Annotated in this window: 78 protein-coding genes, 1 pseudogene and 2 riboswitches (1 of these 81 only partly in view); of the genes and pseudogenes, 4 read left to right on the plus strand and 75 right to left on the minus strand. The window is 39.5% G+C overall.

The features are described from left to right. The first annotated feature begins 184 nt into the window (after positions 1-184). Both ACTWQB_RS09360 and ACTWQB_RS09365 read left to right on the plus strand, forming a co-directional pair. Entirely contained in the window at positions 185-793 is a 609-nt protein-coding gene (locus ACTWQB_RS09360; protein WP_443138930.1) for a lytic transglycosylase domain-containing protein, read from the plus strand. 131 nt (positions 794-924) lie between these two features. Further along, complete coding sequence (locus ACTWQB_RS09365; RefSeq protein WP_443138931.1) at positions 925-1,713, plus strand: mechanosensitive ion channel family protein; 789 nt, start codon at positions 925-927, stop codon at positions 1,711-1,713. A 114-nt stretch (positions 1,714-1,827) separates the two neighbouring features. On the opposite strand, the gene ACTWQB_RS09370 is transcribed toward ACTWQB_RS09365, so the two are convergent. The 25 genes and pseudogenes from ACTWQB_RS09370 to ACTWQB_RS09490 form a co-directional block, all read right to left on the minus strand. Then, entirely contained in the window at positions 1,828-2,229 is a 402-nt protein-coding gene (locus ACTWQB_RS09370) for a stage III sporulation protein AH (RefSeq protein WP_443138932.1), read from the minus strand. Between the two features lie 422 nt (positions 2,230-2,651). Next, positions 2,652-2,711: pseudogene (gene rpsI, locus ACTWQB_RS09375) on the minus strand (30S ribosomal protein S9); the annotation flags it as partial. A 144-nt stretch (positions 2,712-2,855) separates the two neighbouring features. Continuing rightward, positions 2,856-3,146, minus strand: a complete 291-nt coding sequence (locus ACTWQB_RS09380) for a hypothetical protein (RefSeq protein WP_443138933.1) — start codon at positions 3,144-3,146, stop codon at positions 2,856-2,858. A gap of 12 nt (positions 3,147-3,158) precedes the next feature. Then, positions 3,159-4,184, minus strand: a complete 1,026-nt coding sequence (locus ACTWQB_RS09385; RefSeq protein ID WP_443138934.1) for an integrase — start codon at positions 4,182-4,184, stop codon at positions 3,159-3,161. 706 nt (positions 4,185-4,890) lie between these two features. Further along, positions 4,891-5,646, minus strand: a complete 756-nt coding sequence (locus ACTWQB_RS09390) for a Panacea domain-containing protein (RefSeq protein WP_307070109.1) — start codon at positions 5,644-5,646, stop codon at positions 4,891-4,893. A 29-nt stretch (positions 5,647-5,675) separates the two neighbouring features. Then, positions 5,676-6,344: a hypothetical protein gene (locus ACTWQB_RS09395; protein WP_443138935.1), complete on the minus strand. Its 669-nt coding sequence runs from the start codon at positions 6,342-6,344 to the stop codon at positions 5,676-5,678. Between the two features lie 319 nt (positions 6,345-6,663). Then, on the minus strand, positions 6,664-7,014 hold the full coding sequence (locus ACTWQB_RS09400; protein ID WP_443138936.1) for a head decoration protein: 351 nt from the start codon (positions 7,012-7,014) through the stop codon (positions 6,664-6,666). Between the two features lie 20 nt (positions 7,015-7,034). Beyond that, positions 7,035-7,469 carry a hypothetical protein gene (locus ACTWQB_RS09405; RefSeq protein ID WP_443138937.1) on the minus strand — a complete coding sequence of 145 codons (435 nt, stop codon included), beginning with the start codon at positions 7,467-7,469 and terminating at the stop codon, positions 7,035-7,037. 15 nt (positions 7,470-7,484) lie between these two features. Continuing rightward, positions 7,485-9,413, minus strand: coding sequence for a hypothetical protein (locus ACTWQB_RS09410; RefSeq protein ID WP_443138938.1), 1,929 nt, complete (start codon positions 9,411-9,413; stop codon positions 7,485-7,487). A 27-nt stretch (positions 9,414-9,440) separates the two neighbouring features. Next, complete coding sequence (locus ACTWQB_RS09415; RefSeq protein WP_443138939.1) at positions 9,441-9,920, minus strand: hypothetical protein; 480 nt, start codon at positions 9,918-9,920, stop codon at positions 9,441-9,443. 161 nt (positions 9,921-10,081) lie between these two features. After that, positions 10,082-10,276 (minus strand): helix-turn-helix domain-containing protein, encoded by a 195-nt coding sequence (locus tag ACTWQB_RS09420; protein WP_443138940.1) that lies wholly within the window; start codon positions 10,274-10,276, stop codon positions 10,082-10,084. A gap of 173 nt (positions 10,277-10,449) precedes the next feature. After that, positions 10,450-10,641 (minus strand): hypothetical protein, encoded by a 192-nt coding sequence (locus ACTWQB_RS09425; protein ID WP_443138941.1) that lies wholly within the window; start codon positions 10,639-10,641, stop codon positions 10,450-10,452. Then, positions 10,641-11,471: a hypothetical protein gene (locus ACTWQB_RS09430; protein ID WP_443138942.1), complete on the minus strand. Its 831-nt coding sequence runs from the start codon at positions 11,469-11,471 to the stop codon at positions 10,641-10,643. Before ACTWQB_RS09430 ends, ACTWQB_RS09425 begins: the two co-directional genes overlap by 1 nt. Positions 11,472-11,533: 62 nt before the next feature. Beyond that, a complete protein-coding gene (locus ACTWQB_RS09435; RefSeq protein ID WP_443138943.1) occupies positions 11,534-11,752 on the minus strand; it encodes a hypothetical protein in 219 nt (72 codons plus the stop codon). Beyond that, complete coding sequence (locus tag ACTWQB_RS09440) at positions 11,745-12,149, minus strand: hypothetical protein (RefSeq protein WP_443138944.1); 405 nt, start codon at positions 12,147-12,149, stop codon at positions 11,745-11,747. Before ACTWQB_RS09440 ends, ACTWQB_RS09435 begins: the two co-directional genes overlap by 8 nt. Before the next feature lie 3 nt (positions 12,150-12,152). Beyond that, a complete protein-coding gene (locus ACTWQB_RS09445) occupies positions 12,153-12,575 on the minus strand; it encodes a hypothetical protein (protein ID WP_443138945.1) in 423 nt (140 codons plus the stop codon). Positions 12,576-12,947: 372 nt separating this feature from the next. Beyond that, positions 12,948-15,359: a phage/plasmid primase, P4 family gene (locus ACTWQB_RS09450; protein ID WP_443138946.1), complete on the minus strand. Its 2,412-nt coding sequence runs from the start codon at positions 15,357-15,359 to the stop codon at positions 12,948-12,950. A 225-nt stretch (positions 15,360-15,584) separates the two neighbouring features. Continuing rightward, a complete protein-coding gene (locus ACTWQB_RS09455; protein ID WP_443138947.1) occupies positions 15,585-16,148 on the minus strand; it encodes a hypothetical protein in 564 nt (187 codons plus the stop codon). A gap of 26 nt (positions 16,149-16,174) precedes the next feature. Continuing rightward, on the minus strand, positions 16,175-16,402 hold the full coding sequence (locus ACTWQB_RS09460) for a hypothetical protein (RefSeq protein ID WP_443138948.1): 228 nt from the start codon (positions 16,400-16,402) through the stop codon (positions 16,175-16,177). A 36-nt stretch (positions 16,403-16,438) separates the two neighbouring features. Then, positions 16,439-16,699 carry a hypothetical protein gene (locus ACTWQB_RS09465; protein ID WP_443138949.1) on the minus strand — a complete coding sequence of 87 codons (261 nt, stop codon included), beginning with the start codon at positions 16,697-16,699 and terminating at the stop codon, positions 16,439-16,441. Between the two features lie 112 nt (positions 16,700-16,811). Further along, complete coding sequence (locus ACTWQB_RS09470) at positions 16,812-17,084, minus strand: hypothetical protein (RefSeq protein WP_443138950.1); 273 nt, start codon at positions 17,082-17,084, stop codon at positions 16,812-16,814. Positions 17,085-17,271: 187 nt separating this feature from the next. Then, entirely contained in the window at positions 17,272-17,412 is a 141-nt protein-coding gene (locus tag ACTWQB_RS09475; protein ID WP_443138951.1) for a hypothetical protein, read from the minus strand. 61 nt (positions 17,413-17,473) lie between these two features. Beyond that, complete coding sequence (locus tag ACTWQB_RS09480; RefSeq protein WP_443138952.1) at positions 17,474-17,770, minus strand: hypothetical protein; 297 nt, start codon at positions 17,768-17,770, stop codon at positions 17,474-17,476. A gap of 15 nt (positions 17,771-17,785) precedes the next feature. Then, positions 17,786-17,908: a hypothetical protein gene (locus tag ACTWQB_RS09485; RefSeq protein WP_443138953.1), complete on the minus strand. Its 123-nt coding sequence runs from the start codon at positions 17,906-17,908 to the stop codon at positions 17,786-17,788. A gap of 14 nt (positions 17,909-17,922) precedes the next feature. Beyond that, positions 17,923-18,153, minus strand: a complete 231-nt coding sequence (locus tag ACTWQB_RS09490) for a helix-turn-helix domain-containing protein (protein ID WP_443138954.1) — start codon at positions 18,151-18,153, stop codon at positions 17,923-17,925. Positions 18,154-18,311: 158 nt separating this feature from the next. On the opposite strand from ACTWQB_RS09490, the gene ACTWQB_RS09495 reads away from it, so the two are divergent. Together ACTWQB_RS09495 and ACTWQB_RS09500 are read left to right on the plus strand one after the other, a co-directional pair. Next, positions 18,312-19,253, plus strand: coding sequence for a helix-turn-helix domain-containing protein (locus ACTWQB_RS09495; RefSeq protein WP_443138955.1), 942 nt, complete (start codon positions 18,312-18,314; stop codon positions 19,251-19,253). A 58-nt stretch (positions 19,254-19,311) separates the two neighbouring features. After that, a complete protein-coding gene (locus tag ACTWQB_RS09500) occupies positions 19,312-20,481 on the plus strand; it encodes a tyrosine-type recombinase/integrase (protein ID WP_443138956.1) in 1,170 nt (389 codons plus the stop codon). Positions 20,482-20,582: 101 nt separating this feature from the next. Here the strand turns inward: ACTWQB_RS09500 and rpsI (ACTWQB_RS09505) are convergent, their stop codons facing one another. The 50 genes from rpsI (ACTWQB_RS09505) to rplC form a co-directional block, all read right to left on the minus strand. Next, complete coding sequence (gene rpsI, locus ACTWQB_RS09505) at positions 20,583-20,975, minus strand: 30S ribosomal protein S9 (protein ID WP_443138957.1); 393 nt, start codon at positions 20,973-20,975, stop codon at positions 20,583-20,585. 20 nt (positions 20,976-20,995) lie between these two features. Further along, positions 20,996-21,433 carry a 50S ribosomal protein L13 gene (gene rplM / locus ACTWQB_RS09510; RefSeq protein WP_443138958.1) on the minus strand — a complete coding sequence of 146 codons (438 nt, stop codon included), beginning with the start codon at positions 21,431-21,433 and terminating at the stop codon, positions 20,996-20,998. Positions 21,434-21,754: 321 nt separating this feature from the next. Next, complete coding sequence (locus ACTWQB_RS09515) at positions 21,755-22,621, minus strand: bifunctional 5,10-methylenetetrahydrofolate dehydrogenase/5,10-methenyltetrahydrofolate cyclohydrolase (protein WP_443138959.1); 867 nt, start codon at positions 22,619-22,621, stop codon at positions 21,755-21,757. Between the two features lie 30 nt (positions 22,622-22,651). Then, positions 22,652-22,734: riboswitch (ZMP/ZTP riboswitch) on the minus strand. A gap of 1 nt (position 22,735) precedes the next feature. Then, positions 22,736-24,004 carry a phosphoribosylamine--glycine ligase gene (gene purD, locus ACTWQB_RS09520; protein ID WP_443138960.1) on the minus strand — a complete coding sequence of 423 codons (1,269 nt, stop codon included), beginning with the start codon at positions 24,002-24,004 and terminating at the stop codon, positions 22,736-22,738. Positions 24,005-24,033: 29 nt separating this feature from the next. Next, positions 24,034-25,563 (minus strand): bifunctional phosphoribosylaminoimidazolecarboxamide formyltransferase/IMP cyclohydrolase, encoded by a 1,530-nt coding sequence (gene purH / locus ACTWQB_RS09525; protein ID WP_443138961.1) that lies wholly within the window; start codon positions 25,561-25,563, stop codon positions 24,034-24,036. Further along, a complete protein-coding gene (gene purN / locus ACTWQB_RS09530) occupies positions 25,541-26,134 on the minus strand; it encodes a phosphoribosylglycinamide formyltransferase (RefSeq protein ID WP_443138962.1) in 594 nt (197 codons plus the stop codon). The genes purH and purN overlap by 23 nt, the downstream gene beginning before the upstream one ends. Before the next feature lie 2 nt (positions 26,135-26,136). Further along, positions 26,137-27,156 carry a phosphoribosylformylglycinamidine cyclo-ligase gene (purM, locus tag ACTWQB_RS09535; RefSeq protein WP_443138963.1) on the minus strand — a complete coding sequence of 340 codons (1,020 nt, stop codon included), beginning with the start codon at positions 27,154-27,156 and terminating at the stop codon, positions 26,137-26,139. After that, complete coding sequence (purF, locus tag ACTWQB_RS09540; protein ID WP_443138964.1) at positions 27,157-28,590, minus strand: amidophosphoribosyltransferase; 1,434 nt, start codon at positions 28,588-28,590, stop codon at positions 27,157-27,159. Beyond that, a complete protein-coding gene (gene purL / locus ACTWQB_RS09545; RefSeq protein ID WP_443138965.1) occupies positions 28,566-30,776 on the minus strand; it encodes a phosphoribosylformylglycinamidine synthase subunit PurL in 2,211 nt (736 codons plus the stop codon). Before purL ends, purF begins: the two co-directional genes overlap by 25 nt. After that, entirely contained in the window at positions 30,760-31,443 is a 684-nt protein-coding gene (gene purQ, locus ACTWQB_RS09550) for a phosphoribosylformylglycinamidine synthase subunit PurQ (RefSeq protein WP_443138966.1), read from the minus strand. Before purQ ends, purL begins: the two co-directional genes overlap by 17 nt. Beyond that, positions 31,440-31,691 (minus strand): phosphoribosylformylglycinamidine synthase subunit PurS, encoded by a 252-nt coding sequence (gene purS, locus ACTWQB_RS09555; protein WP_443138967.1) that lies wholly within the window; start codon positions 31,689-31,691, stop codon positions 31,440-31,442. The genes purQ and purS overlap by 4 nt, the downstream gene beginning before the upstream one ends. Next, positions 31,684-32,406: a phosphoribosylaminoimidazolesuccinocarboxamide synthase gene (gene purC / locus ACTWQB_RS09560; RefSeq protein ID WP_443138968.1), complete on the minus strand. Its 723-nt coding sequence runs from the start codon at positions 32,404-32,406 to the stop codon at positions 31,684-31,686. Before purC ends, purS begins: the two co-directional genes overlap by 8 nt. Positions 32,407-32,435: 29 nt before the next feature. Then, complete coding sequence (gene purB / locus ACTWQB_RS09565; RefSeq protein WP_443138969.1) at positions 32,436-33,731, minus strand: adenylosuccinate lyase; 1,296 nt, start codon at positions 33,729-33,731, stop codon at positions 32,436-32,438. 3 nt (positions 33,732-33,734) lie between these two features. Next, a complete protein-coding gene (gene purK, locus ACTWQB_RS09570; protein ID WP_443138970.1) occupies positions 33,735-34,859 on the minus strand; it encodes a 5-(carboxyamino)imidazole ribonucleotide synthase in 1,125 nt (374 codons plus the stop codon). Beyond that, complete coding sequence (purE, locus tag ACTWQB_RS09575; RefSeq protein WP_443138971.1) at positions 34,853-35,347, minus strand: 5-(carboxyamino)imidazole ribonucleotide mutase; 495 nt, start codon at positions 35,345-35,347, stop codon at positions 34,853-34,855. The genes purK and purE overlap by 7 nt, the downstream gene beginning before the upstream one ends. 460 nt (positions 35,348-35,807) lie before the next feature. Then, a riboswitch (purine riboswitch) is annotated at positions 35,808-35,909 on the minus strand. Positions 35,910-36,008: 99 nt separating this feature from the next. After that, the gene (gene truA / locus ACTWQB_RS09580; RefSeq protein ID WP_443138972.1) at positions 36,009-36,749 is read right to left on the minus strand and encodes a tRNA pseudouridine(38-40) synthase TruA; all 741 of its coding nucleotides are present in this window, start codon (positions 36,747-36,749) and stop codon (positions 36,009-36,011) included. A gap of 11 nt (positions 36,750-36,760) precedes the next feature. After that, the gene (locus ACTWQB_RS09585) at positions 36,761-37,546 is read right to left on the minus strand and encodes an energy-coupling factor transporter transmembrane component T family protein (protein WP_443138973.1); all 786 of its coding nucleotides are present in this window, start codon (positions 37,544-37,546) and stop codon (positions 36,761-36,763) included. Positions 37,547-37,551: 5 nt separating this feature from the next. Beyond that, entirely contained in the window at positions 37,552-38,409 is an 858-nt protein-coding gene (locus tag ACTWQB_RS09590) for an energy-coupling factor transporter ATPase (RefSeq protein WP_443138974.1), read from the minus strand. After that, positions 38,406-39,218, minus strand: coding sequence for an energy-coupling factor transporter ATPase (locus ACTWQB_RS09595; protein WP_443138975.1), 813 nt, complete (start codon positions 39,216-39,218; stop codon positions 38,406-38,408). The genes ACTWQB_RS09590 and ACTWQB_RS09595 overlap by 4 nt, the downstream gene beginning before the upstream one ends. A 43-nt stretch (positions 39,219-39,261) precedes the next feature. Beyond that, positions 39,262-39,399, minus strand: coding sequence for a hypothetical protein (locus ACTWQB_RS09600; protein ID WP_443138976.1), 138 nt, complete (start codon positions 39,397-39,399; stop codon positions 39,262-39,264). Positions 39,400-39,636: 237 nt separating this feature from the next. Continuing rightward, positions 39,637-39,996, minus strand: a complete 360-nt coding sequence (gene rplQ, locus ACTWQB_RS09605) for a 50S ribosomal protein L17 (protein ID WP_443138977.1) — start codon at positions 39,994-39,996, stop codon at positions 39,637-39,639. Positions 39,997-40,040: 44 nt separating this feature from the next. Next, complete coding sequence (locus ACTWQB_RS09610) at positions 40,041-40,985, minus strand: DNA-directed RNA polymerase subunit alpha (RefSeq protein ID WP_443138978.1); 945 nt, start codon at positions 40,983-40,985, stop codon at positions 40,041-40,043. Between the two features lie 173 nt (positions 40,986-41,158). Further along, positions 41,159-41,560, minus strand: coding sequence for a 30S ribosomal protein S11 (gene rpsK / locus ACTWQB_RS09615; RefSeq protein ID WP_443138979.1), 402 nt, complete (start codon positions 41,558-41,560; stop codon positions 41,159-41,161). Positions 41,561-41,584: 24 nt separating this feature from the next. Continuing rightward, entirely contained in the window at positions 41,585-41,950 is a 366-nt protein-coding gene (gene rpsM, locus ACTWQB_RS09620) for a 30S ribosomal protein S13 (protein WP_443138980.1), read from the minus strand. A gap of 23 nt (positions 41,951-41,973) precedes the next feature. Beyond that, positions 41,974-42,087, minus strand: coding sequence for a 50S ribosomal protein L36 (gene rpmJ / locus ACTWQB_RS09625; protein WP_039312872.1), 114 nt, complete (start codon positions 42,085-42,087; stop codon positions 41,974-41,976). Positions 42,088-42,115: 28 nt separating this feature from the next. Then, positions 42,116-42,334: a translation initiation factor IF-1 gene (gene infA / locus ACTWQB_RS09630; RefSeq protein WP_017185218.1), complete on the minus strand. Its 219-nt coding sequence runs from the start codon at positions 42,332-42,334 to the stop codon at positions 42,116-42,118. Continuing rightward, positions 42,321-42,608: a KOW domain-containing RNA-binding protein gene (locus tag ACTWQB_RS09635; protein ID WP_443138981.1), complete on the minus strand. Its 288-nt coding sequence runs from the start codon at positions 42,606-42,608 to the stop codon at positions 42,321-42,323. Before ACTWQB_RS09635 ends, infA begins: the two co-directional genes overlap by 14 nt. Before the next feature lie 58 nt (positions 42,609-42,666). Continuing rightward, the gene (gene map, locus ACTWQB_RS09640) at positions 42,667-43,413 is read right to left on the minus strand and encodes a type I methionyl aminopeptidase (protein WP_443138982.1); all 747 of its coding nucleotides are present in this window, start codon (positions 43,411-43,413) and stop codon (positions 42,667-42,669) included. Continuing rightward, positions 43,413-44,063 carry an adenylate kinase gene (locus ACTWQB_RS09645; RefSeq protein ID WP_443138983.1) on the minus strand — a complete coding sequence of 217 codons (651 nt, stop codon included), beginning with the start codon at positions 44,061-44,063 and terminating at the stop codon, positions 43,413-43,415. Before ACTWQB_RS09645 ends, map begins: the two co-directional genes overlap by 1 nt. Positions 44,064-44,098: 35 nt before the next feature. Continuing rightward, the gene (gene secY / locus ACTWQB_RS09650) at positions 44,099-45,388 is read right to left on the minus strand and encodes a preprotein translocase subunit SecY (protein ID WP_443138984.1); all 1,290 of its coding nucleotides are present in this window, start codon (positions 45,386-45,388) and stop codon (positions 44,099-44,101) included. Beyond that, positions 45,388-45,819 carry a 50S ribosomal protein L15 gene (rplO, locus tag ACTWQB_RS09655; protein WP_443138985.1) on the minus strand — a complete coding sequence of 144 codons (432 nt, stop codon included), beginning with the start codon at positions 45,817-45,819 and terminating at the stop codon, positions 45,388-45,390. The genes secY and rplO overlap by 1 nt, the downstream gene beginning before the upstream one ends. 31 nt (positions 45,820-45,850) lie before the next feature. Continuing rightward, complete coding sequence (gene rpmD / locus ACTWQB_RS09660; RefSeq protein ID WP_443138986.1) at positions 45,851-46,033, minus strand: 50S ribosomal protein L30; 183 nt, start codon at positions 46,031-46,033, stop codon at positions 45,851-45,853. A gap of 13 nt (positions 46,034-46,046) precedes the next feature. Next, entirely contained in the window at positions 46,047-46,550 is a 504-nt protein-coding gene (gene rpsE / locus ACTWQB_RS09665; RefSeq protein ID WP_054753858.1) for a 30S ribosomal protein S5, read from the minus strand. A gap of 24 nt (positions 46,551-46,574) precedes the next feature. Next, positions 46,575-46,937 carry a 50S ribosomal protein L18 gene (rplR, locus tag ACTWQB_RS09670; protein ID WP_443138987.1) on the minus strand — a complete coding sequence of 121 codons (363 nt, stop codon included), beginning with the start codon at positions 46,935-46,937 and terminating at the stop codon, positions 46,575-46,577. A 32-nt stretch (positions 46,938-46,969) separates the two neighbouring features. Further along, entirely contained in the window at positions 46,970-47,506 is a 537-nt protein-coding gene (gene rplF / locus ACTWQB_RS09675) for a 50S ribosomal protein L6 (RefSeq protein WP_443138988.1), read from the minus strand. A gap of 26 nt (positions 47,507-47,532) precedes the next feature. Beyond that, positions 47,533-47,928: a 30S ribosomal protein S8 gene (gene rpsH / locus ACTWQB_RS09680; RefSeq protein ID WP_443138989.1), complete on the minus strand. Its 396-nt coding sequence runs from the start codon at positions 47,926-47,928 to the stop codon at positions 47,533-47,535. 30 nt (positions 47,929-47,958) lie between these two features. Then, entirely contained in the window at positions 47,959-48,144 is a 186-nt protein-coding gene (locus tag ACTWQB_RS09685; RefSeq protein ID WP_091773731.1) for a type Z 30S ribosomal protein S14, read from the minus strand. Positions 48,145-48,168: 24 nt separating this feature from the next. Further along, complete coding sequence (gene rplE / locus ACTWQB_RS09690) at positions 48,169-48,708, minus strand: 50S ribosomal protein L5 (protein ID WP_443138990.1); 540 nt, start codon at positions 48,706-48,708, stop codon at positions 48,169-48,171. Between the two features lie 26 nt (positions 48,709-48,734). Beyond that, the gene (gene rplX / locus ACTWQB_RS09695; protein ID WP_443138991.1) at positions 48,735-49,046 is read right to left on the minus strand and encodes a 50S ribosomal protein L24; all 312 of its coding nucleotides are present in this window, start codon (positions 49,044-49,046) and stop codon (positions 48,735-48,737) included. A 58-nt stretch (positions 49,047-49,104) separates the two neighbouring features. Next, positions 49,105-49,473: a 50S ribosomal protein L14 gene (rplN, locus tag ACTWQB_RS09700; protein WP_091773728.1), complete on the minus strand. Its 369-nt coding sequence runs from the start codon at positions 49,471-49,473 to the stop codon at positions 49,105-49,107. A gap of 38 nt (positions 49,474-49,511) precedes the next feature. Then, complete coding sequence (rpsQ, locus tag ACTWQB_RS09705) at positions 49,512-49,775, minus strand: 30S ribosomal protein S17 (protein ID WP_443138992.1); 264 nt, start codon at positions 49,773-49,775, stop codon at positions 49,512-49,514. Positions 49,776-49,795: 20 nt separating this feature from the next. Beyond that, positions 49,796-49,999, minus strand: coding sequence for a 50S ribosomal protein L29 (gene rpmC, locus ACTWQB_RS09710; protein WP_443138993.1), 204 nt, complete (start codon positions 49,997-49,999; stop codon positions 49,796-49,798). Further along, positions 49,989-50,423: a 50S ribosomal protein L16 gene (gene rplP, locus ACTWQB_RS09715; RefSeq protein WP_443138994.1), complete on the minus strand. Its 435-nt coding sequence runs from the start codon at positions 50,421-50,423 to the stop codon at positions 49,989-49,991. The genes rpmC and rplP overlap by 11 nt, the downstream gene beginning before the upstream one ends. An 18-nt stretch (positions 50,424-50,441) precedes the next feature. After that, a complete protein-coding gene (gene rpsC, locus ACTWQB_RS09720; RefSeq protein WP_443138995.1) occupies positions 50,442-51,086 on the minus strand; it encodes a 30S ribosomal protein S3 in 645 nt (214 codons plus the stop codon). A 3-nt stretch (positions 51,087-51,089) separates the two neighbouring features. After that, a complete protein-coding gene (gene rplV, locus ACTWQB_RS09725; protein WP_443138996.1) occupies positions 51,090-51,434 on the minus strand; it encodes a 50S ribosomal protein L22 in 345 nt (114 codons plus the stop codon). Between the two features lie 19 nt (positions 51,435-51,453). After that, positions 51,454-51,732: a 30S ribosomal protein S19 gene (gene rpsS / locus ACTWQB_RS09730; protein WP_443138997.1), complete on the minus strand. Its 279-nt coding sequence runs from the start codon at positions 51,730-51,732 to the stop codon at positions 51,454-51,456. Between the two features lie 57 nt (positions 51,733-51,789). Further along, positions 51,790-52,623, minus strand: coding sequence for a 50S ribosomal protein L2 (rplB, locus tag ACTWQB_RS09735; protein WP_443138998.1), 834 nt, complete (start codon positions 52,621-52,623; stop codon positions 51,790-51,792). Between the two features lie 41 nt (positions 52,624-52,664). Then, a complete protein-coding gene (gene rplW, locus ACTWQB_RS09740; protein WP_443138999.1) occupies positions 52,665-52,955 on the minus strand; it encodes a 50S ribosomal protein L23 in 291 nt (96 codons plus the stop codon). Next, a complete protein-coding gene (rplD, locus tag ACTWQB_RS09745) occupies positions 52,955-53,578 on the minus strand; it encodes a 50S ribosomal protein L4 (RefSeq protein ID WP_443139000.1) in 624 nt (207 codons plus the stop codon). Before rplD ends, rplW begins: the two co-directional genes overlap by 1 nt. Positions 53,579-53,603: 25 nt before the next feature. After that, positions 53,604-53,778: the final stretch of a 50S ribosomal protein L3 gene (gene rplC, locus ACTWQB_RS09750; RefSeq protein WP_443139001.1), read on the minus strand. Its footprint extends 455 nt past the window's final position; 175 of the gene's 630 nt are visible here — the last part of the coding sequence; its start codon lies off the right edge, out of view; the stop codon is at positions 53,604-53,606.

A 53,778-nucleotide genomic window follows, 5' to 3' on the forward strand; every position in this document is an offset into this window, starting at 1 on the left:
TGATTCATAGGGAAGACCTCTTTTCTGTGAATTTTAGTCTGCTAACTTAATTCTACAGAATGGGTCTTCCTTTTTCTATATCATTGAAAATCGGAATAGCCATTTACACAAAATATTTTACACTCTCTAAACTTTACTTTATTATGCTATAATCAAGTTAATAATTAACTAGAAGGTGAAAGTTATGATTGAGCCACGTCTATATGAAACGTTACTTAATTATCAAAAAGTGATGCAGTCTAGTGATTTTAAAACTGGACAAAACAATAATATGTTTAAAGATTTGCTTCAGACTTATTTAGGTAATCAAACGTCTAATATGAATGCTTACAATAATACATTTAATGCCAACAGCACATTACAACCTAGGCAACTACCATTTACACATAGCTCAGTGTCGCCTTTATCAATAAAAGAACAAGAGAAATCACATAACTTTGACGATCTAATTCAACAAGCTGCAGATCGTTATGGGTTAGACGTTAATTTAGTGAAAAAAGTCATTCAGACAGAATCAAATTTTGACCCTAATGCGGTAAGCCACGCCGGAGCTGCTGGATTAATGCAATTAATGCCTGCTACCGCTCGTGCACTAGGTGTAACGAACATATTTGATCCCGCTCAGAATATTGAAGCTGGTTCTAAGTATTTAAAAGATATGATGGATCGTTACGATGGTGATATTAAATTAGCCTTGGCCGCCTATAATGCTGGCCCTGGAAATGTAGATCGCTATCAAGGTATTCCGCCATTTGAAGAAACACGAAACTATATTAAAAAGGTATTAGGTTAATGAGAAGAGTGTCTAAGTCTATAATTAGGCATTCTTTTTTTGTATGCGGTTATAGTACATAATTGAATTATTCCTATAGTTTCGTTAGAATTAGACAAATAATAACCACCAACGTAGAAAGGATGAAGTAAATGGATTGGATAGGTATTATCATGCCATATCTAAGGAATATCGCATTAGCCATTGTAGTATTAGTAGTTGGGCTTATATCCATTAAAGTTATTACTAATGCTGTTGGTAAACAAATTGACAAATCTAAGCTTGATAACAGCTTGAAACCATTCTTAAAGTCACTAACTGGTACTATTTTAAAAATATTATTAGTCATTTCTGTTATAGGAATCCTAGGGGTACCGATGACATCATTTGTAGCTATTATTGCTGCAGCAGGATTTGCTATTGGATTAGCGTTTCAAGGTTCACTGTCTAACTTTGCTGGAGGAGTTTTACTACTCACTATCCGTCCTTTTAGAGTCGGAGATTATATTGAAGGTAATGGGTACGCAGGTACTGTTGAAGCCATCCAAATTCTTTACACAGAACTTGTCACACCAGATAATAAAGTAATCTTTATTCCAAATGGTAACTTATCTAACTCAGGAATCGTAAATTATTCTGCTAAAGAGACAAGACGTGTTGATTTTAAATTCGGTGTTGGTTACGAAACAGATACACAACATGTCCTTCGCACGTTACACCAAATTGTAGAGAGTCATCCATCTACATTAGATGACCCAGAACCATTTGTCCGTCTATCAGCTCACGGTGATAGCGCCGTTGAATATACGGTTCGTGTATGGGTAAATGCAGAAGATTTCTGGGATGTCCACTTCGATATCTTAGAGCAAGTTAAAACACGCTTCGATCAGGAACAAATATCAATTCCATATCCACAAATGGATGTTCATGTAAATCAGTAAAAAATCACGGGGGCTGGTCCTCGTGATTTTTTAGTTTTGGAATCAAACTTGGATTCGAGGGAATCGTACTCTAGTTAAAGGGATAAAATTGAACAACAAATGCTTAACCCTTGTTTAAACCTTTCGAACCTTTAATCCACTAATATTAGATATTTTACTTGTTTCTTCTTCATTTTCATCTTTAATAAATCCTTCTGATTCATGGGATATCGTAACCAACCAATCTCGGCCACTCTTAAGAAAACACAAATCTTCAGGCAAGTTAGGATATACCCAACTATATAAAGACCTAGCAGATTCTTTAATTATCTTTTTAGCATTTTGATCAGTATGATAATAATACACTTCTGCCGTATTGTTATCTCCTAGTACAGTGCCTGCCCATTCGGATTGTTCTCTTTTTTCTATTAATGAGTTACTTAGTTTATCTAATAGTGAAGAAAACCCATCTAAAGGGCCTAAGTCCTTCCTTAGAACAAAGTAAAATTGATCACAAGTTTCAAAGGCTATATCCATTAGGTCCTCATATACTTGATTTTTTGGATTTTTTTCTATAATTATAATATTATTCACCTACCTTAAAATCATTATATATAATTAATAAGGATTCCCATAGAAAGCATGTGAACTCATTCGTATAGCTTTGCCGTATTGATAACCCGAAACCGGGTGGTAGTACCAAAAATATTTTACTACACACATGTGGATTTAATATTTGATTCAGGCACAGAATCATACTCGTGCAGATATACAAACTAATTACAATATCTATACTCATGTAACAAATAATTCCAGAGAAAAAACAGCCGAACAATTCCTAAATTATATGACAAACGACTAAATGTGAGTCATTTGTGAGTCAAAAACGAATCATATAAAAAACCCTCTCTTTTCCAACAAAGGATAGAGAGGACTTGAAACCTTGTGAGACAAGGGTTTTAACGTTTTGAGAACTGAGGCGCACGACGAGCTTTCTTAAGACCGTATTTCTTACGTTCTTACAAATTGCCGATTTTGTGCCATCAGTTCAACCGTTACAAAGTGCATAAAATAAGGGTTTTGCGCTTTTTCCATTCCATTGAATTACACCGAAAAATTTAGAAAGGGTATTCAATGGGTATTCAAAAGGTATTCAATTCTCCTTAATCTTGCTGGCGGGTAATGTGAGGGTCAAGTGTCATTTTGACCTTAGCACAAATGGTCTTGTATGCTTCAAAATCAATGGCTTCAGATTCAAACCATGCTTCACCGACTACCTCGAAGTCATCTTCTACAATGGTACACACATCTCCCTCTTTCCAGCTGTACTCTGACACACCAAATGCATATGGTTTAGCGTTAAGGATCATTACCTGTTCCCCTGGAAGTAAGATCCCGTTTAATAGTGTTTCGTGTTTATCTGAATCAATATATTTAACTGTCACTTGTTGCATTATAGTTCCTCCTCAAAATGATAAATAAACGTCCATGAGGTCACTTCTTGACACACCATGGCCTAAATAACTATGAACCTGGTCTATAGCTTGTTTAACTCGTTGATAGATAAGGCGCTCTGATTGTTCAATCTGATAATCCTTCCTGTAACCTTCCGAACGGTTAAGGACCATTCTCTGAACAATGTCAGGGCCTTGTTTTTCGATACCTAACTGCTGGAATTCCTCCTGCAGCATAAATCGAGCATACGTATGACGTAAGCTATGGGATCCTTTTATCCCCGCTCGCACATATCCGCTTCTGATTGTGTCATACTTCACTTTCACAATATAATCTTTCTGATTGCCGTCTTTGACTAGTGCTTGAATTCTCTCTTCCATATCAGGCCGGCATAACGCTTTACGTCCTCTTCCAGCCTTAGTGACTCCTACAGCTGTATTAGCAGCGTAACGATCGCTAACAGCTTCCCAGTAATACTGGCCGTCTTCTAATGTAATGTGAGCGTATGTCGTATTTGCCGCTTCACGTAACCTTAAACCAAAAGCCATCTGAAGGTCTGCTGCAACTTTCACATGATTGGATAAGCCCTGGTAAGCTTCTTCATATTCCTGATCTGTTAGTGATCGGTTAACAGCCTTCTCTCTCGATCTCACGTCAATCAATCGCTTTTTAGGACACCAGTCTCTTGGCGCCATTCCTTTATCTTTAGATACTTTGGCCATGCCTTTATTAAGCAGCCTTAAATTCGTCTCAATATTAATGAGATGGCCATTTGAAACCTCTTTCGTTTTCATGTGGTCTATATACAGGCGATAATGCGAACGCTTCACCTGGTATAGATCCATTAGTCCTTTTTCGCTTTTTAACCACGCTACGAAGTTTTGTGCTGTCGATAGCGTCTCTTTCATTTGTTTAATGGAGTGGATGCCCGTATCAAGCTTTTGTCTCTCAAGACTATATTTTGAGACACCTATTTGATCAATCGTTTTCAGTGCCTGGTTCACTTGATATTTCAACTTACTTCCGGATCTCTTCACTCCTGATCAGTCCCTTCAAAAGGTATTAAAAATAACAGAACAACATAAGGTGATGCATATTATTAAAGCCCAAAGGCCAGCGGAAAACCGCTTCTATTGTGGCCATGCATGACCACCGTAAATCTATATATGAAACAGCTTTTAAACACAAAAAAGAGCGACTTCAGCTGTATGAAAAGTCACTCTCTTAACCTCCAATCACCTGTATATAAACAGGCAATCGACATGTTCTGTTTTTTGAAATTACGCCTTCTAACGGATTTTTGATATAAAAAAAAGACAGACCAACCGAATTTACGGTCAATATCTGCTTTCACAATTACTCCCTCAAACGGTTTTTTAATGCTGGCTCTTGACGTCCAGCTCCTCAGTAAATTTATGTGCTATGTCAGCACGCTTCTTTCGATTCTGTATTGAATCATTTGAAGCAAATTAATTTTGTGATTCACTTTCTACCTGCTCTATGGTTAGTTTGCATTCCTGGTTACTGTCTAACGCTTATAGGGGTAGTGTGTGAATCAATAATCAAATAACAGTTTACTTTTAAACCTGTCGGCCAAAGCCGATTCATTTGCTATCAGGTCGCATGACCCAATCCAAGAAAAAGAAAATAAAAAGTTAAAAAAGTAATTTATGTAATAATCGTAGCAATTATCTAAAAGTTTTTCAAGAGAAATTTAAAAAAGCCTCTCACATAAGTAAGAGGCTAGTGTTTCATGACATATTCTTTAATCAAGTCTTCATCGATGTCTCGGTTTAGACGTTTGCCACCTTCAGTCACAATATCCCAAGGTGTTCCTGGTTGATGCGTTAAATGGACCAAATCCCAAGCTTTATATTTTTTATATTCAGTGAGTGTTTCATCCAGTACATCTAGATATTTACCAAAGCTTGATGTCTGCATAAATCGTGAGTATACGGATAATTTAAACTCATCATCTTGATTAATTGGCGTTGTGTCATCTTCCAATTGATCCATTATGCTGCTTCCACCATATTTTTTATACGTGTCATAAACTTCTTCAATAACTGGACCATGTCTCCAGGCAACAAATTGCTCTTTAAAAGGTGCTTCTGCATATTTTTTAACATAGCCTTCATAGAAGAAATACAATAGCTTCTGCAGCTTTAAATGTGTACATTCTATCTTAGACGTGATGAGATTCGCTATGTCAAAAGACGTTATTTCATCGTCATCAGCAAGAAAGCGCATGAATGAATCGAAATCATTAGCTGGAAACACATCTTCAAAGAATTTGTCGTACTCTACAACTGATTCCCATGTTTTAGCGTCCGTTTTCACATGGTGAAAGCCAAAAGATAGTTCCGGGTAATACGATTTTAGAGTATCAGTCAACTCTTTAAAATCCTTTAAACCATCTACGCTTTTGTGCACCTGGTGAAACGCAATACGCTTTCCTTCACTGTAATCACTGTGAAGTAAAATAAAGTGTTCAAACATAGCAAATCCCTCCTTTTCGCGTAATAATATTAGCCATCTCTATATTTAGTTGGCCAATATGTATAATCTTTCTTATATACCTTATGTGAATCAAGATTAGAACGTTCATGCTGTGCGTCCCAAACTTGAAGCTCTATTGGAAAACAATTATTTGACGCTCCCATAAAGTAAATATGGTATGCTTTATAATCCTTTATTTGACGTTCGCTTGCTCGAATCCTTCTTTTATCCTCATCTTCCATAACCTCGATGTGTTCAGTTAGATCATGAAAGTTAGATGCAAAGTCTTCATCAACGACTCTGAAGCCTAGCAGATCGTTTAAATACTTGTTAACCGAAAAACTGCCGTTTGCATCGAATCTTTTACGATGAAGTTTCGAGACAATGGAGTCATCATTTTTCACTCTTCCCGTAATCGGTATGCCATAGTTGGATGACAGCTCCACCACAATATCAGCATACAGATCGTACAGTCCTAGTTGATAACTTTCCATATAATCAAGAAAGTCTGTATCGATGAAATCATCCATGTTCTTTGGATCATCTGACGTTACATGTCGGACTTGTTTCTTTTTAAGGTTAAAGGTTTTACCCTTCTGAGTTTTAAGCCATTCATGGTTGTACTGATCATGTCTTTCACAAATAATATCGATAATTCTTTTGTAGTCGTCAATACTATAGGTATGTGAAAGTGACACGATAATTACCCCTCAGTTTGTCCAAAGTCAACACCAAGTATACACAATGAGTGCAAAACGAGCAAACAGGAGCTTCATTTATATAATCGGTTAAATTCTAAAAAAGTGAATAGGGAATGGGATAATTACTTGATGTCCTGGAGAGATTAAGTAAGAGATGTTAGAAGGCAAAAAAGTATTCCCGGAAAGGATTGACCGGGAAACTTTTCGATAAGTTATATTTTATTCAGACAGTAGAACGATAACGACGATTAACTTATCAATGGATTTAGAAAACTTACTTAAATTATACAACATTCTTATCATATATACCAGCTTTTTAAGCGTTTGTTTTCAGGAATAATCCAATATTACGCATGGCCACTTTATGGGTACTTGCTGTATCTGTACCACCAAAAGTTAAAGCATCCTGATTAAATTCACCTGTAAGGTAAACAGCTGCACGTTGATCAGTGTCAGTAGCATCTACTTCATCCATCAGAATCGCATAAGGGTTTTGTACGGATCCAGCTCCAGCTGAATCAACTAAGACACCTTTATCTTCAGCATCTAACGCTAGTACGGCACCTTCAGGATAAACTTGGCCAGCTTTTAGTGTCATTCCATCCGTTACCTTGGGCATTGTGCCCCCGGCTATTAAATTTTGATAACTCATAGAACCAATTTGCATGTTATATCATCCTTTCGTTTTTAATTTGACCTCTTCCATTCTTCTAAGGCTTCGTCAAACTCTTTACCCCACTGCTCTTTCAATGCTTTTAGTTCTGTGAAATCAACTGTGGATCCTTGCTTATTTTTATACCCCTGAAGACGCATTGCTATATAGCCTTCTCTTGTGTTTGCTAAATTCTTCGGTATTTCTAGCAGGATAAAGTCTTTTTGATTATCTGCGTACTGGATCGTGTAGGTGATAAGGTCATCCGTTTTTGTCTGATCTACCTTCAAATGATGCTCTAAATCCAACGATAGGTAGTGTTTACCTTCCTCAAATTGAATTAAGAGTAATCTATCGTTGTGTTCAACGCTCTTAATGGCGTTCACAAAAATAGATGTCATAGCGCCATTTTGAACAGTCCACCTAAGGTATTCACCCTTCATATCCATTAACAAATTTGCACTAAGCATCGTTTACCTCCTCGATTAATTTCCTAGATTAACTCTGCGTTGATTCTGCAACCATTTTCTCATCTTACGCTCGAAATCTCTTTGAGACATTTCCATAGCCTCTCGGACTTCATTAGCATCTGCGTTACCGTGCACATGAACCTCTGCATTGTAATGAAACACAACTTGATCTGAATCGTTATGCGTCGTGTCGCCTCCGCCTTTATCATCACGGTTAATGAATTGATCTAGCTTCGATAAAGGTAAAACAGCCTCTTGTTCAGCACCTTCACCAATCATGGCCAACGTCGCACCGGTTGTAATACCACCTTGAGCTAATTCAGGAATACGAGGAAGGCTGACAGTTGGGATGTCAGGGACTCCAATTTTCCCGATACCAGGAATGTCCATAGACGGGATCTTATTAACGGCATTTGCTATACCATTTATGATTTTTTCAAATCCTGATATTAAACCGTTACCCATGCCAAGAATGGCATTGATCGGAGCTCGTACACCATCTTTCATTTTCCCAAAAGCATCAACAAAACGGTCTTTCATCTTGCCGACAACTTCACCTATCTTCTCGCCGAGGCCAACGAAAAAGTCACGAATACCGCCCCATATTTCCATCGCTTTCGCAGACACAACATCCCAGTTTTGATAAAGAGCCACACCTGCAGCTATTAGCAAGCCGATTGCAATAACAATCAAACCTATAGGAGATGTGACAAAAGCCATTGCTGCACCAAAAGCCCATGTAGCTGTAGCCCATGCAATTTTAGCAGCTGTTGCTATTTTTGTTGCGGCAGTTACAGCTAATGTAATGGCTTTAAAAGCAACCAATGCAGCTGTAATTCCAGCCACAATCGGAGCGATCCAACTCCAATTTTCAACGATCCACTGATAAACCTCTTTAGCGCGATCAACAACATCAGCTATCAATCCTATTGCTTGCGGAATCCCTTCATTGATAAACCACTCAATGTAAGGTTGTGCCATTTCAAACGCATTACGTAAAAAATCTCCTGCCTCTGACAGAAGGTCTCTAAAATTCATCGTTGGATTGAAATTATCTTGAATGGCATCACGTATTGAATGGAATATCGCTAGTCCGGTTTCACCCAGCCACGAAAGAACACCGCCTACAATCTCAAAGGCTCGTTGCAACTTCTCCTGCATTGCTGGAAGCTTTTCGAGACCTGCATCTAAAAAACTCTGAAAGGTAGGCAAGACTTTCATAGCGACTGTGTTAAAGAAGCCTTGAAATGTCTTTTTGACCTTATCCATTGTATCAGCCCACAAAACCCCAGCTTCAATGCCGTCTTCTCCAATGACGGCGCCAAGGTCGTGGGCTTCATCTCTTAGATTCTTGATCTCATCTCCACCAGCTTCTAACGCTGGTAAAAGTTCTTGAGCTGTCTTTTCGCCAAAGAACTCACTGGCCAAGGCCGCCCGTTCAGATGAGTTTTCCATATCACCTAGATAGTCCAGGGCTTCCTGGAAGACATCTTCTGTACTTCTCAAATTCCCTTCCTGATCCTTAAGTGATATGTTCATTGAATCGAGAGCTTCAGTGTATTTTTCGTTACCCTGCAGGGCTTGGCCATACCGTTGGTTAGTACGCTGTAGTGCTTTCTCTAATGCACTATCGCTAACTCCTACCTGGTCCATAGCATGGCGCATTTCCTGTAAGTAATCCGTGTGTACGCCAGCACGTTGAGAAGCTTTGTCGATCTCATCTGCCGTTTGTGCAAAACGATTAGCCATTCCGACACCGACTCCAGCTGCAGCAGTTGCAGCACCAGCAACACCTAATGCGAACTTACCGGCCATTTTTGCTGCGTTACCTAGACCTTGCCTAAAACCTTTAAGGTTGCGTTGCGTTTCACCAAAAGCTTTTTTGACCGATGGATCCATCTTTGCTCCGAGTTGAAAAGCGATTTCAAAATTCTTTTTACTCATTTTTTCACCTCCTTCCAAAGTTATGTGCTATGACGGACTGTACTTAGACATTTCCTGTAGTGCGTCAAACACATGATTCTTGATCACAAGCTTGATTGGCTCCAACTCTTTAATATTTACCACTTCGGGAGCCACCTTTTCAGGTATCTTAAGCGTAATTTGTCTGAAAGTATCTAACATTTCATTCATAGCGGATTCAATGTCATCCGATGAGTGGGTGTTAGCTTCTAAATGACTAAGTTCCAGCTCCAACTTTTTACGTCTCACCTTTATTAAGCCTGTTCGAGCCTTCCTTAGGTTGAGCTCGTCCGAATCATTCAACATTTCGTTTTTATGCTGGATGTACGTTTGGACTGATTGCCCGAGATCGTAGACATCACGATCAATCTTAACGAGCAGTCCTTCGCTCTCCAGCTGTCTAACTCGACGGTCTGTCACACCAAGAATTGAGCCCATTTGTTGAGTGGAAACTTTTAGCCTTTCAGACTGCTTCTGTTGTTTGGCCATTAACTTTCACCTGCCTTCTTGTAAGGGTCCAATATACGGAAACGGAAACGAGAATTTTGAAATAAAAAACTAGCCCTTTTTCGGGCGTCGCAGCACCCGCTAGAAATTAAACTCTCAGAAGGACCCATAAGGGTGCACAGATGATTGAACACCCCTACAGATTAGTCAGTAGACCCTTCTTGCTTATCGATATATTCGATTAAAGCGTCAGCTCTAATCCTTCTGTTGTTACCAATCTTGAAGCTCGGAAGCTCCTTGCTCTTACACAAGTTATAGACTGTGTTCTTATGGACTCCCAATAGATCAGCCACTTCTTGTGGCGTTAAGAAGTCAGGTAACCCTAACTTATTTGGCATGATGATCCCCCTACCTATCCTTCAGTTACTTCTTATCGGCGTCACGTTTATTCCAGTTGCGATAGCTATTAGCTCTATCTGCAAGCTTTCCTGCACGCTTTTTCTCATCTTTCGATAAAGACTTCTTCTTATCAGCCATAGTTCTCACCCCTTTCTGTTAAAATGAAAATGGTTTACTTACGTCTTGCGTTTGCAATTTCTGCTACTCGTTTTGCTACTGCTGAATCATCCTGGCTAAGGTCTTGATCAGTCACATGGTTGTCTTGGCTGGATCGCTTAGTATTGATTGCTTCAGCTATCTTAGCAGCATGAGTCTTTTCTTCCTGAGTCATTGGCCCTTTAGGCTCTGCTTGGCTGTGTTGCATTATGCTCCTACCCCCTTTCGACGGTATCTGATTTCGACTTGAATCTGACCACCGTTTATCTGTCTAGCTTGTCCTGTATTAATAAACTCTAGATTAGGGTTACGCTTCTTGAACTCTTGTACAACGTCCTCCACTTTATTCATCCCGATATACGATACCGTCTTTTTTTCGGTCGTATCCTCGTTCACACCAGCGGTAAAGCCCTGGTCTTCTTTCGATGTTGAGGCTTGCTGCCTTTCTTCTTTCTCAATGTATTGCTCTAAGATGTGTTGGCCTTGATCTTCAATCCATGCTTTGATGTATTTTTCTTTGGAGTAGCTGCTTTTAATTTTTCGAGGCTCTATATACTTTAAAACCCTTTCAACTTGTTTCTGTTCAGGCGGCACGCCCCAGCTGTATGTGTCTTTACTGCTTTCAAGTTCCTCTATTTCTTTTTTCAGCTGGTCAATTTTACTCTGCTTAGCATCAATCTTTTCCTGAATCTTACTATTCTTGTTACCTCTTTCATTTGCCATCCTTTTTGCAGCTGCACGGATCTCTTCAAGGTCTTGATTGGTTACAAGGTCAGACTCAAGCTTTTTTCGATAACCTTCTGTTCTGCCTTCAATCGAATCTCGTTCTAACCGCTTCTTGTTTAACTCTTCTTCAAGCGCTTTAGCCTGATCGGCATCACCCTCAATATTCGCATCCACGATCTGTGAAGTGATGGCTTCCATCTCTTGATCTAGCGACACCTTTTTCTCTTCATCACCAGCAATCAGTTGCTTAATTCTTTCTTCTTTTTCAAATACATTGTTCACTAATGTTTGAACGTCTTTTTGTTGAAACATGTTCTTCTCCTCCTCTTTTTTGTTTTCAGCAGGCGCTTGCTATTATTGACTGTGCCCCCTGTTTAAGTTTCTACATGGACCTTCTTCACTCTAAACACCACAATCAGAAATAACTGCATTTGAATGACTTCTGTATGTGTTTTGTAGTCTAGAACTCGAAACCCTCGCTTGTTGAAATCATCAATAACTTTATCAAGTTCAGTATCTGTAGAATTATTTAACGTAAATCGACTGGTAAAGAACTGAAAGTCATTGATCGGCTCGTCAGTTTGATCACGCATTGACTTGCACCTCCTTCTCGTATTTATATAAATCTTCAACAATAGATGCAGTGTAATCCTGAAATTTTAGGATCCCTTCTAAAAGATAAAGATTAAACCTGGTCTCAACATCAATACGCATCTTTCGATATTCTCTTAGTGTCAGGTTTCGTTTTTCTGCTAATATGCCGTCAGGGATGTATTTACATTGATATAGCTTTAATGCTTTATTCGGATTAACACGGTACTTCTCGGCCAAAAACTCTCTATCCTCATTCGAAATATGTTTTAAGCCGTAGAATAGAATTTTACAGCTAAGCTTTTCCCTTTCCGACAATACGTTTATGTTTAATTCATAATATCCCCAGTGGCTCAAATGGACTTGCGCTATTCGTAAACGGTTCCGAGGTCTTCGCATCTTTCACACTCCTAACGCCTCAATCATGTAATTAAAGTCATCCTCCAACATCTGGTTATCTAACTCTCTAGGCGGAATAATGTCCGGTTCTAACCCACTCATGAACGTTATCGCTTCTTCAATCTCTTCGATTTCTCGATACACTTCTTCTGCCAGGAGATCAACTTCATCAAAAGACGGGTTAGCGTTCAAGTATTCATTGATGAGTTGCATTTTGTCTCTCGGTGTTAATGTGTTTAAGTACTCAGTGAAGTATCGCTTTTTTTGTATGAGGCTCTTAACACGCTTCTCTTTTGATGCTAGAGAGTCGACGAGTTCAGCCACACCATCCTCAATCTTTACCCCTACAGTCATAAGTTGCAGCCCGTTTTGTTCCACCCTAGTTGTAAACGACTGATTGTAAAAAATCGTGGATATTTCATCCATTTGATCTCTCAGCCTCTGAATCTGTTTATCTAGGTTCAAATAATAGATTATCTTTTTTCGAATGAAATACTCATTCCACAAATAGGATCACCCCACAAAATGCAAAATTAGCTGAAATAATTAACGAAAATTACTAAGTGTATTTTTCAGTAATTGTCCTTAATCCCTTTCATATCAGTGGTTTTCAACTTTACAATTACTGAATTATTATTTTCCCCATGTTCCTCCCTATACGTATATAGAGGGTATATATTTTTTTACTTATATATGGAACATAGGGATTTCAGTAATTCAGTAATTCAACACGGCATAACCTCTTGTGACTGCTGGCTTCACGAATAATTACTAAGTTAAAATTTCAGTAATTCTCCGTTAATTTTCTAGAAAGTCTTGGTTCTCTAAATTCTTCTTGGCTTTATCATGAACACTTAAACCGTATAAAAACCTCACGTTGTCTGTTCCTGGCTTAAATTCAAATCCTCTGTGTTCTAACTCTCTATAAAACTTCCTGTTAGTGAGTTTAAAGTCATCATTTCTTTGACAGAATAAATTGTAGTAATAGTAGACAACCTTCCCCGCCTCTTTCTCATCTGGATCAATTATGCAGCACTCATCTAGAAATGGTTTTAGAATATCCATGTCATCACGGTACTTTTCTGACTCATCCATAATACTTTTAGGCTTCTTTAAACCTTCACGCTTCCAAAGCTTGTAGCCTTCAATGGCCCAATTCAGAATACCAGGCAATTCACGAGATAGCTTTTCGGACAAGTAAGGATCTTTCGGCTTATTCTTACCATCAAATGTCACTCTGAAGGGTATAACAGCTATCCGTCTCCAGATCCCATCATCTGATCCTTTAATGATCGGTTTATGGTTGGTAGAGAAAAAGATTTTAAAAGCTGGTTTAAATTCAAAGAACTCTTTACGCAGGAACCTTGCTGTAATCGTGTCTCCACCTGTCAGTTGTTTAATTAATGACTCAGCTAAATGCTGGCCATCTTCTGACTCAACAGCTGCAACGAATCTAGCTTTATCTAATCTAGCAATATCGTTATTAATTCCACTATCAAACGGCTTTTTAATAAATGTATCTGCGTTTGTCTGCTTGGCGTATTCACCTAAAACGCTTTGAATCGTCTCAATGAACTTTGATTTCCCGTTTCCACCCTTACCAGTTAAGAAGAAAATGGTCTGTTCAGACGTCAAGCTCGTAAGGGAGTAACCTATCGCTTTCTGCAAATATCTAATAACCTCGTAATCTGAAAACCCATCTTCATCGACTATGACTTCCTCTAGAAATTGATTAAAACGAGGACATTTGGCATTAGGATCGTAATTGACCGGTGAAATTCTTGTGATCATATCTTTATGGTGATGTGACTGAAGCTCTCCTGTATTTAAATTCAATGTTCCGTTACTAACATTAAATAAATTGGAGTCTGCGTCTAAATCACTGTTTTTGACACTGGCCAAAGGTTTTACATCTTCAATAGAATTCACTCTTATTTTTCTACTCTCACATTTCTTAGCCCATTGATAGATTTCTTTTTGTCGCTTCTCATCACTTTCGAGTAATGCTTCATCGTAGATTGATCTTAGAGTCTTATTCGTTATTTTCTCGATTGTTGAAAGCGCATCAGCCTCCCACTTCTTACCGTTCCAGACAAGCCAACCTCTCTCTTTCGAATAGGCTATTTTGTCCTGGTTATAATGCCAAATGCGCTCGGCATTACCTAGTTCTGTCAGATGAAACTTATCAATATTCAATTCAGGATTTTCAATCTCTGAATTGTAGTGGGTAACTACGTCTTGGCCAAAGTCCTCAGCTGGTGACTTTTTGGGCTGATAGAATTTCTTACCATTTTCATATCTGTATCTTAGCGACCGAAGGATCGTATTCAGGACATAGTTGTCGTTTCGTTCCAGTACTTTGTTTTGAGAAGTCGCAGACTCCATAAATAGCTCGTATAGCTGATTAAGATCCTGTGTGTAATGTGACAGCTCGTATGCGATAAACGCATCAGCTCTACTTCTATCGTCCGGGTAGTAAGTGTTTAAATCGTTATCATAGAACAAACCTTTAAATTTCTTACTATTGATGCCGTTCTCTGCTAAACGCTTTATTTCATCATTAGACATTTTAGGAGAGACAATCTTTATGTCTTTTGAATCAAAATTGACCTTATCTTGTTTATTAGAGTGCATATCGTGTATATAAGTAATCGCTGTGTTTCGTTCCTTCACTTCCGTGAGGTTGTCATAAACTTCGCCTGTCATAGCAAAGAATCTACCTTGGCTGTACATCTCTATATGTTGCTTTTTAATGGATTCGATAGCGTTAGCCTTTACAACTATATGAAGGCCATTCCCACTTTGCGAGACCTCAGTATAACTATCTAAACTATCAACGATCTCCTTAGCTTCTCTAGTTAGTTCGCCATCTATGAAACAATCATCAAGATCAACGATCACAAAGGGGTCAGTATCGACGAGTACAAATCCTATCCCTGAGAAGTCCCCTTCCTGGTAAGCGTGTACAGCAGCATCAAAACTCAATCGATGCTTAGGGTTCGTTGCACTCGCATTGTAGCCATTTGGTTGTTTGGGAACCTTAGTGTATTTAATGAACCCTGTATCAGGGTCTCTTAGAATTTCTCCATCTTTATTTCGTTTTTGTTCCTTCTTCCAAAGTATCCACTGATTGAGGTTGCGCATCTCTGTTGGTAGATTCATAAAGTTATCAATGCTTCTTTTTTCCTTTTCTACTGTGTTTGTTGTCATGTTTTTACACCTCCGATCTTTGCGTGAAATAGGGAAAACCTAAAAACGAAATCGTATGTTATAATAGACATAGTGTAGCTCCTTTGTGGTTGCGCTAAATAATTGCTCGTTTTGTGGTGTCCCCTCAACCTTTCAATGGCTGAGGGGATCTGCCATTAGTCAAACAACTTATTTAGCAAATTAGCCATACTCCCATTACGCCCAATTTGGAGCTCCTCCTATTTTTTATAAATGTGATTTAAAGCCAAATTCCATATAACTGTGGTTGTAACTTCGCAAGTTCATTTCAAGTAAAGCTAGATTTCTTGCTACGGATCTTTGAGGGTCCATAAAGAAAGATGATAGTTTTCTAGCTTTATTGACTGGCCACAATGGCTCCAGCACTCTTGGAAGATAATCAAGCTCATCATCAATGTGGATCGGGTAGCATCTTTCCATATTGATAAAAGCAACCTCAGCTTGATTTAAGCCTACGGCGTTAACGTACCCCTCATAGAACGTTGGCGCCGTTTGATTCTTTTTGTAATCCCGCTTCTTGAATAAGAATAAACTGTACTTACCTTCCTGAAGCCAAATGTGTTTCACTCCTGAATCGATTAATAGCTCATGAAGGTTTTTTGCAATTGCAAGCCCCTCATTCACTCGAATCTGAACTAGTTCTCTTGGAACAATCATTTCTTGCGTTGGATAGTTATTTTGAGATTCAGACTCTTGAAATCCTTTTATCCAATTAATCACATCATGTTCAGAAGGAATGCGACATTCAGGCTTGTTTGTGACAGTGATCATTTCATCACGCCCTCCTGTAATTTTAGTTAAGCTATCTCTAGCTCGTCTCCAACATAAATGCCGATTAAACTTGCTTGGACTTCATCCACAAAAACAACATGGCCATCATCTGTAGTAACCATCAGTCCGGCACATCCTGTATCTGTTAACCCGACACAAACTACTCTTAATTCATATAGATCTGATAATTCATCCTTAAAAACAGCTTTCATGTTATTTGGAGCTTGTGTGATACTTACAATTGATTCATCCATAATCTAAACATCCTTTCAAATTGATTTAACTGCTGATCATTTTCCATTCCAAAACTCATTAATCCTGATCTCCTCGTTAAGCCTGTGCATTAAAGGCTTGATTTTATATTCTTCGAAATCAGGTCCATAACGACTTTTAATCATTATGTTCATTGCGTCTCTATAAGCCCTTGTTTCTTCATAGCTTGGACAATCAGAAAGTTTACTGTATGATCCGCTAAGCCACTCACTCCTCAATTCATCATAAGAGAGTTGAAACCAGGTGTTTAAGCTGTCAATGGCATGATCATCTACCATAACCCTATCCCTCCTCCCAAAGCACTCAATGAAAACCTGCTATATAATTAAATTTGTGATAAAATCAAGCTATAGGTTATTTGGAGAAGCGTTCTTTTGGTCTGCCAACCATTTACGCTTCTTCTTTTTGCTCTAAAACTTGTTTAACAGCTGTTTCTAGTAACTCATCCAAAACTTCTGCATTCTTTCTGAGTAATTCGTCTAACATTCTCACTTTTCTTATAACGTGAGGCATAGTGATCATCACATCTGCCTTACTTTTTAAATCAATGTTTTCTACCTCGTCTCTTAAAAGAGCCAATTCATCTGAAACATCTAATGTTAATTGCTTTTCACACGCAGCATCTGTAATGTTATCAACCAAATCTAAATTATCCTTAGACATGATCCATCCTCCTAAACTGTTAGTAATTACCTAATTCAATTTCACCTAAGTTAGAAATACAGCCATCAAACATATTGGCCCGATAATGAACATGCTATAAAACCACATCATTTCTAGTTCAAAATCTTCTTGGCCAAAAAAGTATTCATTAATTCGTTTCATTCGATCACCCTCCCGTAACCATGCCTCAGTTAGCCAAAAAGCTTCTTAGTTTTCTCCATGCTGACTGTCTGTTAGTTGCAAAAATACTAATCGATACATCTTTGTACTTTAGACTTTCAAACCTGTAATAACCTAAATAGGATAAAGCGACTATCCAGCCGTGCATACATCTCACCTCCTGCCCCCGTGAAATGTTCTAATGTCTAACCCTCACTCGCCCGCCAGCGTTAATAATTTAGTTGTTTTAAGTTTCGCTTATGTTTGTTCATAAACTTTGTAATATCCTCTCGGTCAACAAGTACCTTTCCACCTGCATCGATTGTCGGTAAACCTAATTCTTCCAACTTCTGAAAGTGAGTAAAGCTAATTCCGATCCATGCAGCTGCTTCTTTCTTTGTCATATAGCGCTTCAACCCTGCATCGTTTTTGGCTGCTTCAAATGCTTCCTTACTTAACTCATAAAACAAACTAGCGTATTGTTGCTTGAATTCTTCAGGTACAGGAATCTGCATCATATCAGGCATGTCTTTCCCTCCTTTCTAAATACTTAATATTAAGGTGACAATGACCACCAACGGTATAACTATATAGAAACCATAGAACCATAAAAATTCTAAGTGAAATTCCTCAGTACCAAAGAAGTATTGATTGATATGCTTCATGCCATTACCTCCAATTAAGAAATAACCCCTTCTTCATCCTCTACAGCAAAAATCTCATCAAACTCCACATTTAAAGCCTTGCAAATCTTTAATGCCGTGGCTGGACTTGGGTTATTTTCACCCCGCATTACTTTCCAACCAGTAACAGGGTGGATGTTCGCTCTTTTTGATAGTGAAGTCTTATTAAAACCTTTTGTAATAGCGAGCAACTCTAATTTTTTCGGATCTTTCACCCTCACTTTCATATAAACACCTCCATTCAATTCACTTATATTTTTAAATTTTATAAGTTTATTTGGTTATAATTTAACACTAGCAAAAATATAAGTCAACTATTTATTTATATTTACTTTATTAATAAATTCATTTATGATATTTTGTTAACAGGGAGGTGGTGGATGAAATGAATAAAGAAGCAATAGGGAGAGAAATTCGAAGGTATAGATCTAATTCGAAAATTAAAGTAAAAGATTTAGCGGAAATGCTGGAAGTTTCTCAACCTTATATTTCGATGATTGAGAACGGGAAAGGTAATTTACCTACAAAAACTTTCTTAAAAAAATTCTCGAATGTAATAAGTCAATATCATTCCGATCTTTCATCTGAATCCATTTATATAAGCTTGTGTGTCATAGCTGGCTATCCAATTGATGAAAAACTTATTGATACACACGGCAAAGATGTTTTTCACGAAAACGAAAGAAGAGGTTACATTGAGTTTGTGGATGAAAATAAGTATAAGACTTTAGACAAACCATATTATGACCTCCACTGGCTGTTAGATCAGAATGATAACAATGTATTTTTTAGCCATTCCAATAGTCTATCTATAAACGAAAATAGTGAATTTCAAAATGTTAGATTAGACTCACACGATAAGAGCTATATCAAAAAATTCATAAATGATTACTTAAGTTATAAATCTTCGTTCATAAGCGAATTTCCGTTTAAGGTTATTTTTGAGTTTATAGAAGAAGATAGAATGCCTTATGAGGACGTCGTAACTGAAGTATTAGATGAAGAAGGCAATGGCTATGAGTACGTCAACAATATTACTGGGACCATAACAGCAGGAGTTTATCTCCGTTACATCAACAATGAGATTAATTTCAACCTAAAAATTGATTTCGATTTTGATATAGATTCAGACAAAGAGCTTACCTCTATTAATTTGTATATTGATACAAGCCAGCTCACAAAATTTAATTCTTTGAATTTAGAATACGCTTATAAAAACCTTTTTAATAATGAGCTGGGTGAATTTATGAAGGAGTACGCACTCGATAGTTTTAATGATGATATTGAATTAGTAAACTCACCTTTTGTAAAAGTTCACCATAAGTAAAACAGCCAAAAACGATACTTACCCTCACATTGCCCGCCAGCATATGGAGGGATTACAAATGGCTAATATTAAGAAGTATACGAAAAAAGACGGATCAACAGCCTATATGTTTAATGCGTATCTTGGTACCGATCCAGTAACAGGAAAGAAAAAGAGGACTACGAGAAGAGGATTCAAGACTGCTAAAGAGGCTAAAATTGCTCTGTCTAAAATCCTTGTTGATGTAGATGACTATGGACTGAGAAGAAATGAATCCATCACTTATGAGGAAGTATTCCAGGAGTGGTTTGAACAGCACTGTAAGGAGATAAAGCCTACTTCAATAGATGTGCTGAAAACGAAGTTTAAGCGTATTTTGCCTGAGTTTGGCCGTCTAAAGATAAAGGAGATCACGAGAAGCTATTGTCAACGAGTTGTGAACGCCTGGGCTGAAGAGTTGAAGTCTTTCCAGGATTATAAGATTCAAGCTAACCAGGTCTTTAAATATGCCGTGAAAACTAACATTATCAAAACGAATCCAATGGAACAAATTACGCTGCCTAAAAGAAAAGACAAAATCAATTACGATCAGGAAGAGGAAGAGAAGGTTAAATTCTATTCAAAAGAAGAGTTAAAAGAATTCCTCAGTGTGTTAGAAGAAGGGTCACTCAACCATGCATTTTTTAGACTCTTAGCTTTCACAGGGGCTCGTAAAGGCGAAATTTACGCCCTACACTGGTCAGATGTTGATTTTGATACTAAATCACTCCATTTAAAGAAAACGCTCGCTAGAGTCAACAATGAGCGTGTCCTACTGCCCACAAAAACGGCTAGTTCTAGAAGGATTATTAGTTTAGATGATGAAACGTTACGCATATTAAAGAAGTGGCGATCACATCAGATGCAGCTGTATTTAAAGTTGTCTGTCCCATTCAAAAGTGATGAAGAACAACCGGTATTCACGACATACAACTATATCAAACAGGAATTTAACTATATGAGGCTTGCATCTATTAATGAGAGGCTTAAGAGCATTTACCGAAACCATGAACATCTTCCAAAGATAAAGATTCATGGGTTCAGGCACACGCATGCAAGTTTGCTTTTCGAGGCTGGAGCAAGTATTAAAGATGTCCAGGTAAGGTTAGGCCATTCAGACATTCAAACCACGATGAATATCTACACTCATGTGACGAATGAAGCGAAAGAAAAAACGGCAGAAATGTTCCAAAATTACATGAGTTTTTAACAAAGGGTATTCAAAGGGTATTCAAAAGTGATTTAGAAATAAAAATGCCCTCTCTGCTATAAGGGAGCAAAGAGGGCTGAAACCTTGATATAAAAGGCTTTTTAACGCTTAGAGAACTGTGGTGCACGACGAGCTTTTTTAAGACCGTATTTCTTACGTTCTTTCTCACGTGCGTCACGAGTTAGGAATCCTGCACGCTTTAATGTTGGGCGATAATCAGGATCTGCTTCTAATAGTGCACGAGCAACGCCTAAGCGGATCGCTCCTGCTTGACCAGTATATCCACCACCGCTAACGTTTACTAGTACATCATAGTTACCAACGTTTTCAGTTGCTTCTAAAGGTTGGTTGATGACTAAGCGTAACGTTTCGTGTGGGAAGTAATCTTGTGCATCTACATCATTAACAACTACTTTACCGCTTCCAGGTACTAGACGTACACGAGCGACAGAGCTTTTACGACGACCTGTTCCATAGTATTGTACTTGTGCCAAAGTGTTTTACCTCCTTTTACTTACCCGCGAAGTTCGTAAACTTCTGGATTTTGTGCTTGATGCTTGTGCTCAGGTCCACGGTAAACGTGAAGCTTTTTAGCCATTTTACGACCAAGTTTGTTCTTTGGTAGCATACCTTTAACAGCAATTTCAAGCATTTGTTCAGGATAATTCGTACGCATTTCGTTTGCAGTACGTTGTTTTAAACCACCAGGGTAATTAGAGTGGCGGTAGTAAATTTTATCGTTTAATTTTTTACCAGTTAAATGAACTTTATCAGCATTCACGATAATTACGTGATCACCAGTATCAACGTGTGGTGTGTAAGTTGGTTTGTTTTTACCGCGTAGGATTGTCGCTACTTCTGTAGCCAAACGACCTAACGTTTGTCCTTCCGCATCAACTACATACCATTTACGCTCAACGTTGTTTTCATTAGCCATGAAAGTTGTGCGCATTGTTTTCCCTCCTAATTGAATCGAATAACTCGAACATTTTTTTATCTTCAACACGAATAGTTCCGGGGCTAGTCGTGGTTATGATAAAATGCCATAGAATATATTATAATATCTATGGCCTGTATGTCAAGTCATAATCGTATTTAGTTCAATTTTTTATGCATGAAAATTTTACATAATAACTTCATTAATTTGTTATCTTTTGTTGTTGGAATTGTGTACCGCTTACGGTGGCTGCTTTTAGCCGACCTAGAGTCGCCTCCTTAGCTTTTCACAATTCAACAATCATCTCAATTTCTTATGCATTATATTGTAGTTGATTTATGAGACATTCGTCTGTTTTTTTGAAACATTAAGCTGAGTTTGTGCCGCTTCAACTGTATGTTTTAACAGCATAGAAATCGTCACTGGCCCAATTCCGCCCGGCACTGGTGTGATGGCTGATGATTTAGGGTAACATGTATCGTAATCACAATCGCCAATGTTACCTGGGTTATAACCTGCATCAAGTACGATGGCGCCTTCTTTTAGCCATTCTCCTTTGACAAACTTAGGGCGACCCACTGCTGCAACGACGATATCTGCCTGCCGTACAACTTCATCTAAGTTTTCTGTTTTAGAATGGCAGATGGTAACTGTTGCATTTCGGTTTAACAACATCATTGAGACTGGCTTCCCTAAGATTGGGCTACGACCGATCACTACGGCATGCTTTCCTTCGAGCTCTATATTGTAAAAATCAATGACTTGTAAAATTGCAGCAGGCGTACAGCACGGATACGCACCTAATTGAAATGTTGTTGCGCCAAATCCATGTGAGGTCACACCGTCTACGTCTTTTTCTAAAGCAATTGTATCAAACGCCAAACGCTCATCGATATGGCTAGGTACAGGATGCTGAAGTAAAATTCCGTGTACTTGATCATCGTTGTTTAAACGATTAATAACATCTAACAATTCCTCGGTGGTAGTCTCTTCTGGCAAAAAGACACGTTCAGATTCCATCCCTAATTTATGACACGTATTAGCTTTCATTTGAACATATGTTTTTGAAGCTTCATCATTTCCGACTAAGATGGTGGCTAGCTTTGGTGTTATACCGTGACTCTTTAGTTCATTTATTTGCACTTTCAAATTATCTTTTACTGATTGTGCCACTTTTCTACCGTCTAGTATCAATGGATTCAATTTATACCCTCCTGTTGATTAAGAGAGAGAACTCTCCGCCCAGACGACCGGCTTAATTGACATGCAGCTCCCATATGGTTAATTCCATTTTGTCGTCAGTCACTGCACGCTAGATTATTGTCTTACAGTAAACGCTTTCTGTGCAATATCTTTTCTATAAAAAGTGTTTTCAGAATTTAGTTTTTCCATTTCTTGATAAACTTTCTTATAGGCTCCTTCAAGTGTCAGGTCTTCTGCTGCCACTAACAACAATCGTCCTCCGTTAGTAAGCCAACTGCCTTCGTTGTATTTCGTTCCGGCATGAAAAATTAATGAATCAGCGTTCATGTTATTTAAATCCGAGATTTCTTGGCCTTTTGCGTAAGCTTCTGGATAACCTTTTGATGCTAATACAACTCCTACAACCGCTTCCTCATGCCACTTCAAATCAATCGGTTTCTTATTCATAACTGCCTCTAACACTTGAACTAGATCATTTTCTAATCTTGGAAGAACCACTTGTGCTTCTGGGTCTCCAAACCTGGCATTAAACTCAATGACTTTAGGTCCTTCTACAGTATTAATAAGTCCTGCATATAATACACCATGAAAAGGCATGCCTTCCTTAACCATGGCTTTAGCCGTAGGTTTTAGGATATTTTCAATTGCTTCGGTTCGAACATCATCACTAATTTGTGGAACAGGTGAATAAGCTCCCATACCGCCAGTATTAGGGCCTTTGTCATCATCAAATGCGCGTTTATGGTCTTGTGAAATGTCCATAGGAAAAACATCCTCACCATTGACAAACGCCATTAAGGAAAACTCTTCACCTACTAAAAACTCCTCAATGACAATCGTTTCACCTGCATCACCAAACTTTTGGTTCTGTAAAAAGTCATCAATTGCTTCGTCTGCTTCATTAACCGTATGTGCAATGACAACACCTTTTCCAGCCGCTAATCCATCTGCTTTAATAACAATCGGGACGCCCGCTTCACGCACATAAGCTTTGGCTTGATCTACACAGTCAAACGATTCATAACGAGCTGTTGGAATGTTATGGGTCTTCATTAACTCTTTAGCAAACTGCTTACTCCCTTCAATACGGGCCGCTTCCTTTGTTGGACCCAAAATCGAAAGCCCATGCTCTTGAAATTGATCAACAATCCCCTCAGTTAAAGGAGCTTCAGGCCCAACAATGGTTAAATCAATACGTTGTTCTTTGACTAGTTGGATTAATCCATCAAAATCTAATTCTTGAATGTTAACTAAAGTAGCAACGTCTTTCATCCCATCATTACCCGGAGCAACCAAGACTTCATCAACCATTAAACTCTGCTTTAACTTCCATGCTAATACATGTTCTCTTCCACCACGACCAACAACGAGTACCTTCTTCATAAGGACCTCCCAAAATCAATATCAAAACATTAATGTTTAAAGTGACGCACACCTGTAAAGACCATTGCGATTCCATATTCATTACACTTATCAATCGAGTCTTGGTCTCGCTTAGAACCACCTGGTTGTATAATCGCTCTGACGCCTGCTTGATATGCTGCTTCCACCGTATCGTCCATAGGGAAAAATGCATCTGATGCCATCACTGATCCTTTGGCTTTCACACCAGCCTGTTCGCTTGCAATTTTTGCTGCCCCAACACGGTTCATCTGACCAGCCCCAATACCAATGGTTTGTGACCCTTTGGCAAGTAATATAGCATTTGATTTGACGTGCTTGACGACTTTCCATGCGAACTTCAAATCCTTCCATTCAGCATCCGTCGGGTGACGTTCAGTTACAACCTTAAAATCAGACTCATTTAACTCATTACGGTCCTCATCTTGAATTAATACCCCGCCTCCGACTGACTTAATTTGGGGCTCTGGCTGACTTAGTTCCGTACTAACTTTAATTAGACGTATATTCTTTTTCGCGGTTAAAATCTCTAATGCATCATCAGTAAAATCTGGAGCCAGAATGATTTCTAAGAAAATTTGACTCATCTCTTTTGCCGTATCAGCATCTACGGTTCTATTTAAAGCAACAATCCCACCAAAGATTGAGGTAGAATCTGCTTCATAGGTATGTTGATAGGCTTCGAATATCGTTTCACCAATTCCAACACCACAAGGGTTCATATGCTTAACTGCAACAGCCGCTGGTTCATCATACTCCTTCACGATTTGTAGAGCTGAATCAGCGTCTTGTATGTTGTTATAAGAAAGCTCTTTACCGTGTAATTGTGTCGCATTAACTAGTGACGAACTTGCCGCAAAAGGCTCGGCATAAAAGGCCGCTTTCTGGTGTGGATTTTCACCGTACCTTAGTGTTTGTTTTCGTTCATATGTAAATGTTTTAGTTTCAGGAAATTCCTCGCCTGTTTGCTTCGTTAAATAATCTGCTATTAAGGCATCATAATGGGCTGTGTGTCTAAAGACTTTTGCCGCCAGATTGCGTTTTAATTCTAGTGAAATCCCATTACCTTTTAGTTCATTTAAAACTTGTTCATAATCATCAGGGTCAACAACCACTGTCACATCTTCATGATTTTTAGCAGCAGAACGTAACATCGTTGGACCGCCAATATCGATGTTTTCAATTGCATCATCAAAGGTAACATCCTCTTTTGAAATTGTTTCTTTAAACGGATAAAGGTTCACAACCACATAATCAATGGGTTGAATTTGTTGCTCTTCAAGTTGTGACAGGTGAGATTCTTCTGATCGTTTAGCTAATAATCCTGCATGGACGTTAGGATGTAAAGTTTTCACTCGTCCGTTTAAAATCTCTGGAAATCCAGTCACCTCTGAAATCCCAATGACCGGTACATTAGCTTCTTCTAATATTTTTCTCGTACCACCTGTTGAAATGATTTCAATTCCTTGTTGCGCCAATTCTTTTGCAAATTCAACAATGCCAGTTTTGTTAGATACACTAATTAATGCTCGTTTCTGCAACAACCTCATCCTTTCTATATAGCTGCTTTAATACCTGTGGGTATAGACGGTGTTCAACTTGCTGGATTTTTTCTTTTAACGTTCCATGAGTATCTTGAGGATCAATAGACACTTTCTCCTGCAAAATAACTGGCCCGGTATCAATGCCTTCATCAACGTAATGAATCGTGACACCCGTTTCGGTCACACCTGCTTCCAACGATTGCTCTATTGCGTTCAACCCTGGGAAATCTGGTAACAATGATGGGTGAATATTAATAATTTGTTTCTCAAAATGTTTTAAAATCGTTGGACCTATTAATCTCATATAACCAGCAAGGACGATTGAATCTACTCTATTTCTGATCAACAAGGCTAACACGTCTGCTTCATAAGCTGTTTTGTCTGGGTAATGACTAGGTGACAATGAGACTGAATGAATGCCCAAATTATGTGCTCTTTGCAACGCATAAGCTTCTGGTTGATCTGAAAACAATAACACAATCTCATAGTTCTCTTCCAATTTAGATGCGTGAACAATCGATTCAAAATTTGACCCGTTTCCTGATGCGAATACGGCTACTCGCTTCATTGCTACTCCTCCTCTACCGTCTCAACACCTTCTCCATCACGGATATGCCCGATGACATAAGCTTCATCTAGTTCATGTAAAACGTTCATCACATGCTTTTTACTAACGGCTAACACCATACCAATTCCCATATTAAACACTTGATATAAATCGTGTTGAGTTAAATTCCCGTGTTCTTGTAAAAACGTGAAGACGTCTGGTATTGGGAATGATGAAATATCAACTTTAGCACCAAGACCTTCTGGAAGCATTCTTGGAATGTTTTCATAGAACCCTCCACCCGTTATATGCGCTGCAGCCTTAAGGTAACCAAGCTGTTTAGTTTTTAGCACATCACGAACATATATTTTTGTTGGTGTTAAAAGAACTTCTCCTAATGGTTGATTAAATGGTTCATAGATTTGATTTAAGTCTAATTTTGCATCAGCTATGATTTTTCGTACAAGTGAAAAGCCATTGCTGTGAATACCACTAGATGGTAAACCGACCAAGACATCTCCTGATTTAACATTGTCAGCTGAGATGATCTCACGTTTCTCACAAGCCCCCACAGCAAAGCCGGCTACATCATACTCATCTTCTGCGTAAATGCCTGGCATCTCAGCTGTCTCACCCCCGATTAGGGCACAACCAGCTTCTTCACATCCATCCGCAATTCCTTTTACAATTTGTTCAATCGTTTCAGGATTTGCTTTCCCCAAACCGATGTAATCTAGAAAATACAAAGGTTCCGCACCTTGCACGACAATATCGTTCACGCACATGGCGACAGCATCAATGCCAATGGTGTCGTGGCGATTCATGTCATAAGCTAATTTAAGTTTCGTGCCAACGCCGTCGGTTCCTGAAATCAAAACAGGTTCATCATAGTTTAACTGTGACAAGTCAAACATGCCTCCGAAATTGCCTAAAGCACCCATTACACCTGCTCGATTCGTTCTCTTCACGTGGTTTTTCATACGGTTAACCGCTTCATAACCCGCTTCAATGTCCACTCCAGCTTGCTTATACGCTTCAGACATTTAAGACCTCACTCCGATCAGCTTTTCTTTTTCATGTGGTGGTAACGAATCTTCATATAGATCAGTCGGATATTTTCCTGTAAAACAAGCTAGACAGTGTCCACAATTTGGACTGGGGTCATTACGGTCTACCGCATCCACCATAGCGTCAACAGGTAAGAATGAAAGGGAATCAGCACCGATGATGTCTCTGATTTCTTCAACTGAATAATTGGCCGCGATTAATTCCCCTGAATTGGATGTATCGATGCCATAAAAACAAGGATGAGTAATCGGTGGCGAACTGATCCGCACATGCACTTCCGCTGCACCAGCTTCTTTTAACATTTTGACAATCCGTTTAGACGTCGTCCCTCGAACAATCGAATCATCCACCATGACCACTCGTTTACCTTCAACAATCTTTTTAACCGCCGATAGCTTCATTTGAACGCCTCGTTCACGTAAGGCTTGAGACGGTTGAATAAATGTTCTACCTACATAACGGTTTTTAATTAGTCCTAACTCATAAGGGATACCAGATTGTTCAGCAAATCCAATGGCTGCAGATATACTTGAATCTGGTACACCTGTTACGACATCCGCTTCAACAGACGCAACATCAGCTAACTTCTTGCCAAGTCGTTTACGTACACTATGAATGTTCTGACGATCCACATTGCTGTCAGGACGTGCGAAATAAATGTATTCCATCGAACAAATGGAGCGATTATAAGGCTCTTGAAAACGATCGAAGTGAATACCTTTTTCATCGATAACAACAAGCTCTCCAGGTTCAATCTCACGAATATACTCCGCTCCTACGACATCAAAAGCACATGTCTCAGATGCAATCGCATAACCACTACAAACTTTTGCAAGAGATAAGGGCCTCATCCCACGAGGGTCTAAGGCTGCTACTAACCTCTTTTCATCTAGCATCACTACAGCGTACGCGCCTTCTAGTTCGTTAAGGGCCTGTTTCATGCGATTAATAATCGGCCCTCTCCCTGCACGTTTAATTAAATGAGCAATTACTTCTGTATCTGATGTCGTCTGAAAAATACTCCCCGTCTCCTCTAATTCATGACGAAGTTTCGTCGCATTCACCAAATTCCCATTATGAGCAATGGATAGTGAACCAGTACTCGACCTAAAATAGAGAGGTTGAATGTTCTCAACCGTTTTACCGCCTGCGGTTGAGTAACGAACGTGACCTATAGCTGAGTGACCTGACAAGCTCTTTAATTCCTCTTCATCGAGAACATCCGTGACAAGGCCTTGACCTTTAGATTGTTTTAGGTCAAAACCGTCAGAAACGACGACACCTGCCCCTTCTTGTCCTCGGTGTTGCAAAGCATGCAAGCCGTAATACGTCATATGGGCAGCCTGAGGATGGCCATATACACCAAAGATCCCGCACTCTTCATTTAAGCCTTTGATTTCACCAAACATGGTAAAGCCCCTTTCCAAAGGTTCGTTAAATGATCAACGGATTGTTGAACCACCTTTTTCCCGTTAAATAACACTGATAACTTACCATTGTTCGTAACTATACCAATTCGTGTTGCATCAACTAACTCTTCAAATGCTTGAGCGTCTTCTGGCTTAACAGTTAGTACAAATCTTGATTGTGTTTCACTGAAAAGTTCAATGACATCATCACCTGATAATTCAATGTCTAACCCTAAATTTGTCGTCATTACTTTTTCAGCCAATGCAACCGCTAAACCGCCTTCCGACACATCATGAGCTGATGATACGACTCCTTGTTGAATCGCATTTAGTAGTTGCTTAAGTCTTTTTTGTTCAATCTGTAAATCGAGATTAGGTGTGTCACCGTCATATCTATCTGTTAATAGCTTTTGCAGCTCGCTACCAGCCACTTCATCTGTTGACTCGCCGATTAAATAGACGTAGTCGCCAACCTGTTTTGCTTGTTGCGTGGTGATATGCTCTAAGTCGTGAATGAGACCTACCATTCCAATCACTGGGGTTGGGTAGACACTCGTTCCATTAGTCTCATTGTAAAGTGACACGTTTCCGCTGATGACAGGCGTACTAAGCACCTCACAAGCCTCTGCCACTCCGTCCGTCGCTTGCTCCATCGCCCAAAATATCTCAGGCTTATCTGGATTACCAAAGTTTAAACAATCCGTAATCGCAACAGGTTCCGCACCAGAACAAACGATATTACGCGCCGCTTCAGCTACGGCAATCCGCCCGCCACGCTTCGGGTTCAGATGTAAATATCGCGAATTACAGTCAGTCGTCATCGCAATCGCTTTGTTCGTTCCACGAATACGTAAAACAGCGGCATCAGAACCAGGCTGCACCACCGTATTTGTCTGAACTTGATAATCGTATTGCTGATATACCCATTCCTTACTCGCAATCGTAGGCTGCTGCAACAGCTCTTCTAACACTTGATTAGCATCTTCAATTTTATATGTTGGTTTAGGTTGTTTAGCTTTTTTAGGCTCAACAGAAGGCATGTGGTACACAGGTGCATCTTCTGCTAGTGCATCCACTGGAACATCAGTTACAATATCTCCCTTAAAAATTAATCGAAATTGCTGCTCTTCAATGACACGACCAACTTCAACGGCTTCAAGATCATATTTAGAAACGATGTCTTTAATTTCGCGTTCACGGCCTTTTTCTACCACGATTAACATACGTTCCTGAGACTCAGACAACATCATTTCATACGGTGTCATCCCACGTTCACGCTGCGGAACTAAATCTAAGTTCAATTCAATTCCAGTCCCAGCTTTACTCGCCATCTCACTTGCTGAAGACGTTAAACCAGCCGCTCCCATGTCCTGAATACCGACTAACGCATCACATTTAACAATTTCTAAGCAAGCTTCTATTAAAAGTTTTTCCATAAACGGGTCGCCTACTTGAACAGCAGGACGATCTTCTGCCGATTCATCAGTTAATTCTTCAGACGCAAACGTCGCACCATGAATACCATCTCGGCCAGTCGCTGACCCTATGTACATCACCGTATTCCCGATACCTTTCGCTTGACCAATTTGAATATCTTCATGACGGATTAAGCCAACACACATCGCATTCACAAGTGGATTCCCTTTATAACAATCATCAAATTGAATCTCGCCACCAACCGTCGGAACCCCGATACAGTTTCCGTAACCAGCAATGCCTGAGACGACCTCTTCAAATAAGTATTTCGTTCTTGGATGATCTAACTCGCCAAATCTTAATGAATTTAATAAAGCAATCGGACGAGCCCCCATCGAAAACACATCACGAATGATTCCACCGACTCCTGTTGCTGCTCCTTGGTATGGTTCAATCGCTGAAGGGTGATTATGGCTTTCAATTTTAAACGCTACGGCTAAATCATCTCCAATATCAATAATGCCCGCCCCTTCACCAGGGCCTTGGAGGACACGCTTACCTTCAGTCGGAAACTTATTTAAAAGAGGCTTAGATTTTTTATAACTACAATGTTCACTCCACATCACGGAAAAAATACCAGTCTCAGTGTAATTAGGAGTTCTCCCTAGTAAACTTTCAATCTTTTGAAACTCTTCATCTGTCAGACCCATTTCAGCATAAAGCTTTTGTTCTTTAATCTCGTTCGCATTCGGTTCAAGAAGTAACGGCATGGTGTTCCCTCCAATTGACTAGAATCGATTGAAATAACCTTAATCCATCCTCACAGCCTAATAGAGAATCCACTGCTCGCTCAGGGTGAGGCATCATACCTAATACATTTCCGGCTTCATTACAGATCCCCGCAATATTCTCTTTTGAGCCGTTTGGGTTATCGGCATAAGTAAACACAATCTGATTGTTTTGCTTAAGCTGTTTAAATGTCTCACCATCACACTCATAATTTCCCTCCGCATGAGCAATTGGAAGTGAGATGCGTTCATCTAGTTGATACTCACTTGAGAAGATTGTTTCGTTATTCTCAACAATCACTGGCGTTGTGTCACAGATGAACTTAAGACGATCGTTTCGCTTCATAGCACCAGGTAATAACCCTGTCTCAAGTAAAATTTGAAAACCATTACAAACGCCTAGCACTGGTTTACCAGATGCAGCGAAATTTCTAACTGCTTCCATCACCGGTGAAAAACTAGCAATCGACCCTGACCTTAAGTAATCACCGTATGAAAACCCACCTGGAAGAAGGACTGCATCAAAACCGGTTAAATCATGCTCACGATGCGACACATAAGCAACCTCTTCACCAAGTGCCTCACGAATCGCATGGAACATATCCGTATCACAATTAGATCCAGGGAACACCACTACCGCGAACTTCACGAGGACACGACCTCCTCTGTCTCGTAACGATAATCCTCAATAACCGGATTGGCGAGAAGTTGCTCACACATATCCTTAATCTGCGTATCCGTTGCCACTTCCGAATCTAATGTGAATTCCATATATTTTCCGATTCTCATGTCACTAACACCTTGAAAATCCTTTGCTTGTAGTGCTTGCTCGACTGCCTTTCCTTGAGGGTCCAACACCCCTTCTTTTAATGTCACATACACTTTTACTTTAACCATGAGACACAACCCCCTTTAAGCGTTCTAACACTTTTGTATAAGTTTCTTCCACACTTCCGATTCCTTGACGGAACACATCTTTATCGAGTTTCTCATTCGTGTTTACATCCCATAATCGACACGTATCAGGCGAAACCTCATCTGATAAAATGAGACTACCCTCTGAGTCATACCCAAACTCCAACTTAAAATCTACTAACCTTAGACCACACATCTTAAAGTAATTCACCAACACTAGATTTATTCTAAGTGAGAGTTCTTTCATTCTAGTTAAGTCATCTTGTTTAACTAGATTTAAAAGCTCAATATGATCGTCATTAATTAAGGGGTCTCCGAGTTCATCATCCTTGTAGTAATACTCAACAATTGGTGCATTCAATGTCTCCCCTTCTGTTAATCCAAGCCGTTTCACCAAACTACCTGCCGCTACGTTTCGAACGACGACTTCAATCGGGATAATATCTGTATGTTTAACGAGCTGTTCATCATCTGAAATTTGTTTAACCCAATGATTAGGTATCCCTTCATTACGCAAAACATTGAATAAAATCGACGAGATTTGATTATTTAATGCACCTTTACCGTGTTCCATTGATGTCTTTTGCCCGTTAAAAGCTGTTAAGTCATTTTTATACTGCACCAACAACAGGTTGGCATCGTCTGTTTGATATAATCTCTTCGCCTTACCTTCATACACCAATTGTCCTTTTTCCATGACACTCAGCCCCTTTTGTAGTCTTACACTTATTCCAATCCAACACGTTCGAAAATAACGTCGACATTTTTTAAGTGGTAGGTTGCATCAAAACAATCATCAAACTCCGCTTCAGTCATCTGCTCTTTAATCTCTGGATGATTTCTCACTAGTTCTGGGAATGACGTCTGCTCTTCCCACGCTTGCATCGCTAAAGGTTGAACGAGATCGTATGCTTTCTCACGTGATAACCCTTTATCAATTAACGAAAGTAGGACTCGCTGAGAGAAAATTAATCCATACGTACGGTCCATGTTTCGTCTCATATTCTCCTCGTACACCGTTAAGTCTTTAACAATGTTGCCAAAACGATTTAACATATAGTTCAATGCGATGGTCGCATCCGGCAAGATGACACGTTCGGCAGATGAATGTGAAATGTCACGCTCATGCCATAAAGGTACATTTTCATACGCTGTCATCATATAACCACGTACGACACGTGCCATTCCGGCCATGTTTTCTGAACCAATTGGATTCCGTTTATGCGGCATCGCTGAAGACCCTTTTTGACCTTTTGCGAAAAATTCCTCGACCTCTCTTGTTTCACTCTTCTGAAGACCTCTAATTTCAACCGCCATCTTTTCAATCGATGTTGCAATTAATGCTAATGTTGATAAATAATGCGCATGACGGTCACGCTGTAATGTTTGAGTAGAAATTGGCGCTGCCTTAAGTCCTAAATGTTCACACACATACTGTTCAACAAACGGATCAATATTCGCATACGTTCCAACAGCGCCTGACATTTTTCCGTAACCTATTGTTTCGGCTGCCGCATTAAAACGTTCAAGATTACGTTTCATTTCTTCATACCATAATGCTAGCTTCAACCCAAATGTCGTTGGCTCTGCGTGCACTCCGTGAGTACGCCCCATCATGACTGTATATTTTTGCTCTTGTGCTTTGTTTTTTAGGATGTCTATAAACTGAACGATGTCTTTACGAATAATGTCATTCGCTTGTTTAATTAAATACCCTAGTGCTGTATCAACGACATCAGTTGACGTTAGCCCGTAATGGACCCACTTCTTCTCATCACCAAGAGTTTCAGAAACAGCTCTAGTGAATGCCACCACATCATGACGTGTTTCCGCTTCAATCTCTTTGATTCGGTCTAAATTAAACGATGCATTTTCTCTTAAAGCCTTGACGTCTTGTTTCGGAATGACACCAAGCTCAGCCCACGCTTCACAAGCTAAAATTTCAACCTCTAACCAAGCTTTATATTTATTTTCTTCCGTCCAAATTCGTCCCATTTCTTCTCTTGTATAACGTTCAATCATGTTTTAATGCCTCCAAATTCCTAAATCTCGTATTTGTTGTAGTAACTCTTTTGTATGGTCTCCAATAAAATTAACATGCCCCATTTTACGTTTAGGCTTTACATCAGCTTTTCCGTACAAATGTATTTTCGCATTTGAGATGTTTGGAATGATTTGCACCACATCTGATAAATGCTCCCCTAGCACGTTCATCATAACAACTGGTTGGTGAAGCTTAGGTTCTGTTAATGCCATTCCCGTAATCGCTCGAATGTGTTGTTCAAACTGTGACGTGTTACAAGCATCCATCGTGTAATGTCCTGAGTTGTGAGGACGTGGAGCAACTTCATTAATAAATACTTCACCATCCCCTGTTAAAAACATTTCCACCCCAAGTGTGCCAATCATGTTGATCGATTCTGCTAACTGCAATGCGGTATGTTTAGCTTTTTCTTCCACTTCAGCAGTTATTCTCGCAGGCACAATAGACTGAAGCAAAATATGATCCTCATGAATATTTTCGGAGACCGGAAATGTAATCGTTTCCCCCTTCACACTGCGAATCACCATCACCGATAACTCTTTCTCAAACGGTAGAAATTTCTCTACGATACAAGGTCCTTTTTCAAGTAGTTCAGCTGCTTCTACTAATGTTTCTTCATTTTTGATAATGTACTGTCCTTTTCCGTCATATCCACCGCGTCTTGTTTTAAGTACGCACGGAAAACCAAGTACCGACACAGCTTCGTTCAAGTCCTCCAGATGGTCTACAAGGTGATACGGTACCACTTGCCCCCCGCTTGTCGTAATTGCTTCCTTTTCAAATGCACGGTCTTGTGAAATGCGAATCAAATCGCTTCCTTGAGGTACATACCCATTTTCCTCAAGATGCTCACATACACCTAAATCAATACTTTCAAATTCATATGTGATCACATCCGATGCTTCTAGTAATTGTTTGGCACCTTCAGGGTCGTCATATGAAGCTGTAATTTCATAGTCAGCCACTTGACCTGTCGGAGAGTTCGAGGTTGGGTCCATAACAGCAACTTGATATCCCATCTGTTTCGCTGCCATCGACATCATTCTTCCTAATTGACCGCCACCTAAGACTCCAATTGTTTTACCTGGTTTAATATGTTTTACCATGCTTGCAACTCCTCATTAGATTGTTCAACCTTCTCTCTAGTGGCTTCTCTTCTATTATGTAAACGCAATGCTAACGATTCGTCATAAACTGCCAGCTGTTGGGCCGCTAGTAACCCTGCATTTGTTGCACCTGCTTTGCCAATTGCGACTGTTGCGACTGGTACACCACCCGGCATTTGTACAATCGATAACAGAGAATCCAATCCGTTTAAAGCTTTTGACTGGACAGGGACACCAATAACTGGAACCAACGTTTTTGAAGCGACCATTCCTGGTAAGTGAGCGGCTCCACCTGCGCCTGCAATGATCACTTTAATTCCTCGCTCTTGAGCCTGTTCTGCGTATCGAAACATTTTCTCGGGAGTGCGGTGAGCTGAAACAACTTCCTTTTCATAAGAAATCCCTAACTCTTCTAAAATATCACACGCATGCTTCATTGTATCCCAATCAGATGTACTTCCCATAATCACACCAACCTGCGCTTGCATCGTCATCCTCCTTGTATTATTAGGTGTTCGCTTTCGTGGACGCTTTCCTCGGGCACGGCTTCAACTTTTCTGAACTCATATACATTCGGGAAGTTGAAGGATGTTCGGGTAAGTTCGCAACGTCCTGCGCTTGCGATTACTCGGCGCAAACTTAAGCCAAGAAGTAATGCAAGTAGCATTTGTTGCAACGCCGAACTGACCCACATCCTGTGGCCCCTCAGATCGTGCTGTTCCCGCGACGAACAGAATGTTCTAGTGTCGGCGTTGGTCACAGGACGTGAACTGCTTTTAGCCGACCTGGAGTCGCCACCTTCGCTCACTTTTTTTATTGTTCTTCCACTACAATTCAATAGCTGGGTTCTAACAAAAAATATAGAACATAGCTAAAGAAAATAAAACAGACTGCCTTCCCCTAATCATGAGGAAAGCAGTCTGGACATACATCACCCTATACTTGTCGCGCACAGAATACTTCCCTCATAGTCCAGTCGTTTACGGCAACTGGGTAGAGACTTTTGGGCCATATTCCCAACATTATATGAGGGTTCATTATTTAACTGTTCGTAATTACAAAACCATTATAACATTACTACTAAGATATTCAATCACATTTTATAAAAAACCGTAAAATATAACTATTTTACGGTTTAATGTTCGGATTTTAGTCGTAGTTTACTTGTTTTAAGTAAAGACCATGACCAGGAGCCGTTATTCCTAGAACGCGTCGATCCAACGTTTCAAAGGCTTTCTTAATACAAGACACCTCTTTTTTACCAAGTCCAATATCAATTAATGTACCAACGATTATCCGGACCATATGAGTTAAAAAACCATCACCTGTTATGTCAAAGTATATATAGTCGTCATCTTGAACCAAATTGATTTCGAAAATCGTTCTTGTTTTATCCCCTTTAACATTTGTTTTTGATGCTGCAAATGCCGTAAAATCATGTGTACCAACTATTTGAGATGCCGCTTCTTTCATTTTATCGATCAATAGATGCTGGGGAACATGCCATTCTAAATTCCTTCTAAACAAATCATGTGTTTTTCGATTTAATACGATGTAACGATATGTCTTAGTCGTAGCATTTTTTCTTGCATGAAAATTAGGGTCGACTTTGTGGGCTGACTTCACTCGAATGTCTCTAGGCAACAAAGTCGTTAGTGCATGTTGCCATGTGGTTTCATCTAATTCAAGCGTTGTATCAAAATGTAACACTTGGTCTAACGCATGCACACCTGAATCTGTGCGACCTGATGAATAAACTTGAACAATATGCTTATGCATCTTTTTAAGAGCCTTTTCGATGACCAATTGAACAGTACGTTTTTCCTTTTGTACTTGGTAGCCTTCAAACTCTGTCCCCTCGTATTCAATTCGTAACATAATACGTTCCATATCCATACTCCTTAAAACTTTATTAAACAAAATAAGCATACCATGAGTATAAAGAATAGACTAGCTAGAAAGTCTTGCCTTTGATAGGCTAACTCTCTAAACTTAGTTCTATAATCGCCACCTCGATAACCACGAGCCTCCATCGCAATCGCCAAATCCTCAGCTCGTCTAAATGCATTTATAAATAGTGGGATAAATAACGGTAAGATCGCTTGAGCTCGGTCTTTTAATTTCCCAGTTGAAAAATCTAACCCTCGTGCGGCTTGAGCCTTTGATATTTTATCCATTTCTTGCATTAATGTCGGAATAAACCTTAAAGATATAGACATCATTAAGGCAAGCTCATGAACAGGAACTTTCACCTTCTTAAGTGGCTTCAGTAACGACTCAACTGCATCAGTGATGGCAATCGGAGGCGTCGTTAGTGTTAAATTCGTGGTCATAAGAATTAACAAGAAAAATCGTAATGAAATCTCTAACCCTTTTATAACGCCACCTAAGTGAATGTTCCAACCTATAATATTAAATAGTACCTCACCTTCACGTGTCACAATTAAATGAAGAAGAAACGTAAATCCCATTAGCCACCATACAGGCTTAAGTCCTTTTGCCAAATACTTGAATGGAATAGACGTCAACATAGAGGTGAGTAGAGCAAAGATCGTCAGTATTGTATATCCCCAAAGGGAATCAGCCATAAAAATAATAATAACAAACATGAATACTACTAGCATCTTTGTTCTAGGGTCGAGCTTATGAATAATCGAATCCCTCTGCATATATTGTCCTAGAATCATCTGATTTAATTCACCTCACTCACCTTTAACGCGTTTACCACCTCACGCGCTAACTCTTCTACCGTCTGTCCTTTATAACTAAGATTAATTCCTAGTTGTCTATTAACTTCATTAATAAATAATATTACTTCTGGGACAGCAAGACCAACACCCTCAATCTGTTCAGTGTTCGAAAATAGATCTTGAGGTGTTCCCGATAAAGTTAATTGACCTTGATCAAAAATTAGAATTTGATCCGCATGACGCAAAGCATGTTCCATATGGTGAGTAATCATAATCACCGTCATTCCCGCTTCATGTAAAGTTTTGAAGAGCTCCATCATTTCCATCTGTCCAACTGGATCAAGCCCCGCAGTCGGTTCGTCCAATATTAGAATGAAAGGCTTTAAAATTAATGAACAAGCAATTGCGACACGACGTTTTTGACCACCACTTAATTCAAATGGTGACTTTTCTAAAACTGTAGTATCCAAACCTACTTGATGAATCACTTTCTCAACTTGTTCATCCGTCACCTTCAAGCCAAAATTTCTTGGTCCAAACAACAGATCCTTTTTAACAGTTTCTTCAAATAGCTGGTGCTCAGGATACTGGAAAACCATTGCCACATGTTGCCTTAGTTGTTTGATAGAATTATTTTTACCTTCACCTAATGTAATACTTCCAACCTGTAGCTCGCCAGATGTAGGCTTAAGCAAACCATTTATCAGTTGAACTAACGTTGATTTACCAGCCCCTGTCTTTCCAGCAATACAAGTAAATGAACCAGATTTAATGTTTAAATCAATATTTTTTAATGCCTGATGAGCTAAAGGAGTGTTAGGTTGGTACGTGTAACTGACATTTTTAAACGTAATATTCATAACTGCTTCACCAAATCACTTATAGTTGTCGGTTCTTGGTCAAAGGCAACACCGTTACGCTTAAACGCATTTGTTAATTTCACAATAAACGGTGCCATCAACCCAGAGTTTTTTAGAGTTGGAGTGTCCTTAATCAATTCTTTAGGAATACCATCAAATGATATTAAGCCGTTTTTCAAGACAATAACTCGATCTGCCAATAGAATCTCATTCATGTCATGGGTAATTGAAATCGTCGTTAAGGATTCCTTCTCATGTATCTCCTTGATGGTATTAATCAATTCCGTTCTGCTCACAGGGTCCAACATGGTAGTTGCTTCATCTAATATTAATGTATCTGGTAACATCGCCAACACACCTGCAATGGCAAGACGCTGTTTTTGACCCCCCGATAAATTAAACGGCTCTTTCCATTTATAATCTGCTAACCCCACTAATTTAAGGGCCAAATCTACTCTCTCTTCCATCACTTGATTCGATAACCCTATATTTTCTAAGCCAAAAACAACGTCATCAATAACTGTTGTACCAACAAATTGATTTTCAGGGTTTTGAAAAACCATCCCTACTTGCTGTCGAATGTCCCATATGTTCTCATCCGTCACTTCTTGTCGATTTACATAAACTTGTCCTTCACTAGGTCTAATTAGTCCATTAATTAATTTTGCTAATGTTGATTTACCAGACCCATTATGCCCTACTAGAGCAACCCATTCACCTTTGTTAATGGTTAAATTTATGTTGTTTATAACGTGATCTTGCTGATTTGTATATTGGTAAGAAACATTATTAAATTCAATCACGATCATGACTCCTTTATATTTCCGAGGAAATGAATCTTGGTCTATTTTATCATAATTTGTCGGATTGTTTAACGGTTTTTGCGCGGGGTTGACAATTAGTTTTTGATTCGCCTTCTGGAGGCACCTCTTCACCTCGCCAAATTTTCTTCTGTTCGTTTGGCGTGATTCTCAGCTCTCGACCTGTCATAATTAATTGTGGATACCTCAACAACATAGTTATCGACCCCATTTTTCTATTTATCGACCCTTTTCCTTTACTTAAGGAAAGCTTATACGCCGGATAACCTTGAAGTGACTGAACCGATAAAAACTGAGGCTCAATCAAAAAAACTGCCCTGCATACACAGGACAGTTTCGCCATAAAAAAGGGAACAGTTTCCTCGACCGGAATCTGAACCCCCTTCCTTTTGAATGAGTCATTCAATTAGTCAACTAATTCAATAATCACCGTTTTTGCTCCGTCACCTTTACGTTCTCCCACTTTTAAAATGCGAGTGTATCCGCCTTGGCGTTCTTCGAAACGTGGAGCAATGTCAGAGAATAATTTTTGTAGTGCGTTTTGACCTTCTTCAGTCTCAACATCTCTTAAGTAAGATGCAGCTTGACGACGAGCGTGAAGATCACCGCGCTTACCTAAAGTGATTAACTTCTCTACTACTGGACGTAGGTTTTTAGCTTTCGCTTCAGTTGTTTCAATGCGCTCATGAACAACTAAGTCCGTAGCAAGGTTACGTAACAACGCTTTGCGCTGTTCTGTAGTACGACCTAACTTTGTCTTTGGCATTCCCAAAACCTCCTTTATAGGAAAATTCTATCGATGTAAGATGATTAGTCGTCTTTACGAAGGCCTAAGTTTAAATCGTTAAGTTTATTCTTAACTTCATCTAATGACTTACGACCTAAGTTACGAACCTTCATCATGTCTTCTTCAGATTTCTGTGTTAGTTCATGCACTGTATTAATACCAGCTCGTTTTAGACAGTTGTAAGAACGAACAGATAGATCTAATTCTTCAATTGTCATTTCTAACACTTTTTCTTTCTGGTCTTCTTCTTTTTCAACCATAATCTCCGCTTGTTGGGCTTCATCCGTTAGACTTACGAATACATTTAAATGCTCCGTGAAGATTTTTGCGCCTAATGAGATCGCTTCTTCAGGGCGAATGCTTCCATCTGTCCACACATCTAAAGTCAACTTATCAAAATTTGTAACTTGACCAATACGTGTGTTTTCAACTTGATAAGTTACACGTTGAACCGGTGTGAAGATTGAATCTATAGGGATTACACCTATTGGCTGATCATCTTGTTTGTTTGCTTCAGCTGGACGGTAACCGCGCCCTCTTTCAGCAAAGATTTTCATATTTAATTTACCGTTACCTGAGATTGTAGCAATCTTCAAGTCAGGGTTTAGGATTTCAACATCACTATCATGTTGAATATCTCTCGCAAAAACTTCTCCTTCTCCCTGCGCGTTGATTTCTAGCGTCTTTTGCTCATCTGAATAAATCTTAAGTGCAAGTTGTTTCAAGTTTAGAACGATCGTTGTGACGTCCTCAACGACATAGTCTAACGTTGAAAACTCATGTAAAGCACCCTCAATTTGAACAGACGTAACCGCAGCTCCAGGAAGTGAGGATAATAAGATACGACGTAAGGAGTTACCTACTGTAGTACCATAACCGCGCTCTAACGGTTCGATGACAAACTTTCCGAACGTAGTATCTTCATTAATTTCAATTGTTTCCACTTTCGGTTTTTCAATTTCAATCATTCACAAAACCCTCCTTCAAAACGTCGAAACATCGACGATACCTGTCGTATCCCCGAACATTCCCCAAGGCAGGAACCCATGCAGGACATGGGATGAGATCCTGCGTATACCGTGTAAACCTTATTTTCCTATCATATCCCATTATAGACAGGGTTACAAATTATATACCTAAATTAAACACGACGACGTTTTGGTGGGCGGCAACCATTGTGTGGTACAGGTGTTACATCAATGATTGATGTAATTTCTAGACCTGCAGCCTGTAAAGAACGGATCGCTGCTTCACGTCCAGCTCCTGGACCTTTAACAGCAACTTCAATAGTTTTCATGCCGCTTTCTTGTGCTGATTTCGCCGCAACTTCTGCTGCCATCTGCGCTGCGAAAGGTGTTGATTTACGAGAACCTTTGAAACCAAGTGAACCAGCACTGCTCCAAGCAACTGCGTTGCCGTTATCGTCAGTAATGGTCACGATTGTGTTGTTAAAAGTAGAACGAATATGAGCAACACCGGATTCTATATTCTTTTTCACACGACGCTTTCTGCGAGTTGTCGCTTGTTTACCTTTACGAGCCATAAATTAGCTTACCTCCTTTAATGTTTATTTTCTCTTGTTCGCTACTGTACGGCGTGGGCCTTTACGTGTACGAGAGTTGTTTTTAGTCTTCTGTCCACGAGTAGGTAAGCCACGACGATGACGAATACCTCTGTAACTACCGATTTCAATTAAACGTTTAATGTTAAGAGACGTTTCACGACGAAGGTCACCTTCAACTGTGAAGTTCTCAATTTCTTTACGGATGTTTGCTAACTCATCTTCAGTTAGATCACGAACACGTGTATCTTCTGAGACACCAGCATTTTTTAAGATTTCTTGAGCTGTTGATTTCCCGATACCGTAGATATACGTTAATGAGATAACTACGCGTTTATCGCGAGGAATATCAATACCTGCAATACGTGCCATGTGTGCACTGCACCTCCTTTAGTTTATCCTTGTTTCTGCTTGTGTTTAGGATTCTCGCAAATTACCATTACTCGGCCTTTACGACGAATTACTTTACATTTTTCACAAATCGGTTTTACTGAAGGTCTTACTTTCATTGTTCTAACCTCCTTTTAGATCGGAGTTTTATTTATAACGATACGTGATACGACCTCTTGATAAATCATAAGGTGACATTTCAACAGTTACTTTGTCACCCGGTAGAATACGGATGAAGTGCATACGTATTTTACCTGACACATGAGCTAAAATCTCATGGCCATTTTCTAACTCTACTTTGAACATAGCGTTCGGTAAAGTCTCAAGGACCGTACCTTCCATTTCAATAACATCATCTTTCGCCATAGAGAGAATCTCCCTTCTTCCAATCTGTTAACTCTTCGTTAACAAACTTTGATATTGCGAAGCGAAGTTTACCGTTGGTTACACGACCAGTTTCAAACATTGATTTCTCTACTTCGGGAGAAATATAATCTAATAGATCAACATGATGAATGTTTTTACGTTTTGGTCGATCAAATTTCCTTTTATCTCCGTCGGCTAACAAAACAAAAGTTTCATCAACGACTTCAATGATAATTGCGTATTGATCGGCCTCACGACCACGATTGATTCTCACTAATTGACCAATTCTGGGGTACCCAGACTCACCATCGACCAATCATCATCACCTTCACTTAAACTTTAGTTAAGATTTCGTATCCATCATCCGTTACAACAACGGTGTGTTCAAAATGCGCACAATTGCTGTTGTCTTCTGTAACAACGGTCCAATTGTCGCTTAAAGTCCGAACATAACGCTCCCCTAAATTAACCATAGGCTCAATGGCTAAAACCATTCCTTTTTTCATCCTAGGACCTTTGTTAGGTGGTCCAAAGTTTGAAATGTGAGGATCTTCATGAAGGTTTTGCCCTATTCCGTGTCCACCATACTCTCTTACGATAGTAAATCCGTATGGCTCTACATACTTTTGAATGGCATGAGATATATCAGACAAACGGTTACCTGGTTTAACTTGTTTCAACCCTTCAAACAGCGACGCTTCCGTTACTTCTAAAAGCTTTTGAGTGTCCTTATCGATGTCTCCAACTGGATAAGTCCAAGCCGAATCACCATGATAACCTTGGTAATTCGCACCGATATCGATGCTAATGATATCTCCATCATTTAATGCGCGTTTCCCAGGAATTCCATGCACGAGCTCTTCATTAACAGAAACACAAATGCTTCCACTAAAGCCGTTATAACCTTTAAAGGAAGGTGTTGCATCATGACTTCTGATGAACTTCTCGGCGATGTCATCAAGTTCTTTCGTAGTCACACCCGGGCGGATATGCTTTTGCAATTCCTGGTGTGTTAAAGCTACGATTTTACCTGCCTGACGCATTAACTCGATTTCTCGTGGAGTTTTATTAATAATCATTAAGCTAGGCCTCCGATTTTTTCATCGATTTGATTGAACACAACATCGATGTCCTGGTCACCATTAACTTCTACTAGATATCCTTTTTCTCTATAGAAATCTAATAGAGGCTTCATTTGCTCAGAATTCACGCTTAAGCGATTCTTCACTGTTTCAGGCTGATCATCTTCACGTTGTATTAGTTTTGCCCCATCATTGTCACAAATACCCTCTTCTTTTGGTGGATTAAATTCAACATGGTATGTCGCTCCACATTCTGGGCATATACGACGACCAGTTAAACGGCCCACTAATTTTTCTTCAGGTACACTGACATGAAGGACGTAATCTAATTTTGTATTTAAATCGTCTAATAATGTTTCAAGAGCATCTGCTTGTGCTACAGTACGAGGAAAACCATCGAGTAAGAAGCCTTTCTCACAGTCCGGCTTACTTAAACGTTCTTTTACAATTCCAATTGTAACCTCATCTGGCACAAGAGCTCCTTCATCCATATAAGACTTAGCTTTTTTACCTAATTCTGTTCCTTCTTTAATCGCAGAACGGAACATATCTCCTGTTGAGATATGAGGGATATCATACTTTTCTACGATCTTTTCTGCTTGGGTTCCTTTACCAGCACCTGGTAATCCCATTAAAATCAGATTCATAATTTCCCCTCGCTCTCGATATAACTCTAGAAGCTCTACTTAATAAAACCTCTGTAATGACGTTTTACAAGCTGACTTTCTAATTGTTTCATTGTATTTAATGCTACACCAACTACGATTAGTAGACTTGTTCCACCAATTTGTACCGCTGTTGGTAAGCTCGCAATACTTCCTAAAATAATAGGGAAAATTGATACTACTGCTAAGAATAAAGCACCCACAAATGTTAGACGGTAGATTACACGAGTTAAATAAGTCTCAGTGTTTTTACCAGGACGGATTCCAGGCACATAACCGCCTTGCTTCTGTAAGTTTTCTGCCATTTGCTCTGGATTAACTTGAACAAATGTATAGAAATAAGTGAATGCAATAATTAGCCCTACATAAAGAGTCATACCAACTGGCTTAGTATAGTCAAATACATAAGCAATTGTTGACGCTATTTGTCCGTCAAAGAAGTTTGAAATTGTCTGAGGTGCGATAATAAATGAAATAGCAAAGATAATTGGAATAACCCCAGCTGCATTTACCTTTAATGGTAGATGAGTTGATTGGCCTCCAACAGGTGAACGGTTAACCGTTCGTTTTGCATACTGGATTGGAATTTTACGAATTGCTTGTTGAATGAAAATAACTCCAACTACAACAGCAACTACGACCAGCATAATTATCCCTAAAATCACTAAGTTTAGGAATAGTTGATCTCCTGCACCAGCAATATACGTTTCATAAAGCTGGTTTACTCCGTTAGGGATCGCTGCTACGATACCTGCGAAAATTAGGATGGAAATTCCGTTTCCAACCCCGTATTCTGTAATCTGCTCACCAAGCCACATTAAGAATGTCGTACCACCAGTTAGAACGGTAGCAATAACAAAGAACTTAAAGACATTAGGGTCTTGGATTAGTGCTCCTTGCGTCATGTAGTTGAAACCGATTGACATACCTATTGCTTGGATGAATGCTAAGACTACTGTTCCGTAACGTGTTACCTGTGCTAACTTTCGACGTCCTACTTCCCCTTGTTTTCTCCACTCCGTAAATTTAGGAACAACGTCCATTTGCAGTAACTGCATAATAATGGCCGCTGTAATGTATGGGAAAATACCCATAGCGAAGACGGAATATTGACTTAACGCGCCTCCGCCAAATGTATCAATGAACCCAAACGCGTTCATTTCGTTCATGACTTCAATCGCATTACCATCTGTAAATGGTACTGGAATGAATGAACCGATACGGAATACTACAAGGATTGCAAGGGTAAATAGAATTTTACGTCTAATGTCAGCAACACGGAACATGTTTGCAAAAGTACTAAACATTAGATCACCTCAGTTTGACCGCCCGCCGCTTCAATAGCTTCTTTAGCAGAAGCTGAAAACTTTTGAGCTTTTACTGTTAACTTCTTCTCTAGAGAGCCGTTTCCTAGTACTTTAACGCCTGCTTTTACTTTGCTGATAACACCTGTTTCTAATAGAAGTTCAGGAGTTACTTCAGTACCATCTTCAAAACGGTTTAAAGTTTCTAGATTAACAATAGTATACTCTTTTCGGTTGATGTTTGTAAATCCACGTTTCGGTAAACGTTGGAACAATGGCATTTGACCACCTTCAAAACCTGGACGCACATTACCACCAGAACGCGCTTTCTGACCTTTGTGACCACGACCAGAAGTTTTTCCGTTACCAGATGCCATACCACGACCTACGCGGTTACGATCTTTACGTGAGCCTTTTAGTTCGTGAAGTTTCATGTGAGCACCTCCTCTTTACCATGTTTTAAAACTATGCTTCTTTTACTGAAACGAGATGTGACACTTTGTTAACCATACCTCGAACAGCTGGTGTATCTTCAAGTACCACCGTTTGGCGAATTTTATTTAATCCTAATGCTTTTACTGTATCGCGTTGGTCTTGTTTACGACCAATAACGCTACGAGTGAGGGTAATTTCTAATTTATTAGCCATCTGTTATCCCTCCTTATCCTAACAGTTCTTCTACAGACTTACCGCGAAGTTTTGCAACTTCTTCTGCTGTCTTAAGATTAGCTAATCCTGAGATTGTCGCACGAACCATGTTAATTGGTGTGTTAGAACCTAGTGATTTAGATAGGATGTCACCTACACCTGCAAGTTCTAATACCGCACGAACTGGTCCACCTGCGATAATTCCAGTACCTTCTGCAGCTGGCTTTAATAGAATGTTTCCAGCTCCGAACTCACCATTGATTTGGTGTGGAATAGTAGTGCCAACGATTGGTACACGGATTAAGTTTTTCTTACCATCTTCAACTGCTTTACGGATCGCTTCTGGTACCTCTTGTGCTTTACCAGTACCAAAACCAACGTGTCCGTTTCTGTCACCTACAACTACTAATGCTGTAAAACGGAAACGACGACCACCTTTTACAACCTTAGCAACACGATTAACTGTAACCACGCGTTCTTCAATATCTAATTTGCTCGCATCGATTGCTGTACGCATGTATTTCCCTCCTTTTTCAGTCGATTAAAATTCTAAACCTGCTTCACGTGCAGCTTCTGCTAAAGCTTTCACGCGTCCATGGTAAAGGTAACCTCCACGATCGAAGATTACTGATTTATATCCTTTGTCAACCGCACGCTTAGCGACTAGTTCACCAACTTGTTTCGCAGCTTCTACATTACCTGTAGTTTCGCCTTTGAATTCAGGGTCAACGGTTGAAGCGCTAGCGACTGTTTGACTGTTTTGATCATCGATTAATTGTGCATAAATGTGTTTGTTTGAGCGATAAACGTTTAGACGTGGACGTTCAGCTGTACCAGCTAACGTACGACGCATACGTGAATGGCGCTTTTTACGAACCGCATTCTTATCTGCTTTCGTAATCATTCAGGTCACTCCTTTCTGTCTTTTAACGGATATTATTTAGCAGTCTTACCTTCCTTACGACGTACATACTCACCTTCATAACGAATACCTTTACCTTTGTAAGGTTCTGGTGTACGAATAGCGCGAATGTTCGCTGCAACTGCTCCTACTTTCTCTTTATCAATTCCTTTAACAACGATCTTCGTGTTAGAAGGAGTTTCAATATCGATACCATCCATTGGTTCAACTTCAACTGGGTGAGAATAACCAGCGTTTACAACCAATTTCTTACCTTGCATTTGAGCACGGTAACCAACACCCTGGATTTCTAGTGATTTTTCAAAACCTTTAGTAACACCTTCTACCATGTTACCGATTAGGGTTCTTGTTGTACCGTGTAACGCACGGTGTTCTTTATTTTCACTCGGACGTTCTACAGATAATACGTTATCCTCTACTTTAATAACCATATCTTCGTGGAACGTACGTGTTAATTCACCTTTAGGACCTTTAACAGTCACTGTATTACCATCAAATTTAAGTTCAACATCATTTGGAATTTCAAGTGTTTTTAAACCTACACGTGACATACCTTACACCTCCTGACTTTCAAGTATTACCAAACGTAAGCTACAACTTCGCCGCCTACAGCTTGGCTGCGAGCTTCTTTATCCGTTAAAACACCTTTAGAAGTGGATACAACAGCGATTCCTAAACCGTTTAGTACTTTAGGGATCTCGTCTGACTTTGCATACACACGACGTCCAGGCTTACTGATGCGCTTAATACCTGTAATTACGCGCTCATTATTAGCACCGTACTTAAGGAATAAACGTAGAACACCTTGTTTGTTGTCTTCAATATATTCATAATCGCGAATGTAACCTTCACGCTTTAAAATATCAACAATATCTTTCTTTAGCTTAGAAGCTGGAACTTCTAACTGATCATGACGAACCATGTTCGCATTGCGAATTCTTGTTAGCATATCTGCAATTGGATCTGACATCATTTGTTCATTACCTCCTTCCCATAATTGGGTTTACCAGCTTGCTTTTTTAACGCCAGGAATTTGTCCTTCGTAAGCTAATTCACGGAAACAAATACGGCATAATTTAAATTTGCGAATTACGGAATGCGGACGACCGCAACGTTCACAACGAGTGTATTCACGCACTTTAAATTTTTGTTTGCGTTTTTGCTTTGCGATCATTGATTTTTTAGCCACAATTTTCCCTCCTTATTCAGTAAGTTACTGCTTAAAAGGCATACCGAACTGACCTAATAATTCACGTGCCTCTTCGTCAGTATCTGCAGTTGTTACAATAACAATATCCATACCGCGCACTTTACTTACTTTATCGTAATCAATTTCCGGGAAAATCAATTGTTCTTTTACCCCTAAAGTATAGTTACCGCGACCGTCGAAAGCTTTAGAAGAAATACCACGGAAGTCACGTACACGAGGTAGTGAAACGCTGATTAACTTCTGTAGGAAATCGTACATACGCTCACCACGTAGTGTAACTTTCGCTCCAATTGGCATACCTTCACGTAGACGGAAACCAGCGATTGATTTTTTAGCTTTAGTAACAGTTGGTTTTTGACCGGAAATTAGTGTTAATTCTTCAACAGCATTCTCAAGCGCTTTTGCATTTTGAACAGCGTCACCAACACCCATGTTGATAACGATCTTTTCAACTTTTGGCGCTTGCATTACAGAGCTATAGTTAAATTTCTCAACTAAGCTAGGAACAATCTCTTCATTGTACTTTTTCTTTAGTTCGTTCATCTTATAGACCTCCTTTCACGCAACTACTATTTATCTAAAGGTTCACCTGATTTTTTAGCGATGCGGACTTTTTTACCGTCACGCACTTCATATCCAACACGAGTAGGTTCACCTGATTTAGGATCGATCGGCATAACATTAGAAACATGAATTGGCGCTTCTTGGTTCAAGATTCCACCCTGTGGATTTTCTTGTGAAGGCTTAGCGTGTTTTTTAACATAGTTTACACCTTCAACCAAAACGCGTTCTTTTTTTGGATAAGCTTCTAAAATCGTGCCTTCTTTACCTTTATCTTTACCAGTAATAACTTTGACTTTATCGCCTTTCTTTACATGCATGAATCGTGCACCTCCTTGCAAGGCATGGTTTGCTTAATGACATCTATTTAAGCGACTATTATAGTACTTCTGGAGCTAGGGAAACAATCTTCATGAACTGTCTCTCACGTAATTCACGAGCTACAGGGCCGAAGATACGAGTTCCTCGCGGGCTTTTATCATCACGGATGATAACTGCTGCGTTTTCGTCGAAACGGATGTAAGAACCGTCTTTACGGCGAACACCGCTTTTAGAACGTACGATTACTGCTTTTACTACTTCACCTTTTTTGACAACGCCACCTGGTGTTGCTTGTTTTACCGAGCAAACAATAACGTCACCAATGTTAGCTGTCTTACGTCCAGAACCGCCTAGAACTTTAATAGTTGAAACTTCACGAGCACCTGAGTTATCAGCAACTTTTAGACGAGATTCTTGTTGGATCATAGGTTTTGTTACCTCCCTTCGGATTCAATACCGAGCGATTATATAATGACTGCTTCTTCAATAACTTCTACTAAACGAAAGCGCTTCGTAGCTGATAATGGACGAGTTTCCATGATGCTTACGATATCGCCTTTTTTAGCTTGGTTATTTTCGTCATGTGCTTTGAACTTTTTAGAGTACTTAACACGCTTACCATAAAGCGGGTGGAATTTATAAGTTTCTACTAGAACTGTAATGGTTTTATCCATTTTGTCAGAAATGACGCGTCCAGTGTAAACTTTGCGATCTTTACGTTCACTCATTGAGGTAGACCTCCTCTCAATTATCGATTATTAATGCCGACTTCTCTTTCACGAATAACTGTTTTCATACGAGCAATTGATTTTCTAACTTCACGGATTCTTACCGTGTTTTCTAGTTGACCAGTTGCTAGTTGAAAGCGTAAGTTAAACAGTTCTTCTTTTAAAGATTTTACTTTTTGTTCGATTTCGGCAGTGGTTAGTTCTCTGATTTCGTTAGCTTTCATTGCTATCACCACCAATTTCTTCGCGTTTTACAAACTTCGTTTTCACTGGAAGTTTGTGTGACGCTAAGCGTAATGCTTCACGAGCCACTTCTTCGTTAACTCCAGCTACTTCGAATAATACTTTTCCTGGTTTTACTGCTGCTACCCAACCTTCTGGAGAACCTTTACCGGAACCCATACGAACTTCTAGAGGTTTTGCAGTTTTTGGTTTGTCAGGAAAGATTTTAATCCATACTTTACCGCCACGTTTCATGTAACGAGTCATCGCGATACGAGCTGCCTCGATTTGACGGCTTGTAATCCATGCACCTTCTAGTGCTTGAAGACCAAATTCACCATGTGATACTTCTGTTCCACCTTTTGCACGGCCTTTTAGGCTTGTGCGGTGTTGTCTACGATATTTTACACGTTTAGGCATTAGCATACTGCGAATCCCCCTTCCTTATTTATTGTCATTTTTAGTTGGAAGGACCTCTCCACGATAAATCCACACTTTAACACCTAGTTTACCGTAAGTAGTATCGGCTTCTGCCGTACCATAATCGATATCAGCACGTAATGTGTGTAGTGGTACAGTTCCTTCGTTATATTGTTCCGCACGCGCAATATCTGCACCGCCTAGACGACCAGATACTTGCGTTTTAATACCTTTCGCTCCTGCACGCATCGCACGTTGAATTGCTTGTTTCTGTACACGACGGAAAGAAACACGGTTTTCAAGTTGACGTGCAATGTTTTCAGCAACTAAAGTTGCGTCTAATTCTGGTTTTTTCACCTCAACGATGTTGATGTGAACACGTTTACCAGTTAAGTTACTAATTTTAGTACGTAATGCTTCTACTTCAGATCCACCTTTACCAATAACCATACCTGGTTTTGCTGTGTGGATTGAAATGTTAATTCGATTAGCAGCACGTTCGATTTCAACTGTTGATACTGCTGAATCTTTTAGACGTTCTTCAATATATTCACGAACCATGATGTCTTCGTGTAATAGATCAGCATATTCTTTTTCAGCGTACCATTTTGATTCCCAGTCACGAATTACGCCGACACGAAGACCTTTAGGGTTAATTTTTTGACCCACTGACTATCCCTCCTTCTTTTCTGATACCACAACTGTGATGTGGCTAGTACGTTTGTTAATCGCGCTTGCGCGACCTTGTGCACGTGGGCGGAAACGTTTAAGTGTTACGCCTTCATTTACATAAGCTTCAGAGATAATTAGATTATCCGTATCTAGTTCATAATTGTGCTCAGCGTTCGCAACGGCTGACTTTAAAACCTTCTCAATGATTGGTGATGCCGAACGGTTAGTGTGAGCTAAAATTGCGAAAGCCTCGCCAACTTCTTTTCCTCGAATTAAATCAATGACTAAACGAGCTTTACGAGGAGCAATACGAACTGTTTTAGCTACTGCTTTAGCTTGTTGCATCATGCTAACCTCCTCTCAATTAGCGTTTTGTTTTCTTATCGTCACCGGAATGACCTTTGAACGTACGTGTTGGTGCAAACTCACCTAGTTTATGCCCAACCATGTCTTCCGTAATATAAACGGGTACATGTTTACGGCCGTCATATACTGCAATAGTGTTTCCAACAAAGTTAGGGAAAATTGTAGAACGACGTGACCAAGTTTTAATGACGGACTTTTTGCTTTCTTCGTTCATTTTTTCAACTTTTTTCATTAAATGATCATCCACGAAAGGTCCCTTTTTTAAACTACGACCCATGAATAAACCTCCTTCCGTCTTTGAGACAATCGCGCTAACGATTGTACTAAGTCAAGATTATTTCTTCTTACGACGACGTACAATAAACTTATCTGACTGTTTATTACGCTTACGAGTTTTAAGTCCAAGCGTAGGTTTACCCCATGGTGACATAGGAGATGGAAGACCGATTGGAGCACGACCTTCACCACCACCGTGCGGGTGATCGCTTGGGTTCATAACAGAACCACGTACTGTTGGGCGAATGCCTTTCCAACGAGAACGTCCTGCTTTACCTACTCTTACAAGTTCATGTTCAATGTTACCAACTTGACCGATTGTTGCACGGCAAGTTCCAAGAATCATACGAGTTTCGCCAGATGCTAGGCGTACTAAAACGTATTTTTCTTCTTTACCTAAGATTTGTGCTTGAGCACCTGCTGAACGTACTAACTGTCCACCACGACCTGGTTTTAACTCAATGTTGTGAACTGTTGTACCTACAGGCATTTTGTTTAATGGTAATGCGTTACCTGTTTTAATGTCTGAACCTTCACCAGACATGATTTCTTGACCTACTTTTAGGCCTTTAGGTGCTAGGATATAGCGTTTTTCACCGTCTGCATAGTTGATTAACGCAATGTTAGCTGAACGGTTTGGATCGTATTCGATCGTAGCAACGCGTCCTGGTATACCATCTTTATCGCGCTTGAAATCAATGATACGGTATTGGCGCTTATGTCCTCCACCTTGATGACGAACCGTTAATTTCCCTTGGTTGTTACGACCTGCACGTTTCTTAATTGGTGCAAGTAGGGATTTTTCCGGGCTATTAGTCGTAATTTCTTCGTTTGTTAAAGTAGACATGTTACGACGCCCGTTACTAGTTGGTTTATACTTTTTGATCGCCATCTTTTTTCCCTCCTTTTAAGAAAATATATTATAGTTCCGACTTATACACCTTCAAAGAAATCTAGTTCTTTGCTATCAGGTGTTAAAGTAACGATAGCTTTTTTACGATCTGGGCGGAAACCTTCGTATCGACCCATTCTTCTTTTCTTACCTTTTAAGTTGATTGTGTTAACTTTATCAACTTTTACTCCGAATATAGTTTCAACAGCGTTTTTAATTTCCGTTTTGTTAGCTTTTTTAGCAACTTCAAACGTATATTTATTTTCGGCCATTAAATCTGCAGAGTGTTCTGTGATAATTGGGCGCTTAATGATATCTCTTGGTTCTGTCATTATGCAAGCACCTCCCCTGCTTTTTCAGCTGCTTCTTTAGTGATGAACAGCTTGTCATACTTCAGTAAATCTAATACATTGACTTGTTCTACTGTTAGAACATGCACGTTTTGAAGATTGTTAGCAGAACGTTCGATGTTTTCATCTTTTTCCGCTGTAACAATTAAAGCTTTTTCATTAGTGTCAAAGCTGTTTAGTAATTGAACAACTTCTTTTGTTTTAGGAGCTTCAATACTTAAATCCTCTAACACTACGATTTCGTCGTTTTGTACTTTAGAAGATAAAGCAGAACGAAGCGCTAAACGACGTACTTTTTTAGGCATTTTGTAGCTGTAGCTACGTGGTGTTGGACCAAATACTGTTCCACCACCAACCCATTGTGGAGAACGGATAGACCCTTGACGAGCTCGACCCGTACCTTTTTGGCGCCATGGTTTACGGCCACCACCAGATACTTCAGAGCGACCTTTCACTTTGTGAGTACCTTGACGTAGTGATGCTTGTTGCATAACTACTGCTTCTTTTAAAACTGTTTCGTTTGGTTCAATACCAAATACTCCGTCAGTAAGCTCGATATCGCCTACTTGAGAGCCAGCTTGATTGTATAGTGCTACTTTAGGCATGACATATCCTCCCTTCGTTTAATATTTAGTTAGCCTTAACCGCACTTGTGATTTCAACGTAAGATTTCTTCGCGCCAGGCACATTACCTTTAACGAGAATCAAGTTGTTATCTGTATCTACCTTAACTACTTCTAAGTTTTGAATAGTTACAGTTTGACCACCCATTTGTCCAGGTAACTTTTTACCTTTAAATACGCGC

This window comes from Piscibacillus sp. B03, from assembly GCF_052246295.1.
Classification (GTDB): Bacteria; Bacillota; Bacilli; order Bacillales; family Alkalibacillaceae; genus Piscibacillus.

What these genes read in the sequence shown, in the direction of transcription:
- ACTWQB_RS09595 (WP_443138975.1), bottom strand. Translation starts at nt 39,218, where the DNA reads ATGATCGTGATTGAATTTAATAATGTTTCTTACCAATATACAAATCAG.
- purB (WP_443138969.1), bottom strand. Translation starts at nt 33,731, where the DNA reads ATGATTGAACGTTATACAAGAGAAGAAATGGGACGAATTTGGACGGAA.
- ACTWQB_RS09360 (WP_443138930.1), top strand. Translation starts at nt 185, where the DNA reads ATGATTGAGCCACGTCTATATGAAACGTTACTTAATTATCAAAAAGTG.
- ACTWQB_RS09455 (WP_443138947.1), bottom strand. Translation starts at nt 16,148, where the DNA reads ATGATCACTGTCACAAACAAGCCTGAATGTCGCATTCCTTCTGAACAT.
- ACTWQB_RS09480 (WP_443138952.1), bottom strand. Translation starts at nt 17,770, where the DNA reads ATGCCTGATATGATGCAGATTCCTGTACCTGAAGAATTCAAGCAACAA.
- ACTWQB_RS09495 (WP_443138955.1), top strand. Translation starts at nt 18,312, where the DNA reads ATGAATAAAGAAGCAATAGGGAGAGAAATTCGAAGGTATAGATCTAAT.
- truA (WP_443138972.1), bottom strand. Translation starts at nt 36,749, where the DNA reads ATGGAACGTATTATGTTACGAATTGAATACGAGGGGACAGAGTTTGAA.
- ACTWQB_RS09430 (WP_443138942.1), bottom strand. Translation starts at nt 11,471, where the DNA reads ATGTTTCAACAAAAAGACGTTCAAACATTAGTGAACAATGTATTTGAA.
- rpsQ (WP_443138992.1), bottom strand. Translation starts at nt 49,775, where the DNA reads ATGAGTGAACGTAAAGATCGCAAAGTTTACACTGGACGCGTCATTTCT.
- ACTWQB_RS09600 (WP_443138976.1), bottom strand. Translation starts at nt 39,399, where the DNA reads ATGACAGGTCGAGAGCTGAGAATCACGCCAAACGAACAGAAGAAAATT.
- ACTWQB_RS09365 (WP_443138931.1), top strand. Translation starts at nt 925, where the DNA reads ATGGATTGGATAGGTATTATCATGCCATATCTAAGGAATATCGCATTA.
- rplW (WP_443138999.1), bottom strand. Translation starts at nt 52,955, where the DNA reads ATGACAGAACCAAGAGATATCATTAAGCGCCCAATTATCACAGAACAC.
- rplP (WP_443138994.1), bottom strand. Translation starts at nt 50,423, where the DNA reads ATGCTAATGCCTAAACGTGTAAAATATCGTAGACAACACCGCACAAGC.
- rpsE (WP_054753858.1), bottom strand. Translation starts at nt 46,550, where the DNA reads ATGCGTACAGCAATCGATGCGAGCAAATTAGATATTGAAGAACGCGTG.
- ACTWQB_RS09440 (WP_443138944.1), bottom strand. Translation starts at nt 12,149, where the DNA reads ATGCGAAGACCTCGGAACCGTTTACGAATAGCGCAAGTCCATTTGAGC.
- purK (WP_443138970.1), bottom strand. Translation starts at nt 34,859, where the DNA reads ATGGTAAAACATATTAAACCAGGTAAAACAATTGGAGTCTTAGGTGGC.
- ACTWQB_RS09645 (WP_443138983.1), bottom strand. Translation starts at nt 44,063, where the DNA reads ATGAATCTGATTTTAATGGGATTACCAGGTGCTGGTAAAGGAACCCAA.
- ACTWQB_RS09490 (WP_443138954.1), bottom strand. Translation starts at nt 18,153, where the DNA reads ATGAAAGTGAGGGTGAAAGATCCGAAAAAATTAGAGTTGCTCGCTATT.
- ACTWQB_RS09465 (WP_443138949.1), bottom strand. Translation starts at nt 16,699, where the DNA reads ATGGTAGATGATCATGCCATTGACAGCTTAAACACCTGGTTTCAACTC.
- ACTWQB_RS09370 (WP_443138932.1), bottom strand. Translation starts at nt 2,229, where the DNA reads ATGGATATAGCCTTTGAAACTTGTGATCAATTTTACTTTGTTCTAAGG.
- ACTWQB_RS09610 (WP_443138978.1), bottom strand. Translation starts at nt 40,985, where the DNA reads ATGATTGAAATTGAAAAACCGAAAGTGGAAACAATTGAAATTAATGAA.
- rplB (WP_443138998.1), bottom strand. Translation starts at nt 52,623, where the DNA reads ATGGCGATCAAAAAGTATAAACCAACTAGTAACGGGCGTCGTAACATG.
- purS (WP_443138967.1), bottom strand. Translation starts at nt 31,691, where the DNA reads ATGGTTAAAGTAAAAGTGTATGTGACATTAAAAGAAGGGGTGTTGGAC.
- rpsM (WP_443138980.1), bottom strand. Translation starts at nt 41,950, where the DNA reads ATGGCACGTATTGCAGGTATTGATATTCCTCGCGATAAACGCGTAGTT.
- purE (WP_443138971.1), bottom strand. Translation starts at nt 35,347, where the DNA reads ATGCAAGCGCAGGTTGGTGTGATTATGGGAAGTACATCTGATTGGGAT.
- purL (WP_443138965.1), bottom strand. Translation starts at nt 30,776, where the DNA reads ATGCCGTTACTTCTTGAACCGAATGCGAACGAGATTAAAGAACAAAAG.
- rpmD (WP_443138986.1), bottom strand. Translation starts at nt 46,033, where the DNA reads ATGGCTAATAAATTAGAAATTACCCTCACTCGTAGCGTTATTGGTCGT.
- rpmC (WP_443138993.1), bottom strand. Translation starts at nt 49,999, where the DNA reads ATGAAAGCTAACGAAATCAGAGAACTAACCACTGCCGAAATCGAACAA.
- rplX (WP_443138991.1), bottom strand. Translation starts at nt 49,046, where the DNA reads ATGCATGTAAAGAAAGGCGATAAAGTCAAAGTTATTACTGGTAAAGAT.
- ACTWQB_RS09450 (WP_443138946.1), bottom strand. Translation starts at nt 15,359, where the DNA reads ATGACAACAAACACAGTAGAAAAGGAAAAAAGAAGCATTGATAACTTT.
- rplO (WP_443138985.1), bottom strand. Translation starts at nt 45,819, where the DNA reads ATGAAACTTCACGAACTAAAAGGCTCACGTAAAGATCGTAACCGCGTA.
- ACTWQB_RS09435 (WP_443138943.1), bottom strand. Translation starts at nt 11,752, where the DNA reads ATGCGTGATCAAACTGACGAGCCGATCAATGACTTTCAGTTCTTTACC.
- ACTWQB_RS09475 (WP_443138951.1), bottom strand. Translation starts at nt 17,412, where the DNA reads ATGCACGGCTGGATAGTCGCTTTATCCTATTTAGGTTATTACAGGTTT.
- rplF (WP_443138988.1), bottom strand. Translation starts at nt 47,506, where the DNA reads ATGTCACGTGTAGGTTTAAAAACACTTGAAATTCCAAATGATGTTGAA.
- ACTWQB_RS09390 (WP_307070109.1), bottom strand. Translation starts at nt 5,646, where the DNA reads ATGTTTGAACACTTTATTTTACTTCACAGTGATTACAGTGAAGGAAAG.
- ACTWQB_RS09420 (WP_443138940.1), bottom strand. Translation starts at nt 10,276, where the DNA reads ATGCCAAATAAGTTAGGGTTACCTGACTTCTTAACGCCACAAGAAGTG.
- rpsS (WP_443138997.1), bottom strand. Translation starts at nt 51,732, where the DNA reads ATGGGTCGTAGTTTAAAAAAGGGACCTTTCGTGGATGATCATTTAATG.
- rpsH (WP_443138989.1), bottom strand. Translation starts at nt 47,928, where the DNA reads ATGATGTCAGATCCAATTGCAGATATGCTAACAAGAATTCGCAATGCG.
- purD (WP_443138960.1), bottom strand. Translation starts at nt 24,004, where the DNA reads ATGAAGAAGGTACTCGTTGTTGGTCGTGGTGGAAGAGAACATGTATTA.
- ACTWQB_RS09500 (WP_443138956.1), top strand. Translation starts at nt 19,312, where the DNA reads ATGGCTAATATTAAGAAGTATACGAAAAAAGACGGATCAACAGCCTAT.
- rplM (WP_443138958.1), bottom strand. Translation starts at nt 21,433, where the DNA reads ATGCGCACAACTTTCATGGCTAATGAAAACAACGTTGAGCGTAAATGG.
- infA (WP_017185218.1), bottom strand. Translation starts at nt 42,334, where the DNA reads ATGGCGAAAGATGATGTTATTGAAATGGAAGGTACGGTCCTTGAGACT.
- ACTWQB_RS09415 (WP_443138939.1), bottom strand. Translation starts at nt 9,920, where the DNA reads ATGGCCAAACAACAGAAGCAGTCTGAAAGGCTAAAAGTTTCCACTCAA.
- rplE (WP_443138990.1), bottom strand. Translation starts at nt 48,708, where the DNA reads ATGAACGAACTAAAGAAAAAGTACAATGAAGAGATTGTTCCTAGCTTA.
- ACTWQB_RS09380 (WP_443138933.1), bottom strand. Translation starts at nt 3,146, where the DNA reads ATGCAACAAGTGACAGTTAAATATATTGATTCAGATAAACACGAAACA.
- purM (WP_443138963.1), bottom strand. Translation starts at nt 27,156, where the DNA reads ATGTCTGAAGCGTATAAGCAAGCTGGAGTGGACATTGAAGCGGGTTAT.
- map (WP_443138982.1), bottom strand. Translation starts at nt 43,413, where the DNA reads ATGATTATTAATAAAACTCCACGAGAAATCGAGTTAATGCGTCAGGCA.
- rplV (WP_443138996.1), bottom strand. Translation starts at nt 51,434, where the DNA reads ATGCAACAAGCTAAAGCAGTAGCTAAAACAGTTCGTATTGCTCCTCGT.
- ACTWQB_RS09405 (WP_443138937.1), bottom strand. Translation starts at nt 7,469, where the DNA reads ATGCTTAGTGCAAATTTGTTAATGGATATGAAGGGTGAATACCTTAGG.
- purN (WP_443138962.1), bottom strand. Translation starts at nt 26,134, where the DNA reads ATGAAGCGAGTAGCCGTATTCGCATCAGGAAACGGGTCAAATTTTGAA.
- ACTWQB_RS09585 (WP_443138973.1), bottom strand. Translation starts at nt 37,546, where the DNA reads ATGATTCTAGGACAATATATGCAGAGGGATTCGATTATTCATAAGCTC.
- rplR (WP_443138987.1), bottom strand. Translation starts at nt 46,937, where the DNA reads ATGATTACGAAAGCAGATAAGAATGCGGTTCGTAAAAAGCGCCATTCA.
- rpsK (WP_443138979.1), bottom strand. Translation starts at nt 41,560, where the DNA reads ATGGCTCGTAAAGGTAAACAAGCGACAACTCGCAGAAAGCGTCGTGTG.
- rpmJ (WP_039312872.1), bottom strand. Translation starts at nt 42,087, where the DNA reads ATGAAAGTAAGACCTTCAGTAAAACCGATTTGTGAAAAATGTAAAGTA.
- ACTWQB_RS09470 (WP_443138950.1), bottom strand. Translation starts at nt 17,084, where the DNA reads ATGTCTAAGGATAATTTAGATTTGGTTGATAACATTACAGATGCTGCG.
- purC (WP_443138968.1), bottom strand. Translation starts at nt 32,406, where the DNA reads ATGGAAAAAGGACAATTGGTGTATGAAGGTAAGGCGAAGAGATTATAT.
- ACTWQB_RS09425 (WP_443138941.1), bottom strand. Translation starts at nt 10,641, where the DNA reads ATGCAACACAGCCAAGCAGAGCCTAAAGGGCCAATGACTCAGGAAGAA.
- ACTWQB_RS09410 (WP_443138938.1), bottom strand. Translation starts at nt 9,413, where the DNA reads ATGAGTAAAAAGAATTTTGAAATCGCTTTTCAACTCGGAGCAAAGATG.
- ACTWQB_RS09590 (WP_443138974.1), bottom strand. Translation starts at nt 38,409, where the DNA reads ATGAATATTACGTTTAAAAATGTCAGTTACACGTACCAACCTAACACT.
- ACTWQB_RS09460 (WP_443138948.1), bottom strand. Translation starts at nt 16,402, where the DNA reads ATGGATGAATCAATTGTAAGTATCACACAAGCTCCAAATAACATGAAA.
- purF (WP_443138964.1), bottom strand. Translation starts at nt 28,590, where the DNA reads ATGTTTGGTGAAATCAAAGGCTTAAATGAAGAGTGCGGGATCTTTGGT.
- rplD (WP_443139000.1), bottom strand. Translation starts at nt 53,578, where the DNA reads ATGCCTAAAGTAGCACTATACAATCAAGCTGGCTCTCAAGTAGGCGAT.
- ACTWQB_RS09485 (WP_443138953.1), bottom strand. Translation starts at nt 17,908, where the DNA reads ATGAAGCATATCAATCAATACTTCTTTGGTACTGAGGAATTTCACTTA.
- rplQ (WP_443138977.1), bottom strand. Translation starts at nt 39,996, where the DNA reads ATGCCAAAGACAAAGTTAGGTCGTACTACAGAACAGCGCAAAGCGTTG.
- rplN (WP_091773728.1), bottom strand. Translation starts at nt 49,473, where the DNA reads ATGATCCAACAAGAATCTCGTCTAAAAGTTGCTGATAACTCAGGTGCT.
- ACTWQB_RS09400 (WP_443138936.1), bottom strand. Translation starts at nt 7,014, where the DNA reads ATGCAAATTGGTTCTATGAGTTATCAAAATTTAATAGCCGGGGGCACA.
- secY (WP_443138984.1), bottom strand. Translation starts at nt 45,388, where the DNA reads ATGTTTAGTACTTTTGCAAACATGTTCCGTGTTGCTGACATTAGACGT.
- ACTWQB_RS09445 (WP_443138945.1), bottom strand. Translation starts at nt 12,575, where the DNA reads ATGGATGAAATATCCACGATTTTTTACAATCAGTCGTTTACAACTAGG.